55 protein-coding genes (2 of these 55 cut by a window edge) are annotated in these 55597 nt (G+C 64.9%); 31 read left to right on the plus strand and 24 right to left on the minus strand.

Annotated elements, in window-relative coordinates; translation table 11 throughout:
• Positions 1 to 263, minus strand: the 5' portion of a protein-coding gene (locus tag M2361_RS15520) for an META domain-containing protein (RefSeq protein WP_259250366.1). The gene continues 244 nt to the left of window position 1, outside the view; only the first 263 of its 507 coding nucleotides appear in the window; the start codon lies at positions 261 to 263; the stop codon falls past the left edge of the window.
• A gap of 108 nt (positions 264 to 371) precedes the next feature.
• Positions 372 to 902 (minus strand): META domain-containing protein, encoded by a 531-nt coding sequence (locus M2361_RS15525; RefSeq protein ID WP_259250368.1) that lies wholly within the window; start codon positions 900 to 902, stop codon positions 372 to 374.
• Between the two features lie 306 nt (positions 903 to 1208).
• On the opposite strand from M2361_RS15525, the gene M2361_RS15530 reads away from it, so the two are divergent.
• Positions 1209 to 2378, plus strand: a complete 1170-nt coding sequence (locus M2361_RS15530) for an acyltransferase (RefSeq protein ID WP_259250369.1) — start codon at positions 1209 to 1211, stop codon at positions 2376 to 2378.
• Here M2361_RS15530 and M2361_RS15535 read toward each other — a convergent pair.
• A complete protein-coding gene (locus M2361_RS15535; protein WP_259250372.1) occupies positions 2359 to 2757 on the minus strand; it encodes a helix-turn-helix domain-containing protein in 399 nt (132 codons plus the stop codon). The genes M2361_RS15530 and M2361_RS15535 overlap by 20 nt on opposite strands.
• A gap of 618 nt (positions 2758 to 3375) precedes the next feature.
• On the opposite strand from M2361_RS15535, the gene M2361_RS15540 reads away from it, so the two are divergent.
• Both M2361_RS15540 and kch read left to right on the plus strand, forming a co-directional pair.
• Positions 3376 to 4188, plus strand: a complete 813-nt coding sequence (locus M2361_RS15540; protein WP_259250374.1) for a winged helix-turn-helix domain-containing protein — start codon at positions 3376 to 3378, stop codon at positions 4186 to 4188.
• Positions 4189 to 4638: 450 nt separating this feature from the next.
• Entirely contained in the window at positions 4639 to 5850 is a 1212-nt protein-coding gene (gene kch, locus M2361_RS15545) for a voltage-gated potassium channel protein (protein WP_259250375.1), read from the plus strand.
• A gap of 93 nt (positions 5851 to 5943) precedes the next feature.
• On the opposite strand, the gene M2361_RS15550 is transcribed toward kch, so the two are convergent.
• Positions 5944 to 7500 carry an EAL domain-containing protein gene (locus M2361_RS15550; protein ID WP_310508915.1) on the minus strand — a complete coding sequence of 519 codons (1557 nt, stop codon included), beginning with the start codon at positions 7498 to 7500 and terminating at the stop codon, positions 5944 to 5946.
• Between the two features lie 329 nt (positions 7501 to 7829).
• On the opposite strand from M2361_RS15550, the gene M2361_RS15555 reads away from it, so the two are divergent.
• The 7 genes from M2361_RS15555 to M2361_RS15585 all read left to right on the plus strand — a co-directional run bounded on the left by M2361_RS15555 (position 7830) and on the right by M2361_RS15585 (position 13900).
• Positions 7830 to 8297 (plus strand): hypothetical protein, encoded by a 468-nt coding sequence (locus M2361_RS15555; protein ID WP_310508916.1) that lies wholly within the window; start codon positions 7830 to 7832, stop codon positions 8295 to 8297.
• Positions 8287 to 9033 (plus strand): acetoacetyl-CoA reductase, encoded by a 747-nt coding sequence (gene phbB, locus M2361_RS15560; protein WP_259250381.1) that lies wholly within the window; start codon positions 8287 to 8289, stop codon positions 9031 to 9033. Before M2361_RS15555 ends, phbB begins: the two co-directional genes overlap by 11 nt.
• 322 nt (positions 9034 to 9355) lie before the next feature.
• Complete coding sequence (locus M2361_RS15565) at positions 9356 to 10471, plus strand: ABC transporter substrate-binding protein (RefSeq protein ID WP_100854390.1); 1116 nt, start codon at positions 9356 to 9358, stop codon at positions 10469 to 10471.
• A gap of 109 nt (positions 10472 to 10580) precedes the next feature.
• Positions 10581 to 11474, plus strand: coding sequence for a branched-chain amino acid ABC transporter permease (locus M2361_RS15570; protein WP_259250386.1), 894 nt, complete (start codon positions 10581 to 10583; stop codon positions 11472 to 11474).
• Positions 11467 to 12354, plus strand: coding sequence for a branched-chain amino acid ABC transporter permease (locus M2361_RS15575; RefSeq protein WP_127185815.1), 888 nt, complete (start codon positions 11467 to 11469; stop codon positions 12352 to 12354). Before M2361_RS15570 ends, M2361_RS15575 begins: the two co-directional genes overlap by 8 nt.
• Entirely contained in the window at positions 12351 to 13169 is an 819-nt protein-coding gene (locus M2361_RS15580) for an ABC transporter ATP-binding protein (protein WP_259250391.1), read from the plus strand. The genes M2361_RS15575 and M2361_RS15580 overlap by 4 nt, the downstream gene beginning before the upstream one ends.
• Before the next feature lie 11 nt (positions 13170 to 13180).
• Positions 13181 to 13900: an ABC transporter ATP-binding protein gene (locus M2361_RS15585; protein WP_259251500.1), complete on the plus strand. Its 720-nt coding sequence runs from the start codon at positions 13181 to 13183 to the stop codon at positions 13898 to 13900.
• 70 nt (positions 13901 to 13970) lie between these two features.
• Here M2361_RS15585 and M2361_RS15590 read toward each other — a convergent pair whose 3' ends face one another.
• Complete coding sequence (locus M2361_RS15590; protein ID WP_259250394.1) at positions 13971 to 14639, minus strand: GntR family transcriptional regulator; 669 nt, start codon at positions 14637 to 14639, stop codon at positions 13971 to 13973.
• Between the two features lie 359 nt (positions 14640 to 14998).
• Here M2361_RS15590 and M2361_RS15595 point away from each other — a divergent pair, with 359 nt between their 5' ends.
• From M2361_RS15595 to M2361_RS15610, 4 genes are read left to right on the plus strand one after another with little or no spacing between them, the layout of a single operon-like run.
• Positions 14999 to 16435, plus strand: a complete 1437-nt coding sequence (locus tag M2361_RS15595; protein WP_259250396.1) for a cytochrome ubiquinol oxidase subunit I — start codon at positions 14999 to 15001, stop codon at positions 16433 to 16435.
• Positions 16436 to 16439: 4 nt separating this feature from the next.
• Entirely contained in the window at positions 16440 to 17447 is a 1008-nt protein-coding gene (cydB, locus tag M2361_RS15600; RefSeq protein WP_259250398.1) for a cytochrome d ubiquinol oxidase subunit II, read from the plus strand.
• Positions 17447 to 17611: a DUF2474 domain-containing protein gene (locus tag M2361_RS15605; RefSeq protein ID WP_259250399.1), complete on the plus strand. Its 165-nt coding sequence runs from the start codon at positions 17447 to 17449 to the stop codon at positions 17609 to 17611. The genes cydB and M2361_RS15605 overlap by 1 nt, the downstream gene beginning before the upstream one ends.
• Before the next feature lie 51 nt (positions 17612 to 17662).
• Positions 17663 to 19075, plus strand: coding sequence for a PLP-dependent aminotransferase family protein (locus M2361_RS15610; protein ID WP_259250401.1), 1413 nt, complete (start codon positions 17663 to 17665; stop codon positions 19073 to 19075).
• 76 nt (positions 19076 to 19151) lie between these two features.
• Here M2361_RS15610 and M2361_RS15615 read toward each other — a convergent pair whose 3' ends face one another.
• The 6 genes from M2361_RS15615 to M2361_RS15640 all read right to left on the minus strand — a co-directional run bounded on the left by M2361_RS15615 (position 19152) and on the right by M2361_RS15640 (position 25260).
• Entirely contained in the window at positions 19152 to 19820 is a 669-nt protein-coding gene (locus M2361_RS15615) for a hypothetical protein (protein WP_259250405.1), read from the minus strand.
• 42 nt (positions 19821 to 19862) lie between these two features.
• Positions 19863 to 20840: a tripartite tricarboxylate transporter substrate binding protein gene (locus M2361_RS15620; RefSeq protein ID WP_259250407.1), complete on the minus strand. Its 978-nt coding sequence runs from the start codon at positions 20838 to 20840 to the stop codon at positions 19863 to 19865.
• Positions 20841 to 20915: 75 nt separating this feature from the next.
• Entirely contained in the window at positions 20916 to 22151 is a 1236-nt protein-coding gene (gene tcuB / locus M2361_RS15625) for a tricarballylate utilization 4Fe-4S protein TcuB (RefSeq protein WP_310508917.1), read from the minus strand.
• Complete coding sequence (tcuA, locus tag M2361_RS15630) at positions 22148 to 23554, minus strand: FAD-dependent tricarballylate dehydrogenase TcuA (RefSeq protein WP_259250409.1); 1407 nt, start codon at positions 23552 to 23554, stop codon at positions 22148 to 22150. The genes tcuB and tcuA overlap by 4 nt, the downstream gene beginning before the upstream one ends.
• Positions 23555 to 23632: 78 nt before the next feature.
• Positions 23633 to 24559, minus strand: coding sequence for a LysR family transcriptional regulator (locus M2361_RS15635; RefSeq protein ID WP_259250411.1), 927 nt, complete (start codon positions 24557 to 24559; stop codon positions 23633 to 23635).
• 2 nt (positions 24560 to 24561) lie between these two features.
• The gene (locus M2361_RS15640) at positions 24562 to 25260 is read right to left on the minus strand and encodes a glutathione S-transferase N-terminal domain-containing protein (RefSeq protein WP_259250413.1); all 699 of its coding nucleotides are present in this window, start codon (positions 25258 to 25260) and stop codon (positions 24562 to 24564) included.
• Between the two features lie 210 nt (positions 25261 to 25470).
• Here M2361_RS15640 and M2361_RS15645 point away from each other — a divergent pair, with 210 nt between their 5' ends.
• Entirely contained in the window at positions 25471 to 26874 is a 1404-nt protein-coding gene (locus tag M2361_RS15645) for a tetratricopeptide repeat protein (protein WP_259250414.1), read from the plus strand.
• A gap of 43 nt (positions 26875 to 26917) precedes the next feature.
• Here M2361_RS15645 and M2361_RS15650 read toward each other — a convergent pair whose 3' ends face one another.
• Entirely contained in the window at positions 26918 to 27631 is a 714-nt protein-coding gene (locus M2361_RS15650) for a hypothetical protein (protein WP_259250416.1), read from the minus strand.
• A 206-nt stretch (positions 27632 to 27837) separates the two neighbouring features.
• Between M2361_RS15650 and M2361_RS15655 the strand changes: the two genes are divergently transcribed.
• The 9 genes from M2361_RS15655 to M2361_RS15695 all read left to right on the plus strand — a co-directional run bounded on the left by M2361_RS15655 (position 27838) and on the right by M2361_RS15695 (position 38860).
• Positions 27838 to 29826 (plus strand): hypothetical protein, encoded by a 1989-nt coding sequence (locus tag M2361_RS15655; protein WP_259250418.1) that lies wholly within the window; start codon positions 27838 to 27840, stop codon positions 29824 to 29826.
• A gap of 19 nt (positions 29827 to 29845) precedes the next feature.
• A complete protein-coding gene (locus M2361_RS15660; protein ID WP_259250420.1) occupies positions 29846 to 30820 on the plus strand; it encodes a YdgA family protein in 975 nt (324 codons plus the stop codon).
• Between the two features lie 70 nt (positions 30821 to 30890).
• The gene (locus tag M2361_RS15665) at positions 30891 to 31055 is read left to right on the plus strand and encodes a hypothetical protein (RefSeq protein WP_167400968.1); all 165 of its coding nucleotides are present in this window, start codon (positions 30891 to 30893) and stop codon (positions 31053 to 31055) included.
• 136 nt (positions 31056 to 31191) lie between these two features.
• Positions 31192 to 32412: a CaiB/BaiF CoA-transferase family protein gene (locus M2361_RS15670; protein WP_259250424.1), complete on the plus strand. Its 1221-nt coding sequence runs from the start codon at positions 31192 to 31194 to the stop codon at positions 32410 to 32412.
• 21 nt (positions 32413 to 32433) lie between these two features.
• Positions 32434 to 33231, plus strand: coding sequence for an enoyl-CoA hydratase/isomerase family protein (locus tag M2361_RS15675; protein WP_259250426.1), 798 nt, complete (start codon positions 32434 to 32436; stop codon positions 33229 to 33231).
• 9 nt (positions 33232 to 33240) lie between these two features.
• Positions 33241 to 34464, plus strand: a complete 1224-nt coding sequence (locus M2361_RS15680; RefSeq protein ID WP_259250428.1) for a CaiB/BaiF CoA-transferase family protein — start codon at positions 33241 to 33243, stop codon at positions 34462 to 34464.
• Positions 34461 to 36821: an acyl-CoA dehydrogenase gene (locus tag M2361_RS15685; RefSeq protein WP_259250429.1), complete on the plus strand. Its 2361-nt coding sequence runs from the start codon at positions 34461 to 34463 to the stop codon at positions 36819 to 36821. The genes M2361_RS15680 and M2361_RS15685 overlap by 4 nt, the downstream gene beginning before the upstream one ends.
• Before the next feature lie 41 nt (positions 36822 to 36862).
• Positions 36863 to 37834 carry a tripartite tricarboxylate transporter substrate binding protein gene (locus tag M2361_RS15690; RefSeq protein WP_259250432.1) on the plus strand — a complete coding sequence of 324 codons (972 nt, stop codon included), beginning with the start codon at positions 36863 to 36865 and terminating at the stop codon, positions 37832 to 37834.
• A gap of 63 nt (positions 37835 to 37897) precedes the next feature.
• Positions 37898 to 38860, plus strand: a complete 963-nt coding sequence (locus M2361_RS15695) for a LysR family transcriptional regulator (protein ID WP_259250434.1) — start codon at positions 37898 to 37900, stop codon at positions 38858 to 38860.
• 21 nt (positions 38861 to 38881) lie between these two features.
• On the opposite strand, the gene M2361_RS15700 is transcribed toward M2361_RS15695, so the two are convergent.
• The 8 genes from M2361_RS15700 to M2361_RS15735 all read right to left on the minus strand — a co-directional run bounded on the left by M2361_RS15700 (position 38882) and on the right by M2361_RS15735 (position 45082).
• Complete coding sequence (locus M2361_RS15700; RefSeq protein WP_259250436.1) at positions 38882 to 39748, minus strand: amidohydrolase; 867 nt, start codon at positions 39746 to 39748, stop codon at positions 38882 to 38884.
• Complete coding sequence (locus tag M2361_RS15705) at positions 39745 to 40359, minus strand: carboxymuconolactone decarboxylase family protein (RefSeq protein WP_259251503.1); 615 nt, start codon at positions 40357 to 40359, stop codon at positions 39745 to 39747. The genes M2361_RS15700 and M2361_RS15705 overlap by 4 nt, the downstream gene beginning before the upstream one ends.
• Positions 40360 to 40388: 29 nt before the next feature.
• Positions 40389 to 41003 carry a glutathione S-transferase N-terminal domain-containing protein gene (locus M2361_RS15710; RefSeq protein WP_259250437.1) on the minus strand — a complete coding sequence of 205 codons (615 nt, stop codon included), beginning with the start codon at positions 41001 to 41003 and terminating at the stop codon, positions 40389 to 40391.
• A gap of 37 nt (positions 41004 to 41040) precedes the next feature.
• A complete protein-coding gene (locus tag M2361_RS15715) occupies positions 41041 to 41685 on the minus strand; it encodes a flavin reductase family protein (protein WP_259250439.1) in 645 nt (214 codons plus the stop codon).
• Positions 41686 to 41721: 36 nt separating this feature from the next.
• On the minus strand, positions 41722 to 42693 hold the full coding sequence (locus tag M2361_RS15720) for a Bug family tripartite tricarboxylate transporter substrate binding protein (protein WP_404976381.1): 972 nt from the start codon (positions 42691 to 42693) through the stop codon (positions 41722 to 41724).
• Position 42694: 1 nt separating this feature from the next.
• The gene (locus tag M2361_RS15725; protein ID WP_259250440.1) at positions 42695 to 43693 is read right to left on the minus strand and encodes a tripartite tricarboxylate transporter substrate binding protein; all 999 of its coding nucleotides are present in this window, start codon (positions 43691 to 43693) and stop codon (positions 42695 to 42697) included.
• Between the two features lie 127 nt (positions 43694 to 43820).
• Positions 43821 to 44360 (minus strand): thioredoxin family protein, encoded by a 540-nt coding sequence (locus M2361_RS15730; RefSeq protein ID WP_259250442.1) that lies wholly within the window; start codon positions 44358 to 44360, stop codon positions 43821 to 43823.
• Positions 44361 to 44392: 32 nt separating this feature from the next.
• Positions 44393 to 45082 carry a cytochrome c biogenesis CcdA family protein gene (locus tag M2361_RS15735; protein WP_100854370.1) on the minus strand — a complete coding sequence of 230 codons (690 nt, stop codon included), beginning with the start codon at positions 45080 to 45082 and terminating at the stop codon, positions 44393 to 44395.
• 175 nt (positions 45083 to 45257) lie between these two features.
• Between M2361_RS15735 and M2361_RS15740 the strand changes: the two genes are divergently transcribed.
• From M2361_RS15740 to M2361_RS15750, 3 genes are all read left to right on the plus strand, one after another.
• A complete protein-coding gene (locus M2361_RS15740; RefSeq protein WP_259250445.1) occupies positions 45258 to 45389 on the plus strand; it encodes a hypothetical protein in 132 nt (43 codons plus the stop codon).
• Positions 45390 to 45469: 80 nt separating this feature from the next.
• The gene (locus M2361_RS15745) at positions 45470 to 46210 is read left to right on the plus strand and encodes a response regulator (protein ID WP_259250447.1); all 741 of its coding nucleotides are present in this window, start codon (positions 45470 to 45472) and stop codon (positions 46208 to 46210) included.
• Entirely contained in the window at positions 46207 to 47553 is a 1347-nt protein-coding gene (locus M2361_RS15750) for a HAMP domain-containing sensor histidine kinase (RefSeq protein ID WP_259250449.1), read from the plus strand. The genes M2361_RS15745 and M2361_RS15750 overlap by 4 nt, the downstream gene beginning before the upstream one ends.
• Positions 47554 to 47562: 9 nt before the next feature.
• Here M2361_RS15750 and M2361_RS15755 read toward each other — a convergent pair whose 3' ends face one another.
• The gene (locus M2361_RS15755; RefSeq protein WP_259250451.1) at positions 47563 to 48324 is read right to left on the minus strand and encodes a 5'-methylthioadenosine/adenosylhomocysteine nucleosidase; all 762 of its coding nucleotides are present in this window, start codon (positions 48322 to 48324) and stop codon (positions 47563 to 47565) included.
• The gene (locus M2361_RS15760) at positions 48321 to 49232 is read right to left on the minus strand and encodes an IclR family transcriptional regulator (RefSeq protein ID WP_259250453.1); all 912 of its coding nucleotides are present in this window, start codon (positions 49230 to 49232) and stop codon (positions 48321 to 48323) included. The genes M2361_RS15755 and M2361_RS15760 overlap by 4 nt, the downstream gene beginning before the upstream one ends.
• A gap of 152 nt (positions 49233 to 49384) precedes the next feature.
• Between M2361_RS15760 and M2361_RS15765 the strand changes: the two genes are divergently transcribed.
• The 4 genes from M2361_RS15765 (at position 49385) to M2361_RS15780 (ending at position 54755) form a co-directional block, all read left to right on the plus strand.
• Positions 49385 to 50386, plus strand: a complete 1002-nt coding sequence (locus tag M2361_RS15765) for a tripartite tricarboxylate transporter substrate binding protein (RefSeq protein WP_100854365.1) — start codon at positions 49385 to 49387, stop codon at positions 50384 to 50386.
• A gap of 72 nt (positions 50387 to 50458) precedes the next feature.
• Complete coding sequence (locus M2361_RS15770; protein WP_259250456.1) at positions 50459 to 52810, plus strand: cytochrome P450/oxidoreductase; 2352 nt, start codon at positions 50459 to 50461, stop codon at positions 52808 to 52810.
• A gap of 217 nt (positions 52811 to 53027) precedes the next feature.
• Positions 53028 to 54146: a DUF2235 domain-containing protein gene (locus M2361_RS15775; RefSeq protein ID WP_259250458.1), complete on the plus strand. Its 1119-nt coding sequence runs from the start codon at positions 53028 to 53030 to the stop codon at positions 54144 to 54146.
• 123 nt (positions 54147 to 54269) lie between these two features.
• Complete coding sequence (locus M2361_RS15780; protein WP_259250460.1) at positions 54270 to 54755, plus strand: transposase; 486 nt, start codon at positions 54270 to 54272, stop codon at positions 54753 to 54755.
• Between the two features lie 177 nt (positions 54756 to 54932).
• Here M2361_RS15780 and M2361_RS15785 read toward each other — a convergent pair whose 3' ends face one another.
• Together M2361_RS15785 and M2361_RS15790 are read right to left on the minus strand one after the other, a co-directional pair.
• A complete protein-coding gene (locus tag M2361_RS15785) occupies positions 54933 to 55319 on the minus strand; it encodes a hypothetical protein (RefSeq protein WP_259250461.1) in 387 nt (128 codons plus the stop codon).
• A gap of 225 nt (positions 55320 to 55544) precedes the next feature.
• Positions 55545 to 55597, minus strand: the final stretch of a protein-coding gene (locus M2361_RS15790) for a suppressor of fused domain protein (protein WP_259250463.1). The gene runs 532 nt beyond the window's last position; 53 of the gene's 585 nt are visible here — the last part of the coding sequence; its start codon lies off the right edge, out of view; the stop codon is at positions 55545 to 55547.

Raw genomic sequence — 55597 nt, forward strand, 5'->3', positions numbered from 1 at the left:
ATGCTTGGGGTGCCCTGAACATGGGCAAAGCTGGCTGTCAGCGGCCGGGAATTCGATGAAGGGTGCGGAATGGTTCGCAAGCCGCCGCCCGGCAGGGTCCAGCGGGCCAGGTCCCAATTGGTCTGCACCAGCACGTCCGACGCCGAAGCCGGTTGAAAGCGCGGGTCCTGCCCGTCTGCCGCTCGATACGGCGCGGCGCAGGCGGCCAGGCCAAAGGACAACACGCACGGCGCCAGCCAGCGCAAGGAAGCGGTAAAGGACATGAACGGTCTCCCGGAATCAGCAAGAGCAAGGCAAGCCGCGCCCCGGCACAACGCCGGGCGCGGACAACGCCACATTATCGCCGGGGCCGCAGCATTGGGACGACAGGCTTACGGCGTGGGAGGATCCTGGCGGCGCTCGAATTCCAGCACGTCGCCGCCACGCAGGTTGAACGTCAGGTGCCGTGGGGCGCCGCCACTGTCCAGCGTGAAGGTATCGATGGCGGTCAGGCCGCGCAGGTAGTCCGCTTCAAGCTTGGCGCGTTCGGGCGGCACGCAGGCCATGCGGGTGGTGGCCGGGGCGTCGATGAAGAGCTTGCCGCTTTCCAGCTTGTAAGACCCCATATAGCGGTTGCAGCCGGCAAACCCGTTGACGCGGTACTGCTTGCCTTGGGCCAGGAACGTCAGCCGCACCGGTTCGCCGTTGTCGCCGTGGGGAATGTCGCGCAAGCCGCCGCCGGCCTGCGCCCAGCGAACCAGTTCCCAACTGGTTTGGGCCAACGAGTCCGCGCTGGTGGCGGCATTGGCCGCAGCGGCGCCTTGCGGGCGCGCGCCTCCGGTGGACCCCGCGCAACCCGCCAGTGTCGCGGCCAACAGGCTCAGGCATAGCAGCCGGCAACGCGAAGACAGATGGGTAAGCATGGGTAGGTCTCCTGAAGGTTTCGACCCCCCGACTGTAACCGGGCCAGGCCTGTGTCGTCCTTGTATCTCACCCCTACAGCGGTATCCAAAAGCAGCAAGCTGCGTCAGCGGTCTCACGCCGATGATGCGGGTAGCTGCATCGAATGCCGCATGGTGGCGGCTGCGAGCGGCGCGCAGAATCATTCCAGATCAGGGTGTCGGCAACCCTGGCAGCACAGGAAAGAAAGTCGATTACAGACGCATCAAGCAACGCAGGTGTCCGGTCCGAGGGGGCCGCAAACAACAACTACCGGGGGAGACACGGCGATGGGCTTCTTAAGAACCTTACTGGCGCTTTCAGTGGTGCTGGATCATCTGGGCGGCAGTTACACCGACAACCTCGTCGGCGGCCGACTGGCGGTGCAACTGTTTTACGTGATCTCGGGTTTCCTGATCTCGTATGTACTGACCGCCACCGACAACTACCAGGGCGCAACGGGCAAGTTCTACGCGAATCGCTTCCTGCGCCTATTTCCCATCTACCTGGCCGTGGCGGTGCTGACGCTCGCGGCGCATGTGCTGAGCGGCGGCGCTTTCTTCCGCATCTATGATGCTTTGCCTTTTTCCGCCGAGCTGTTCCTGGTGGTGTCCAACCTGTTCATCTTCGGGCAGGACTGGCTGATGTTCTTTGGCATCCAGGATTCGGCCCTGGCCTTCACGGGCAGCTTCGCCAGAAGCGAGGTGCCGCTGTATCAAGGGCTGCTGGTGCCGCAGGCCTGGACGCTGGGTGTGGAGATGAGCTTCTATCTGGTGGCGCCTTTCGTGCTGGGTTCGCCGCGCCGACTGCTGGCCTTGCTGGCTGCCTCGCTGGCCCTGCGCGGGGTGTTGATCGCCACCGGTATCGGCTCGAGCGACCCCTGGACCTATCGCTTCTTTCCCACCGAACTGGCGCTGTTCCTGATCGGCTCGCTATCGCACCAGGTGCTGCTGCCGCTGTTCAAGGCGTGGACCCGCCGCGTGAACCGCCTGCCGGAAATCGGCACCGCCGTGCTGTTCGCCTACACGCTGCTGCACTTCTCGATCAGCATCAGCCCCACGGTGCGCGACGGGCTGGCCGTGCTGCTGTTCGCCGCGCTGATGCCGCTGGCGTTCCTGTTCCAATCGCGGCATCGGCTGGACAAGGCGATCGGCGAACTCAGCTACCCGATCTATATCTGCCATTCACTGGTGATCCTGGTGTTCGGTTGGCTGCTCAACGACATCCAAACGCATCAGCCCACGCTGTTCGCGGCACTGGTGGTTGCGGGCAGCATCGGATTTTCAGCGCTGTTGAATGGCCTGGTCGCCGATCCCGTGGAACGCTTGCGCAGCCGTCTGCGCAGCAAGCCGCAAGCCGGCGCGCCGGTACCGGTTCCGGCACCAGCACCGGTTCCCGATCTGCGTCGGCGCCCGCAAAGCGCGGCGCAGCCCATCGGGACTATTCACCGCGTGCCTTGATGTAGGCGGCCAGCACCAGTTCTATCTGCCGCTTTTCTTGCAAGCTCAACCGCGAATAGGTGGCGTACGACACCGATTCGAACGGCCAGCCGGGCTGTGGAGAGACGCCGTCTTCGGCGGCTGCGGCCGGGTCCGCGTAACCGGAATTCAGCATCGGACCTTCTCCGGTGCTGAGCCACATCGGGCTGACCCGCAAGGCGCGGGTCAATTTGATGAGGGCATCGCTGGAGGGATGCAGGCGCTGGCCGCTTTCGTAGTTGCCGATAGCGCTTTGCGAGAGGTTGCTTGCGACCGCCAAGTCCTTTTGAGTCCATCCCTGAAGCATTCTTGCGCTGCGCAGACGATGGCTAAACGTGTCCAATCGATCAACCTGAGACATTAATATGAATTTATTTATTTAATTAAAACATCTCATTACAACCGCCAAATAAACGGATTGCACCCCAATTTGCGGGTTAATCCGTAAATCGCACTATTTGCGCGCTTGCCTGCCGGCTCGACGTTCGCCGCCCGCCCTGTCCGACACTGCCCATTTCTAAAAATCTCCATACCTGGCATTGACTTAACTGACCTGCCCCATCGGTACAACCCACAAGCAAGGCCAGTGCCACTGGACCGCTTGCCAAAAAAATCCGGGTCGAGTTTATGGGCGATTTGGTATGGAAAATAGAAAATAATGTATCGGTAATACTTAATATCTCCTGACCCTCAGCGCGCAAGGACCCGAAAACAATCACCGTTTCAAGCGCTTCCCCAGGGGGGACAGACCCGCGCGCGGTTACCATCAGAAACTACAGAAACGTATCTTCACAAAAAAACACGCCCGTGTTTAAATGAAACACGGGCGTGACTTCAAGACGGCATTTGGTCCACCGGCCCTGACGGCCAGCATGGGACAAGCAACCGGCCGGATTCCCCGCCCACATTCAAAAAAACACCGCCGCACGGTCTCGTCATGGCGCGCCGTCTTACGCCGCGCCCCTCATTGGAAGCATCAATGAATAACACGCTGGATGTCATTTTCCTTGGCAATGACGATGCCAAGCACACCAGGCTTGTGGACGCCTTATCGCATTTGGGTTTCTGCGTACGCCGCTGTCATGACTTGATCGACGTCTACGACCGCTACTCCCGACGCCCCAGCCCGCTGGTGGTATTGGACGCGCCGCTTTCCGATATCCACAATGCCGCCGTGCGCTTGCGAGCGGTGGACCGGGGCTTGGGCATCGTGGCGATTGCCGCCTTCACCGACTCTGAAAGTCGCATCCGCACGCTGCTCTGCGGCGCGGATGCCTGCCTGCCCCCTGACGTAACCGGTCTGGAATTGGCGGCGGCGCTGCAAGCATTGGTGCGCCGCGCGGTGGGCCTGGACGGTATGGAAACCACCGCCGACGCGCACGCCGAAGAGCCCACGCAGGAAGCGTGGCGGCTGGCAAACAAGGGTTGGACCTTGATCAGCCCGAATGGCCGCACACTAGGTTTGACGACCGGAGAACGAGATTTCCTGTCGCGGCTGGTGACGGCGCCGGACCGCAAGGTCAGCCGCGACGCCTTCTATGCCGACGGGGCCGACGATGCCGATAGCGGCATCACACGCCGACGCTTCGTGGATGTGATGATCAGCCGTCTGCGTCGCAAGGCGGCTGCCAATCAAATGACCTTGCCGATCCGCGCGGTGCATGGCTGGGGCTATATGTTCGCCGCGGACATCACGCTGGATCTGGACTATCGGACTTCGGGGGAAGACAGCCGGCAAGAGGGGCTGGAAGAATGGCGCCGCGAAACCGAGGATGCGGACGCGGCAAATTGAGATGGCCCGTGAGGCCTTGCCTGTTCATCGTTGAACACTGAACACAGGCGAAAAAAACGCGGCGCTGCCCCCGAGAGGTAAGACGCCGCGCTAAAACAACACGTGAACCCGGAGTCATCAGCCGGCACTGATGCCTTCTACCTGGATCACGCGATTCCAACATTCGTGCCTCATACTGCTCACGCACGGTCCGACCGTGAACCTGCGCCGGGTCTCTAGTCCCCACGCAAGCTGCAACGTGATCAACGCCTGGATCTCGGGCCTGCCCCGACGACTGGCCGACCTTCCATCCATATCAGCGGTTTTCCACTTCGATAGCCGCGTGATGAACGAAGTTTATGACTTGGCCCGGGAATCCAGTAATTCTTTGTTGATAGTCTTCCATACCTATTTGATATAGCAGGGCCTCCGGTCGCATCGTCCTAAAATGCGGACTAAAGGATCAGTCCAATGCCCCTGAACTCGCTTTCGCTGTCACGCCGGCTCAAGAAATTCCGCGCGCTGTTCTCGCCCAACTGGTGCCTGGCCATCTTGGTCGCGCTGGACGGCTATGCCTTCATGCACCCCGTGCTGAAGGAAGTACGCGCACGCGAATATTCGTTTTGGCTTGCGCTGGACAACTGGCACGAAGTGATGCGCGTGGTCGGCCTGCTGGAAATCCCACGGCTGGTGTTGGGCGTGGGCCTGCAAGTGATTGCCATCGGGCTGATCCTGAAAGCGCGGATCGCGTGGGCGTTCTCGCTGGTGCTGCTGATCGGTATCGGCACCTTTGCGATTCTTGGCGAGGCCGGGCGCGCCGGGCTGGGCGTGTACACGCTGGTGCTGCTGATTGCGCTGATCGTCTACTGGCGGCGCTTTGACCGCGCGAGCGTCACGGCGGGTTCGCTGTTTGCATTGGTCAGCGTGCTGTCGCTGCTGATCTACGCGGTCTTCGGCACGCTGTACCTGGGCAACGAATTCAACCCGCCGGTGCAGGATATGGGCACCGCGTTCTACTTCGCCATCGTGTCCATGTCCACGGTGGGTTATGGCGACATCACGCCGCACAGCATCACGGCCAGGCTGTTTACCGCGTCGATTATCATTCTTGGCATTACCGTGTTCGCCACGTCCATCAGCGCGATTGCCGGCCCGGTGATCGGCGGCAATTTGAAACGGCTTGTCAAAGGCAGGTTTTCCACCGCCATGAGAAAAAACCACATCATCATCGCGGGCGCCACGCCGCTGGCGCTTAGCGTCTATGCCGGGCTGCGCCGCCGGGGCGACGAAGTCACCGTGATCGTGCCGCCCGGCACGCCGCACGAATACCCCGCCGCCACGGACCTGATCGAAGGCGATCCGTCCAGCGTGGAAGTCCTGCACAGCGCGGGCGTGACGCGCGCGCGCTACGTGCTGGCGCTGCGCGACGACGACGCCGAAAATGCATTCATCGTGTTGGCCGCCAAGGAAGCCACGGGCGAAGGCGGCGCAAAGACGGTGGCGCTGGTCAACACCAGCAAGCACTTGGAGAAGATCCGGCGGGTGCAGCCGGACCTGGTGTTTTCGGTGCAATTGCTGGGCGCGGAACTGCTGGCGCGCGCCATCAACGGCGAACCCATGGATGGTCAAGCCATTACGGATCTGTTCTTCGCCAAGGTCGAGCCGCAGGCGAAGCCCGCCTGAATTTTCCGGCTGCCCTTCTTTGCCGGCTGCCCTTCTTTGCCAGCTACCCTTCTTTGCCGGCTACACATGCCGCAGCCCCCGCAAGTGCAGCCGCTACGCCGCCTGCGCGCCGGGTGGGGAATGCTGTGCATACCACGGCACGAAATCGGCCGACGGCATGGGCCGCGCAAACAAATATCCCTGAATGAAGGCCACGCCGCGCGTGGTCAGATAACCAAACTGCTCTTGCGTTTCGACCCCTTCGGCCACCACCGCCAAGTTCAGGCGATGCGCCAGTGTAATGATCACGTCGAGCACCGGCGCGTCTTCCCCGGTCGGCAGGATCGCGTGCACGAAGCCCTTGTCGATCTTCAGATAATCCACCGGGAATTTCTGCAGGTACGACAGCGAGCAATGGCCGGTGCCGAAATCATCAATGGCCACGCGCACGCCCGCCGCGCGTAGCGCATCGATATTGCGGCGGGCCTGGCCGCTGTCCGAGATCAGGCTGCGCTCGGTGATCTCAAGCACGATCAACGGCCGGCGCGCCGCGACCTTGGCCATGAACGCCTGGATGTCGGGCACCAGCGCACTGCTGGACAGATGTTCGGGCGCGATGTTCACGCCCACATGAAAGTCGGGCGGCGTCGCCCAGGACTGCATGTCGCGCTCGATCAAGCGCAGCAGGTGCTGCGTCAAGGGGATGATCATGCCCTCTGCCTCGGCCGCCGCGATGAAGATGTCCGGGCGCACGAAGCCCACGCCGGGGCGGTTCCAACGCATCAACGCTTCGACGCCTTCGCACTGCCCCGTCAGTTGCCCATACACGGGTTGATAGTGCACCTGGAATTCATCAGCCAGCATAGCGCGGCGCAACTGCTCCTTGAAAGACAGCCGGTTCAATTGCAGGCGATAGGCCGCGAAAGCCAAGCCCGCGCCAATCAACAAGGCCGCGGGCAGATAGCCAAGCAAAAGCTGCCGCCAGGCGTCGATCAGGCTGGCGGTGGGCGCCTTCACATGGATGGTCAGCGCCACGCGCCCATTGTTGCGCGTGACCTCGTCATACACGGGTTCAACGCCCGCATCGGACGCGTGCCAGGAATCGCTGCGGATCGGCGCTCCCTTGCCCACGATCAGTTCCAGGCGATAGTCGCCCAAGGTGGCGACAGCGTTGAGCAAGTCCAGCACGTAGCGGCCATCCACGGCGACGGCGCCGCTGTATCCGGGCGCGCCCGGTTTGCCCAGCAGGATGGCCGGGCGATCCGGCGCCAACGGCGTGCCCGCCACGGAAAACAGCCAGCGGTCGGGCGTGCCGTCAATGGGCCATTGGCGAAAGTCGCCTAACTGGAAATCCACTTCGCCGACGGCCGACGAACAATAGATGTGCCGGTCGTTCGACAAGACCAGCGAGCGGAAATACGGGTTCAGCGTGCCCCAGCGGCGCAGTTGGGGCAACACGTCGGCACAGGGCTGCGGCGTCAGGTCCGCCACCTGGTCCAACACGGGCCAGGCCTGCGCCAGGATGTTCTCGACTTGCACGCGCACGATCTGCGCGGCCGCTTCGGCTTCCGTGCGCTGCTGCTTCTTGGCATAGAACCAGGTCTCGACGGCGCACAACACAACCGGAAGCACCAAGGCAAAGGCCACCGGCAGGTATCTCCAGGAAGGCACGCGAACCGTCATTCCTGATGTGGGCAAAACCGCCTCGCTGAAAAGTCCAAGCAGTGCCAATACGGCGTCGCTGAATGACACACCAAGCATGGAGTAACGTCAAGTTACTTTGGCGCCATCTCGGCGCCATCTCGGCGCTGTCTCGGTGCGCGCGCCACGATAACTTGCGCCAGGTCATACATGGCAAAGAGACGCCGGACGCAGACTGGTGTTACGGGTCCGCGCTGGGCTATTGTTGACGAACGCCACGCCCAGCGCGCCGGCTGCCCCCAACCTGACGGCTTGAGGACTGATTCGTTACCCCTTACCCACTTCGACAAGGACGGATGATGAAGAAACCTACTGCCTCCACACCCCAAGGAATCGCCGGCGCCAACGCCGCCTACTGCGAACGGCTGGCGCAGCTTGCGCAAGACAGCCAGCAACGCTGGCTGGAACTTGGCCGGCGCCTGGCCGACGAGAACGCCAACAAATACCTGTCCGCGCTGGCTCCGCTGCAGCAGCCCGGCAGCTGGCAGAACATCGCGCCCGCGTGGGGCGAGATCACCCGCAAGCAATGGCAAAGCCAGTTGGAAGCCAGCCAGGCCATCACGCACGCGGCGCTGCAGGAACAAGCGGCGCTGGCGGCCGGGCTGGGTGAAGCCATGAGCGGCTGGTTCAAAGTTGCCACCGGCGGCGGCATGACACTGGCCTCGTCGCCGATGACGCAAATCTGGTCGGCCATGTCAGACCAGATGGCCGCTGCTTGCTCGGCCATGCGCGACGCCAGCCAAGCAGGAGCCCACCATGACGGTTAAACGCACAGCACTGGTGACGGGCGGCGCGGGTGGCCTGGGCCAGGCCATCGCGCAGGCCTTGCACGACGCCGGCCACGACGTCATCGCGACCTATCACACCAGCGAAAACGCCGCGCGCGCCTGGGCGGAAGAAGAAGCATCGCGCGGCCGCCGCTTCGCGCTGTATCAGGTAGACGTCGGCGACCATGCCTCGTGCCAGGCGCTGATGCAGCGGCTGGAACAGGACAAGCGCAGCATCGACATCCTGGTCAACAACGCGGGCATCACGCGCGATGCCCGGCTGGCCAAGATGAGCCTGGAACAGTGGACCGAGGTCATGCACAGCAACCTGGATTCCCTGTTCCACATGACGCAGCCGCTATGCGCCGGCATGGCCGCGCGTGGATGGGGCCGCATCGTGAACATTTCGTCCGTGAACGGCAGCAAGGGCGCGTTCGGCCAGACCAACTACGCCGCGTCGAAGGCCGGCATTCATGGCTTCACCAAGGCGCTGGCGCTGGAACTGGCCAGCAAGGGCGTCACCGTCAACACCGTGTCGCCGGGTTACCTGGACACGCGCATGGTGCAGGCCGTGCCCGAAGACGTCTTGAAGGAAAAGATACTGCCGCAGATCCCGGTCGGGCGGCTCGGCCAGCCCGAAGAGGTTGCCGCGCTGGTGGCGTTCATGTGCAGCGACGCCGCCGGGTTCATGACCGGCAGCAATGTCGCCATGAATGGCGGCCAGCACATGTACTGATCATCTGGTCCGACCTGCTTGAAGCGCCCGCCCACGGTCTCCGTCGGCGGGCGCGGTTGTTTCAGGGGTGGAACAAAGGTGCAACCCACCCTTCCAAACTGCGTTTGAAACAGCAGGTAACGGGTTAACCCCATATTGTTGACACGGCCCGTGCCTCGTATATTTGCATCCACTTGAGCAGGATTGGATGCAATCTGTGGTTTTAGTATCCAGAAGCCTGCCCTCGTATGCAAGCCGAGGGCACTGCCCCCGGCCTTACCAGCACCGTCGGCCCCCACGCGCATCAGACGCTGGTCCGGCAATCCTTCGAGGGGAACACACCATGAAATTCAACGTCCGCCCGCTGCTGGGCGCCTCCTGCCTGATGTTGTCGCTGGCCGGCGCCGGCGCACAGGCGCAGGAAACCGTGAAGATGGGCGCGGTCCTGTCCTTGACCGGCGCCAACGCCACCGTCGGTGAAGATGTGCGCCGCGCCGTGGATCTGGCCGTGGAAAAGGTCAATGCCGACGGCGGCGTGATGGGCAAGAAGTTCGCCGTGGTCATCGAAGACTCGGGCGGCAACCCCACCACCGCCTTGAACGCCGCGCGCAAGCTGGTCAGCGTGGACAAGGTGCCGGTGGTGATCGGCGAATACTCGTCGGGCATTTCCATTCCGCTGGGCCAGTACCTGGTGAAGGAAGGCGTGACGCACATCAACATCGCCAGCACCAGCGTCAAGATCCGTGACCTGGGCGCCACGTCCTTCAACCTGATCGGCCTGGAAGACAAGGGCAACCGTTTCTCGGCCAAGGACACCTGGGACCAGGGCTACCGCAACGTCGCCATCATTGCGCCCAACAACGCCTACGGCCAGGGCGTGGCGCATGGCTACAAGGAAGAATTCGAAAAGCTGGGCGGCAAGATCGTGACCGAAGTGCTGTACACGGCCGGCCAGTCCACCTACCGCCGCGAGCTGCAACAGATGTCGCGCAGCAAGCCCGACGCCTACATCTACACCGCCTACGGCCAGGAATCTGCCGTGATCAATCGCGAGGCCTTTGAACTGGGCCTGCGCAAGACGCCCTGGTACGGCATCTTGCTGAGCATGTGCCTGAGCGACACGCCGGCCAACATCGCGCAAGGCCAGATCGGCATGGAAGTGGGCTCGGTGCTGGGTCCCAAGGGCCGCGAATACGCCGAAGCCTTCAAGGCCCGCTACAAGGACGGCTTCAAGACGTCTTACACCGGCTACGCCTATGACGCCGTGCTGCTGACCGCCGCCGCCATGAACCAGGCCAAGTCCACCGCGCCCGCCGACATCCAGGCCGCGCTGACCCAGTTGGGCCAGAAGGGCTACGAAGGCGTTACCGGCTTCATCAAGTTCGACAGCGACCGCCAGCGCATCGACCCGCCCTACGCCAAGCTGAAGTCCGATCAAGGCAAGATCGTCGTACGTTGATAAGGCCTTGGCCGGCGCCGTTGGGGAATGGCGCCGGCTTTTTTTTCGCGCCGTCTTCCCCAGCCGGCTTCCCCTGCCGGCTTTCCCCACCGTCTTTCGAGTCAACAAGATGACCCAGATTCTCGTCGACACGCTGCTACGCTGTTCCGACCTGGCGCTGATCGCGCTGGGCCTGAGCATGGTGTATGGGCTGGTCAAATTTCCGAACATCGCCCACGTGCAATACGCCATGGTGGGCGCCTACCTTACCTATGCGCTAAGCGCCGTGGCCCTGCCCTTGCCGCTGGCGCTGCTGGCCGCAAGCCTGCTGACCGGCGCCATGGCGCTGACCTTCCACCTGCTGGTGTTCCGCCGCCTGCTGCGCGCGGGGCCGGCCATCACCATGATCGGCTCGCTGGCGCTGTCCATGCTGCTGATTGCGTTCTGCCAGGGCATCGCCGGGTCGTTCCCGCGGATGTTCAACCTGCCCCTGTCCGAGCCGATCTGGCTGGGTGATGCCAGCGTTACCGTGACGCAAATCGCCGCCGTGTCGACCACCGCCGTGTTGCTGGCGGGCTTTACGCTGCTGTTGTTCTACACCCGCGCCGGCCGCGCCATGCGCGCGCTGTCGTGCAACCCCGCGCTGGCCGATGCCAGTGGGCTGAACGCCTCGCGCATTACCTGCCAGGTGGCGTTTGCCAGCGGCGCGCTGGCCGGCCTGGGCGGCGGCTTGCTGGCCTTGTCCACGGGCGCGCACATCAACCTGGGAACGGACCTGCTGCTGCCCGTGTTCGCCGCCGCCATTCTGGGCGGTCTGGGCAACCCCTTGGGCGCGGTCGCGGGCGCGTTCCTGATTGCGTTGACCGAAACGCTGGTGACCAACCTGAACTTCGGCTGGCTCTACGCCAAGCCCGTGGCGTTCCTGCCCGTGGCCTATATCAGCGCGGCGTCGTTCCTGATCCTGCTGCTGGCCTTGCTGTTCAAGCCCTACGGCCTGTTTGACCGCGAGGTGCGCCGTGTTTGATTTCCTGATTTCTTCATTGACCTTCGGCGCCATCTTCGCCTTGATGGCCTTGGGCCTGAACTTGCAGGCGGGTTTGGCCGGCTTGCTGAACTTCGGCCACATCGCGTTCGCGGGCATCGGCGCCTACGGCACCGGTATCGCCGTGCACGCGGGCTGGCATCCGGCGCTGGGCGCCGTGGCCGGCGTGGCCGTCGCCATGGCGCTGGGCTGGGGCATTGCGCGGCTGGGCAAGCAATTGGCTGCCGACTACTGGGGCATCGCCACGCTGGCCATTGCCGAGATCATCCGCACCATCGCCACCAACGAGCTCTGGCTGACCAATGGCGCGCAGGGCATCAGCGGGATTCCCGCTGTGTTCGGCGGCATGGACGGCAAGAGCGGCGCGCTGGCCTTCCTGGGCCTGGTGCTGGTGTTGGCGGCAGCCGCCGCCGTGTTGCTGCGGCGGCTGGCCTACAGCCGCTTCGGCCGCGCCTTGCGGGTGATGCGTGAAGAACCGAAGCTGGCGGCCTGCATGGGCTACGACCTGATGTCCTTGAAGTCACGCGCCGTCATGGCGGGCGCGGCGGTCACGGCGCTGGCGGGCTCGCTCTACGCGCACTACATGAGCTTTGTCGGCCCCGACTATCTGCTCGCGTCGGAAACCTTCCTGCTCTGGACCATGTTGATGATCGGCGGCATCGGCAATTTCTCCGGCGTGGTGCTGGGCGTGGTGCTGGTGCAGACCGCCTACACGCTGGTGCCGTTCGCCAAAGATGCATTCGGCTTTGGCTCCGACATTGCCGGCGCGCTGCGCCTGGGCTTGATCGGATTCATTCTGCTGGGATGCCTGTTGTGGCGCAGCGAAGGGCTGCTGCCGGAAAAGATGAGGAAAATGCCATGACCACCCCTTATGCATTGCAGGTCGATTCGGTGGCCAAGGCGTTTGGCGGCAATCGCGTGCTGGAAAAAGTGGGCTTTGCCATCCGCCCCGGCGAAATCGTGGGCCTGCTGGGCCCGAACGGTTCCGGCAAGAGCACGCTGCTGAACACCATTACCGGTTTCGAATCCATCGACGCCGGCAGCGTTCTATTCGAAGGCCGGCGCATCGACAAGCTCAGCGCGCACCAGATCGTCCGTGCCGGTATCGCGCGCAGCTTCCAGTTGCCCTCGATGCCGCGCAAGATGTCGGTGGCCGAAGTGGCCATGGCCGCGTCGGTGGAACACCACGGTGTCTGGGAAAGCCTGTTCGGCACGCGGGCGGCGCGGCAGGCGGAAGCCCGCGCCCGCGCGCAGGCCGACGCGCTGCTGGACCAACTGCTGCTGACGCCGGTGCGTGATTTATCCGCCGCCGCGATCTCGGGCGGCCAGAAAAAGCTGCTGGGCATCGTCTGCGCGCTGATGGCGCATCCACGCATGCTGATGCTGGACGAGCCCACCGCGGGCGTGCATCCGAATCTGCGCAGCGACATCGTCGGCGCCTTGCAGCGCCTGAACCAGGCCGGCATGACGATCGTGATCGTCGAGCATGACATGCATTTCATTCGCGAAGTCTGCCACCGCTGCATCGTGCTGGACCGGGGCCACATCGTGGCCGACTGCCGGCCCGACGAGCTGGCCTCCAACGAGCGCGTGCTGGAAGCGTATCTGGGCGGCGCCGCCGCCAAGCCCGCCGCCGGCGCCAATGCCTCGCCCGTGTTGCGCATGGAGGCCGCGTGATGAGAGAAAAAATGATCGAAGTGGACAACGTCGTCGCCGGCTACACGCGCGACGTGGACATCCTGCGCGGCATTTCACTGTATGCCGGCAAGGCGGAAATCGTGACGCTGCTGGGGCCGAACGGCTGCGGCAAGTCGACCCTGTTGAAGACCATCGCGGGGTATCTAAAACCCCGCGAGGGCCGCGTCATGCTGGGCGACAAGGACATCTCGCGCTTTCCGGTGCACGAGAAAATCCTGCGCCATGGCCTGGGTTTCGTGCCGCAGACCGAGAACGTCTTCACCGCGCTGTCGGTGCGGGAAAACCTGCTGGTGGGCGGCAATGCGCTGGACAAGGCGCAGTGCGCGGCACGCGTGCGTACCTTGTGCGAGCACTACCCCGTGTTGCAACGCAAGCTGGATGCCCCCGCCGCGTCCCTGTCGGGCGGAGAACGCCAGATTCTGGCGCTGGCGCGCGCACTGATGCCATCGCCCGGCCTGCTGCTGCTGGACGAACCCTCGGCCGGCCTGTCGCCCAAGACGCTGGGCGAAGTGTTCGAGGCCATCCAGCGCATCCGCGCCAAGGAAGACGTGACGATTCTGATGGTGGAGCAAAACGCCATGGAAGCGCTGCGGATATCCGACCGCGCGTATGTACTGTCGATGGGCACCGTTGCCATCACGGGCGAGGCGCAGGCGCTGATGAACGACGCGCAGGTGCGCGAGCTTTATCTGGGCGGCCGGGCGGCGTAGCCGAGTCTCGTCGACACGTCTTGAAGGCCCGCCCCGCGCGGGCCGTTCAGCCGTTCAGCCGTTCAGCCGTTCAGCCGTCCTGGCGCATGCGGTGCATGGCCACCAGGTTCTTCTTGGTTTCAATGATGTGCGATTCAACCAGGCTTGCCGCCAAGGCGCCGTCCTGCCGGCGACAGGCTTCCAGGATGCGGTAATGGTCCGACTGCGGCCCTTCCTTGCCGGTGGCCTGCGACATCATCTCGTGCGTGTAGCGGTCGGTATTCAAGCCGTATTCCTCGATCAGCCGACGCAGCCGCGTGTTGTTCGCGGGCGCGCACAAGGCCAGATGGAAGCGGCGGTTCAGCTCGGCCCACTGCGACACGGAATCGGCCTCGTCGTAGGCCTTGAGGATGGCTTCCAAGTTGTCCAGATCGGCCCGCGCCATGTTGGGCACGGCGGCGCGCACGGCATAGCCTTCCAGCGCGATACGGATGTCGAGCAGTTCGCAGATCTGGTCCACGTCCATGCGGATGACAACCGCGCCCCGGTTCAGGTGATACGCCACCAGGCCTTCGGTTTCCAGTTGGCGCAGCGCTTCGCGCACGGGAATGCGGCTGGCCTGGAAGCGCGTGGCCAAGGCGTCCTGCTTGAGCGGGGTGCCCGCGGGCAAGGCGCCCGTCAGGATTTCGTAACGCAACTGGTCGCGGATGCGGTGCGGCAACGCCTGGGCTTTACCGGACGTGCCCTTCGTTTTGGTCATGCTCATAACTATCGGGTATCTCTGGGCGAAGGACGGCGGCCTGCGGCAAGCGTCGATGAAGGTTGTTCCAACAGCGGGCTCCCATCGTAGCCGAATGGACCGCTTGCGGGAACCGTGTCCCGGCCGAGGCCAGAATCCGCCGTCGTAGCTTGGGCCTGCCAACCTGATCTGCTTATTCAGGGCCATGCACGCTACCGGAATATTGCCGGAGCACAGCGCGCCAGCCCGCGTCTTGCCTGGCTTTAGAGGCGCAGCCGGCCAAACTGATCCGCTTTTTTATCTGAATTCTGAATCTGTACTACTTCGCGCGCCGGATCTACCGTTCAAAGCGTAGGACACCGCTTATCAGGAAGACCGCTATGCATGGCGACGCGCTATTGCTTGCCCGAATACAGTTCGGGTTCACCATTTCTTTTCACATCGTCTTTCCCGCCATCACGATTGGCCTGGCCAGCTACCTGGCCGTGCTGGAAGGCTTCTGGCTGCGCACGGGCAAGCCCGTCTATCGCGACCTTTACCACTTCTGGACCAAGATCTTTGCCGTCAACTTCGGCATGGGCGTGGTGTCCGGCCTGGTGATGGCGTACCAGTTCGGCACCAACTGGAGCTTTTTCTCGGACTTCGCGGGCAGCGTGACGGGGCCGCTGCTGGCCTACGAAGTGCTGACCGCCTTTTTTCTGGAAGCCGGCTTCCTGGGCGTGATGCTGTTCGGCTGGACGCGCGTGGGTCCAGGGCTGCACTTTTTCTCGACCATCATGGTGGCGCTGGGCACGCTGGTGTCGGCCACGTGGATCCTGGCGTCCAACAGCTGGATGCAGACGCCCGCCGGCTACGAGATCCTGGACGGGCGCGTCGTGCCCACCGACTGGCTCGCCGTGATCTTCAATCCGTCGTTCCCGTACCGCCTGGCGCACATGGGCATCGCCGCGTTCCTGGCGACCGCGTTGATGGTGGGCGCGTCCGGCGCGTGGCACCTGCTGCGCGGTGACCGCAGCCCCGCCGTGAAGAAGATGTTCGCCATGGCGATGGGCATGCTGTTGCTGGTGGCGCCGCTGCAAGCCGTGGTGGGCGACTTTCACGGCTTGAACACGCTGAAGCATCAGCCCGCGAAGATCGCCGCCATTGAAGGCCATTGGGAAAACGAACCGGGCGCGGGCGTGCCGCTGACGCTCTTCGGCATCCCCGACATGGAACGGGAAGAAACGCGCTTTGCGCTGAACGTGCCCCGGCTCGGCAGCCTGATCCTGACGCATAGCTGGGACGGCCAGTTTCCCGGGCTGAAGTCGTATCCGCCCGAAGACCGGCCCAACGCCACCGTGGTGTTCTGGTCGTTTCGCATCATGGCCGGGCTGGGCATGCTGATGATTCTGCTGGCCGGCTGGGCGCTGTGGACGCGCTGGCGCGGTCGGCTGTATGAGTCGCGCGCGCTGCAACGCTTTGCGCTGTGGATGGGGCCGTCGGGCATCGTTGCGATGCTGGCCGGCTGGTACGTAACCGAAATCGGCCGCCAGCCGTGGATCGTCTACGGCGTGATGCGCACGGCCGACGCGGCCACGCCGCATGGCGTCGGCGAACTGACGCTGACGCTGGCCTTGTTCGTGGCTGTGTACCTGCTGGTGTTCGGCGCGGGCGTGTCGTACATGCTGCGCCTGATCCGCATGGGCCCCAGCCCCGCCCCCGGCCACGCGCCGCTGTCGGGCGGCCCGGGTGAACCGCGCCAACCCTCGCGCCCGCTGTCCGCCGCGTCCACGCTGGCGGGCATCGAACCCGCGCCTCGCAAGCCTTCCGGAGTCTGACGCCATGGGCATCGACCTTGCATTGATATGGGCCGTCATCATCCTGTTTGGCGTGATGATGTACGTGGTCATGGATGGCTTTGACCTGGGCATCGGCATCCTGTTTCCGTTGATCCGTGACCGCGATGAACGCGACGTCATGGTCAACACCGTGGCGCCCGTCTGGGACGGCAACGAGACCTGGCTGGTGCTGGGCGGCGCGGGCCTGATGGCGGCGTTTCCGCTGGCGTATTCCGTGATTCTCAGCGCGCTGCACTTGCCGCTGGTGTTCATGCTGCTGGGCCTGGTGTTTCGGGGCGTGGCGTTCGAATTCCGCTTCAAGGCCGATGAACACCATCGCCCCTACTGGGACCTTGCCTTTGTGTTCGGCTCGGTCACGGCGACCTTCTTTCAGGGCGTGACGCTGGGCGCCTACATCGAAGGCATTGCGGTGGTGGGGCGCGCCTACCAAGGCGGCGCGTGGGACTGGATCAGCCCGTTCTCGCTGTTCACCGGCCTGGGGCTGGTGGCGGGCTACGCCTTGCTGGGCTGCACCTGGCTCATCATGAAGACCGAAGGCCGGCTGCACCGCCACATGTGCGCGATCGCGCGGCCGCTGACGTGCGCGCTGCTTGCCGTGATCGCGGTGCTAAGCGTGTGGACGCCCTTGGCGCAACCGCATATCGCGCAGCGCTGGTTCAGCCTGCCGAATATGTTCTGGTTTCTGCCTGTACCAGTACTGGTGGCTGCCGCCGGCTTCGACCTGATCCGGCGCGTGCGCGGCACGCCCGCCGCCGGCCCCTTCCTGCTGTCGCTGGCGCTGGTGTTCCTGGCCTACACCGGCCTGGGCATCAGCATCTGGCCCGCCATCATTCCGCCTGACATCTCGATCTGGACTGCGTCCGCGCCCCCGCAAAGCCAGGGTTTCGCCTTGGTCGGCGCGCTGCTGATCATTCCGATTATCCTGGTCTACACCGCCTGGTCGTACTACGTGTTTCGCGGCAAGGTCCGTACCGGCGAGGAGTTTCATTGATGCCTGCCTTGACGACAACCCCTGACGCCGCCCGCGCGACTCCCGCTGCGTGGCGCAGCCGCCTGCTTTGGCTGGCGCTGATCTGGGCCGCCAGCGTCGCGGCGCTGGGCGTGGCGGCCTACGCGCTGCGGCTGCTGATGCGCGCCGTCGGCATGTCGACATGAGCCCGCGCGCCCGTGCCTGCCCCACCCTATTCCCCTTGAATCGGAACCGCCATGAAGCGCTATGAAAGGCTGACGGAAGACATCACCAACTCAATCAGTTCGGGCTTGCTGCAAGTGGGCGACCGCCTGCCTTCGGTACGGCAGACCAGCGCCAGCCGGGGCGTCAGCCCGTCCACGGTGTTCAAGGCCTATTACCTGCTGGAAGCGCGCGGCCTGATCCGTGCACGCGACCGGTCCGGCTACTACGTGCTGCGCGCGCCGCACGCCGCCCTGCCCGAGCTGGACGGCTTGTCCAGCGCCCCCGCCGGCCGTCACCCGGTGGACGTCAGCGACAACGTGCTGCAAGTGCTTAACGCCACGCTGCGCCGCGACATGACGCCTTTTGGGTCCGCCTTTCCCAGCCCGTCGCTGCTGCCCTACGCGCGGCTGGGCAAGTTCATGGCGTCGGCCGCGCAGCGGCTGGACCCGTGGGGGTCCATCGACGACCTCAGCCCGGGCGATGCGGCGCTGCGCCGCGCCATCGCGTTGCGCTACCTTGCCGATGGCCTGACGGTGCCGGTGGACGACATCATCATCACCAACGGCGCGCTGGACGCGCTGAACCTGAGCCTGGCGGCGGTGACCAAACCCGGCGATGCGGTCATCGTGGAATCCCCCACCTTCTATGCCGCCCTGCAATCGCTGGAACGCAACCAGCTCCACGCCATCGAAGTGGCCACGCATCCGCGCGAGGGCATCGACCTGCAAGCGCTGGAAGACGCCATCGTGCAGCACCGGCCGCGCGCCTGCTGGTTGATGACCACCTTCCAGAATCCGCTGGGCAGCCTGATGCCCGACAGAAAAAAAGAAGCGCTGGTCCGGCTGTTGACCCGGCATGACGTTGCGCTGATTGAAGACGACGTCTACGGCGAGCTGTATTTCGGCGAACACCGGCCGCGCCCGGCCAAGGCCTTCGACAAGGAAGGCATCGTGATGCACTGCTCGTCGTTTTCGAAGACGCTGGCGCCGGGTTACCGCGTGGGCTGGGTGGCGGGCGGACGCTATACGCGGCAGATCATGCGCAACAAGCTCACCACCAGCCTGGCCACCGCCGCGCCCACGCAGGCCGCCATTGCCGCCTATCTGGACAAAGGCGGCTACGACCGCCACCTGCGCCAGTTCCGCCAGGCGCTGGCCGTGCAGCAAGGCGAACTGCTGCAAGCCGTGGCGCGCTATTTCCCGAAGGGCACGCGCGCCACGCGGCCTGCGGGCGGGTACTTTGTGTGGGTGGAATTGCCCGCGCACATCGACACGTTGAAGGTCCACCGCGCCGCGCTGGATCACGGCATCAGCATTGCGCCGGGGCCGCTGTTTTCGTCGTCGGGCGCCTTCCGGAATTTCCTGCGCTTGAACCACGGGCATCCGTGGAACGCCGACATGGAACAGGGGATGGCGACATTGGGCAAGCTGCTGGCGGGTGGTTAGGGGCAGCGGTTTGTGGTCAGCCGCTTTGTGGGTAGCGGGCTTTTAATTCGCGGATTTTGGGTCAGCGACGTTGTCCTTAGCGGCCCGTGGACGCAGCCGCCGCGCGTGCCGCCTCGACCTCGCGCATCAGCGATGCCGCATCCGGCCGCAGGGGCAGCGCCAGCTTGCCCTGGCGGTCAATAGCGCCCCATTGGCCGCCCGTCATGTAGCTGTGTTCGCCATCCGGCGTGAACGCCTTGCGGCAACCTTCGCACACCACGGCCAGCCCGCCGCTGTAGCGGTCGACCCATTCATAGGGCGTAGCCAGCACGCGCTTGAGCTGCGTGTCGTAATAGGCCATGCCGCCCATCCACGGGCCGCGCGTCAGGCCGTCTTCGAAGTCATCCGCGAAATTGTCGTAGGTGACGACAGCCACCGATTTTCCATCGGGCCGTACCCAGCGCCACGATCCGTGCGTGAATACCGGCGACAAGCCGTCCTCGTTGAAGTCCATGCGCCCAAGCACATCGGCCGCGAACACGACCGTGTCGCCCTCCACCCGCGCGCATTGATCGGCGGGTTCCAGCGTGCCGCCGTCCTGCTTGGCGGCGTACAGGCATTGCAGGTCATGAGAGGAAGATGAACGCGTAGAGGCAGCATCCGTGGGCGCGGTGTTCGCGGGAACAGGATTCGCGTCAACAGGATTCGCGGCAAGGGCGGCTGCCGGCAGGGCCGCCAGCAGCGTAAACAACAAGGTTTTCAGCATGCCGGAAATCCTAGCATGCGCCCCGCCGGCCACCACCCCGCTTCAGTTTGCCGTCGCGCCGGAATCCTTCACCGCCTGTGCCCAGGTCGCGATCTCGGTCTGGATGAACTTGCCGAACGCGGCCGTGTTCACGTTGGAGGCCTGCGCGCCCTCTTCCATCAAGCGTTGCTTCACGGCGGGCGCGGCCAGCGCGCCGCTCAAGGCCTGGTTAAGCGTGGCGACGACGGCGTCCGGCGTCCCTGCGGGCGCCACCACGCCGTGCCACGACACCGCCTGAAAGCCCGGCAGGCCGGACTCGGCCATCGTGGGCACATCGGGCAAGGCCGGCGAGCGTTCGGGCGACGTCACCGCCAGCGCGCGCAAGGTGCCCGCCTTCACATGCGGCAGCACGCCCGGAATGGTGGTGAACATGAAGTCGATCTGACCACCGATCAAATCGGTAATGGCGGGGCTGCCGCCCTTGTACGGCACGTGTGTGAACGTCAGCTTCGCCGAACTCTTGAACATCTCGCCGGCCAGATGACCCGGCGTGCCCGCGCCCGCCGACCCCATGTTGGTCTTGTCGCCCTGCCCACGGATGTAGGCGATCAGCTCCTGCACATTGGCGGCCTTGACGTTGGGGCCGATCACCAACACGTTCGGCACCGTGGCCAACAGCGTGACGGGCGTGAAGTCCTTGACCGCGTCATACGAAATGCGCGAATACAGCGACGGGTTGATGCCATGCGTGCTGGCGGTGGCCAGCAGCAGCGTGTAGCCGTCCGGCGCGGATGTGGCCACCTGCTTGGCGGCAATGGTGCCGTTGGCGCCGCCCTTGTTCTCGATGATGATGCTTTGGCCCAGCGTCTTGCCCGCCTCCGCCGCGACAGTGCGCGCCAGGATGTCCGACGTACCGCCCGCCGAGTGCGGCACGACCAGCGTGATGGGTTTGCTCGGGAAGGACTGCGCCTGCGCGGCCGGCAGCACCGGCGTGAAACAGGCGGCCAGCGCAACGCGCGCCAGCAATCGGTTATGGCTCATTGAAGTCTCCTCGTTTGTCATCGAATGCGGCGCCCTCGCCGGGGCGCCGTCATGCCCATGTGGGATGGGGCCGGCTCAGTCCGACCCGAGTTGCAGCTTGTTGGGCTGGCGCTTTTCGATCGACCACTTCAGCAAGGCGGCCGAGCGGTAAATGCCATGGGCGAACTTGCCGTAGGGCAAGGTCAGGAACAGCGCCATCACCACGCCCAGGTGGATGGCCAGCAGCAGCGCCATCGCACTGCCATCGCGTCCGGCCAAGAGCGCCAGGCCGGTGGCGCTGGTCAGGAACAGCAGCACGATGAAGCCCCGGTCCATCGGCTTTTGCGCGGCGTCGCCTTGTTGCGGATGGCGCTTGATGTTCAACCACAGCAAGCCGGCCGGTCCGATCAACAGGCCGATGCCGCCCACCGTGCCCAGCAGCACCGGCGCGCTGAAGAACGGATACGGCGCTTGCAGGCCCAGCAGATAGTGGTACAGCGTGGCCACGCAGGTGGCCGCGAAGCACAGCATGAAGCCGTAGAACGTGAAGTGATGAAAGCGCCGCCGCCACAAGGTGAAGGCATCATCCGCGTTGTTGCAGCCCTTGCCGTGGCCGCCATCCAGATAGCGCAGCCGCAGCGCGTCGTGTGCCGCTTCAGCCACAGCGGCGCCAGACGCCGCCCCCGGGCTGACGTTGCGCCAGAAGCGCGTGACGCCCACCGCCAAGGCCAGCATCGAAAACCCGAACACCACGCCAAACATCAGCGCCAGCGTGTTGTGCGGGAACACGGCATAGAAGTTGCCGGCCATGGGCTCGTGAAACAGTCCGCCCGCCATCAGCACGGCCAGCACCAGAAACAGTGCCAGGCCGCCGGCGGTAGCCAGCGACAAGGCCAGCCCGTTGCGCTTGTACAGCGTGCCCAGCGCGGCGGGCCAGGCGTAGTCGGCGTAGGTCTGCACCCGCACCTTGGCCATGGCCTGCGGCACGTTCACCGCGAATTCATGCGGTGGCGCGTACTGGCAGGCGTGCAGACAGGCGCCGCAGTTGTGGCACAGGTTGGCCAGGTAGTTCAGGTCGGCCTTGCCGAATTCCAGCCGGCGCGTCATGGCCGGAAACACCGCGCAAAACCCTTCGCAATAGCGGCAGGCGTTGCAAATCTGCATGACGCGCGCGACTTCGGTTTCGTCGTCGGTCAGCAGGTCGGCCTGCGGCTTGACGGTCTTGCCCAGCCAGCGCACGGGTTGTTCGGCCATGGCCGGGCCGGCGGACGGCTCGGCATGGGCGGTGGAGAATGACTGCGCCTCGCGGGCCAGGGCTTCAAGCTGCTTCATATCGTGCTCTTCGCAAGGGTCTGGGCGCGCGCGGCGGCGGCGGCCCGGGTGCCGGCAATACGGCCGAACGCCGTGCCGATGGACATGCCCACGCCCGCCGTATAGCCCTTGCCCAGCACGTTGCCGGCCATCATTTCGCCGGCCACGAACAGGTTGTCGCTGGGCACGTCGTTAAAGCGCACCGCGGCGGTGTCATCCACCTTCAAGCCCAGATAGGTAAAGGTGATGCCGGGGCGCAGGGCGTAGCCGTAGAACGGCGCGGTATCGATGGGCCGCGCCCAATGTGTCTTGGCGGGCGCGATGCCTTCGGTGTGGCAGTCGTCCAGCGCGGTGTGGTCGAACGTGCCGACGCGGCACGCGGCGTTGTAGTCGCGCAGGGTCTGTTCAAACGTGGCGGAGTCCAGCCCCAGCTTGTCGGCCAGCTCGGGCAGCGTGTCGGCCTTCACACCGGGAAACACCGGCGGCATGAAGCGGCCGATGGCCTTGGCGTCGATGATGGAATAGGCGATCTGCCCCGGTTGCATCGCGGTCAGGCGGCCCCAGATGGCGTAGCGCTTGGGCCAGAAGTCTTCGCCTTCATCGTAGAAGCGCACGGCGTCGCGGTTGACCACCACGCCCAAAGACACGCAATCGATGCGCGTACAGATGCCGCCGTCGTACAGCGGCGCGCGCGCGTCGATGGCCACGCAGTGCGATTGGGAGGGGTCGCCAATGCCGTCCGCGCCCGCGTCCAGCATGAACTTCAGCAGCACGCCCATGTTGAAGCGCGTGCCACGGATCAGGAAGTTATCGGCCGGCCATTCGCCGCGTTCGTTCTGGCCCCAGGCTTCACGCAGCCATTCGCGGTTGGACTCGAAGCCGCCCGCGGCCAGCACACAGGCGCGCGCCTCGATGCGTTCATCCCCGATGCGCGCGGCCTTGAAACGGCCGTCTTCCAGTTCCAGCGCATCCACCGGCGCGTTGTAGCGGATCTGCACGCCCAGCGCCTCGGCGCTGCGGTAGTAGGCATTCACCAGCGCCTTGCCGCCACCCATGAAAAAGGCGTTGGTGCGCGCCACGTGCAGCGCGCCCGACAGCGGCGGCTGGAAGTTCACGCCATGGCGGCGCATCCAGTCGCGACAGGTGGAAGACTCGCGGATGACCAGGCGCGCCAGGTGTTCGTTGGTTTGCCCGCCGGTCACCTTCAGCAGGTCTTGCCAGTATTCCTCTTCGGGATAGGCGTCGGTCAGCACGTCCTGCGGGGCATCGTGCATGCAACGCAAATTGCGCGTGTGCTGCGAATTGCCGCCCCGCCATTCACGCGGCGCGGCCTCCAGCAGCAACACGCTTGCGCCGGCCTCGCGCGCCATCAGGGCCGCGCACAGCGCCGCGTTACCCCCGCCCACCACCAAGACATCCACCATGTCATTGCCCCTTACATCAAGGGGACGACTCTACCTAGCGGAGGCCGCGCGCGATATCAGGCGGGCGTCAACGGGTCTTCACGAATCGTGAAGAGCTACCACCGCCCATTTGCCGTCGCGCGCCAGGGTGCGCGACACATCGGCCAGCACCAGCCGGGCGGCCAGCGCCGCGGGCGACAGTTCATCGTCGGACAGGCTGACCAGCAGATTGGGGCGAAACAGGTGGGCGTCTTCAATGCGCGCCATGTGCAACTGCCCGGGCGCGATGCGCGCCGTGGCCGAACTGGGCTGGATGGTGGCCGCGTTGCCCAGTTGCACCACGTCCATCAACAGCGACAAGCCATCAACTTCGGCCACCACGCGCGGCGTCTGCCCCAGTTGCAGGAACGCGTTGTTGACCAGCGCCCGCAGGCCGTGGCGCCCGCTGGGCAGCACCAGCGGCAGGTGTGCGATGTCGGCCAACCGCGTCGTGTCGCCCTCAGGCAGGCCCGGCATGTCGCGCCGCGCGCACAGGAACAGGGGCTCGTCCAACAGCGGCATGATGCTCCAGCGCCGCGCGGATTCGGCCTGGAACACGATGGCCAGGTCCAGCAGGCGACCGTTGAGCATGTCGGCCAGATGGCCCGACAGCGCCTCGACCAGATGCAGCCGGATGTCGGGGTAGCGCTCGTTCATGGCTTGCAGGAACGGCGCACCCAGAATGGCGGCGGTGGTGGACGACAAGCCCACGCTGACATGGCCGGCCAGCCGTGCCTGCTGCGCGGCCTGCACGGCGTCATCGGCATGGCGCAGCGCCAGTTGGGCCTGCCGAAAAAACGCCAACCCCGCGTCCGTGGGCACCACGCCGCTGGCGCTGCGTTGCAGCAGCCGAGTGGACAGTTCGCCTTCCAGCCGGCTGATCTGCTGGCTGAGCGCCGACGTGACCATGCCGATGGACGTGGCCGCGCGGCCGATGCTGCCCGCTTCGACCACGCGCACGAAATAACGCAGTTGGCGCAGTTCCATGCCTAGGCGGGAATGGTCAGGCCCCGCGCCACGGCCGGACGGGCAACAAACGCTTCCAGCACGCGGGCCACGTTCTTGAACCGCGAGAACTCGACCAGGTCGCCGGCGTCGTAGAAGCCCACCAGGTTACGCACCCACGGCAGGATGGCGATGTCGGCCACGGTGTATTCGTCGCCCATGACCCAGTCGCGGCCTTCCAGGCGCTGGTCCAGTACGGCCAGCAGGCGCTTGGATTCCGCTACATAGCGTTCCAGCGGGCGCTTGTCTTCATAGTCCTTGCCGGCAAATTTATGGAAGAAGCCCAGTTGGCCAAACATGGGGCCGATGCCGCCCATCTGGAACATGACCCATTGCAGCGTCTCGTAGCGCCCGGCCGTGTCCGTCGGGATGAACTGGCCGGTCTTGCTGGCCAGATAGATCAGGATGGCGCCGGACTCGAACAGCGCCAGCGGCTTGCCGTCCGGGCCATTGGGGTCAAGGATGGCCGGAATCTTGTTGTTCGGGCTCAGCGACAGGAACTCGGGCGAAAACTGGTCCTGCTTGTCGAAAGCGACCCGGTGGGCCTCGTAGGGCAGGCCGATTTCTTCCAGCAGTATCGACACCTTCACGCCATTGGGCGTGGGCAGCGAATACAACTGGATGCGGTCGGGATGCTGGGCGGGCCACTTCTTGGTGATGGCGAACGAGTCTAGGGCGGTCATGCGGGGGTTCTCCAGGGGAGGCGGAAGTCGTGACGGGTTATTGCGCCGACAATCCTAGCGCAAATGCCCGAAACGCCGCTGAAATACCCGCTTGCCGACCCGGCTGAACAGGGCCTGTCGGCTTGGCTCCCAGCGCTGACAGAAAAATAGGGGTTCGTGACACAATTCGGCTCGCCCAAATCCATCCGCAGACGCCGCCCCGCAGCCCCCATGACATTCCCGATGCAGCACCCGTTTACCCCGCTATTGCTGGCCGCCGCCGCGCTGCTGATTCCGTCCGGCGCCCAGGCCGACGTCGCGGCGTCAAGCGCCACCCCGCCCCCCGGCATGGCCCAATACGGCGTGGGCCCGCATGGCCAGAGCCTGACGCTGACCTTGCTGAACAGCCACGACAGCGCGCCCGCGCCCAACACGCCGTATCGCTTGTTCCTGACGGGCAAGCAGGAATCCATCCGCGACACCCCCAGCCAGGACGGCATCCTGCACGGCACCACCGATGCCGAAGGCCGCACCGCCTGGGTGTGGACGGACAAGGCGTTCCAGCCCGAAGATTTCACGCTGATCCGCCGCGTGGGCGACGGCCCCTGGGGCCACTTTTTCCAACTGCACTCCAGCGGCAACGACAAGGAAGCCGTGCCGGCCTGGCCCTACATCCTGACCATGCACCAGCGCTGGGGCGAACAATGGGTAGACCTGGGCTACACAACCCGCCAAGGCGCCACGGCCTATTTCAGCCACAACGTGCCGGCAGCCTCCCTGTCCCTGTCCATCGATGCGCCCGTCACCGACAACCGGGCGTGCTTTGACGAGCTGGACGCCATCAACCGCAAGTTCAGCCAGAACGATGCCGCCGGCGCGCAGCAGTTGATCCAGACCATGCAATGCGCCGATACGCCGAGCCAACGACTGGATCTGGCTCAGCTGCTGCTGATGGTCGGCCGGCAGGACGACGCGCGCCACTGGTTGATGCGGTCACGCGAATGGCGCTTTCCGGAATCGTTCGCGCCCATCGAAACCCCGCTGCTGCGCGACCGCCTCGGCCTGGAACGGCTGCTGGGCATGCCCGACCTGGCGCTGGCCGACGCGCAGACGCTGCAACGTCGGCAGACCAAGCCCGGCCGCCCCCCTCGGGCAAGCGACACGGATTGGCCCAACGATATTGCCTATTACCTGGCGGACTTTCCCGACTACCTGCCGCAAGCCGAAGAGGAAGCGCGCCGGTCCATCCGCCTGTGGGGGCCCAACCCCTACAACCAGGGCACGCTGGGCTGGATCCTTAGCCTGCGAGGCGACACCAAGGAAGGCCTGCGCCTGATGCGCGCGTCGTACCGCGAGATATCGCGCAACGAAGAAATCGTGGCCGACTTCGGCTTGGCGTTATGGCGCAGCGGCCAGCCGGAACAGGCGGCGCGCCTGTGGGACGAGGCCCAGGCGCAATGCGTATGGGGCCGCCGCCTGTACGCCGCGATGCGCGAGGCACAGTACGACCACCCCTATTTCCAGCCAGCGGATTCCGACGCGGTGCAGGCGTATCGGCAACGCTGCGACGGGCCTCGGATAAAACGCAAGACCGTGGCTATTGGCGCGGCGTTGCCGCCCGCCCCAGCCGGGTGACGTTGCGTTCTACCCGACGTTGCGCTTCACCTGACGCCGCGTTTTACTTTTCGTCCTTCATCTTCACGTCGCTGGCCGTGTCGGCCTTCAAGCCACTGGTGTTGATCTTGCCGGGCGGCGGCGCGTCGATCTCGTCCAGATTGGCGGCGGCGGCGGCAGGCGCGGCCACGTCGTCCAGGTTGACGGCATCAGCCACGGGGGCCGTGGGCGCGGCGGGCTTGACCTTGGGCGGCGCCTTCGGGCGCGGTTTGGCCGGCACTCGCGGCTTGGCCACTTCAAGCGGGCGCGTGTACAGATTGCCGTCCTGGTAGACCAGCATGTAAGGCTTGCCGACAGCAGGCTTTACCGTTTGGCGGGCCGTCCACTGGCCGTTGGCCACCTGGAACGACAGCGGGCCTTCGCAACTGCGATAGCTGTTCTGCCACTTGGACGATTGCACGCCAGACACGCGGTACACGTGATAGACGTGATTGCAGCCGAGTTCCGGCACATCCAGCGTGATCAGCGTCGCGCCCGGCACTTCGGACACATTCGCCACCATCATGGACGCGCCCTTGACCTCAAGCTCCATGACCTTCTTCTGGCCATACAGCTTGATGTCGTACGAATCGTTGTAGTAACGGCGCAGCGCCGCGCGCTCGCCATTGACGGTGAAAACCTGCTGTTCCTTGGCCAATACTTCGCCGAAATCCAGGCCCATCTTGCCCGAGCCGGTACTGACGCAACCGCTCAACGCCATCAAGGCGGAAAGGGACACTATTGCGCGAAATGCACGGCTGCCATCGGACCCACTTGCCGCCTTTGCCGTAACCCATCCGATGAAAGCTGAAGACACTTCATAACCCCTTGATATTGTTGCGTTTTACCTTGAATAGGAATATTCAAAATATACGTATCATTTAATGTCAAATGATTCGCAATGTTATACTGTAAACCAAAGCGAACAGGGGCAAGGCGAAAAGCATGAAGAAGGTTTGCGTGGTCGCGGCAATTGCCGCTAGCGTCGGCAGCTTGCCGGCGCACGCCGAGGCGTATCGCCTGGCATATTCCAAAGCGGAAAACATCGAGATATTCATCGACCACGCCACCGGTTCGCCGTGGTGCGGACCGCACCTGGATCTACGCGCCGTATACGGCGCCGCCCCCGACGCCGCCGCGCTCGGCCGCTTGCTGCCCAAGATCGGCGTGCTGCTCGGCAAACAGTGCCCCCAAGCCGTTGACCTGCGCTGGACCAGCGTCACCAACGCCGGCGCGCGTGTCGCGGACGGCACCAGCACCAAAGCCGCGGGCTGGGCAATGCAGGTTGCTGCTCCCGCCGCAGCACCGGCTGCTGCACCTGCTGCAACCGCTGCTCCTGCAACACCCGCTACACCCGCAGCAGCCGCAGCGCCAGCTGCCGCCATCGCCGCAGCGCCCGCCGCGACGCAAGCGACGGCGCCGGTCCCCGCTGCTGCTGCGCCGCAATCCGCTCAAGTAGCAACACCTACTCCCACAGCCGCAGCACCGGCCGCCGTCGAGCCGGCCGCCCCCGCCGTGGCGGCAGCACCCGTTGCCCCGCCCCCTGTCGCCGCTCCGGCTACTGCCGCACCTGCCGCTGCACCTGCTGCTGTGCCTGCCGCTGCACCTGCTGTTGTGCCTGCCGCCACACCTGCCGCCGCGCCTGCCGCGGTGCAGGCCGCAGCCCCAGCTCCCGCCCCCGCCGTGCAGACCGCCTTCGCCGTCAACGGCTGGACGCCGCCCTCGCCCGGCGCCGTCATGGCCGGCACGCAACGGCTGAAGACCATGCAGGACCAAAACGGCTGCAAGGTCGTATCGACATTCCGCCTGGGCGAAGGCGCCCAATACATCACGCTGAAAACCGATGGCATGTCCTGCGGTCCCGACGGCTACGCCACGGGCAAGGGCCGGCTGCGGCTTGAGCGCTCCGACGGCGCGCGCATCGCGCAAAGCAATGACGTCTGGATGGCGGGCGGCATTCCGTTCACCTCGCCCGTTGCCGCGACCCGCCTGGCGCATGTCGACGACGACGGCTCCCTGTGGTTCCACCTGGACAGCGACCCCGCCAGCCGTTCCCACTACTTGCTGCGTGCCGAACGCATGTCTTATGGCAGCGGCCTGGACGTGTGGCGCTACACCCGCATCGACGTCGTCACCGAAAACGCCGACGTGTTCCGCAACGCCACCGACATCAAGGTAGCCGTGGACGGCGCACTGCGCGTACTCGAGCGCACCGCCATGCCGGACGCCGGCAATGCCCGCATTGTCTTCTCGGACGATTTCGAGCAAGGCGCTGTCGGCGACAAGATCGAGCACCTGCTCTACATGATCACCGCCGACCGCCCGACCGACTGGCGCACCGGCAAGCCCCGGGGCGAGTGGCGCTACAACCTGCAGTACGCCCAGAACTACCTGTTCAAGCGCGACGAAATACTCGCCCGCAAGAAGCGCGAGGAGCGGATGCGCCTGGCCAACCAGGAACGCGACAACCTGCGTCAATATCAAAATCTGGTTGATCAGGCCAAGAGCGACCCCAAGGGCATCCTGGGACGCATGCAGCGCGACGTGCGCTACGACCTGCTGACCGGCGGCGACTACAAGGCCCTGATGGCTGGCCGCAAGGCCGCCGTGCGCATGGTGATCCACGTAGACGACCACCAGGACAACGACGCCGTGGCCGACTGGCCGTACGAGATCCGCCTGACCGGCCAGAAGGCCATGAAGGAAGGCTGGTATCTGGTGCCCGGCGAGCTCACGCTGGACACCAAGCGCCAGGACGACAACGGCCTGCCGCTGACCTTGCTGACGCTGGGCCAAGCCGCGCCCGTCGCTTGCCAGAAGGCGGGCTGCGCCGACCTGAACGACCCCTTGGTCGGCGCCCGCATGATGCTGGGCCTGCCGGACTGGACGCCCGAGAAGGCCCAGGCCGTCATTGACCAAGCGAACCAACCCTAACCGCCAGACGAGCAACCCAATGATCAAACAAAAGAATGGCCTGATCGCAGGCGGTGTCGTCGTGGTGCTGGCCTGCGCATGGTGGGGCTTGGGCGCCTACGCCTCTGGCAAGGCGGAAGACGAAATCGTGGCGCTGCTGGACAAGACGGGCCAGCGCGACATGGTGCGCTGGCAGAGCATTTCGGCGTCGCCCTTCGGGTCCGCCAAACTGAAACAGGTGACGGTCGGCCCGGCGGGCTCGCCCATCGCCCTGATCGACACCGTCAAGATCAGCGGCCTGCGCAACACCAGCGACCGCCGCAGCGGCGACGTCACGATCGAAGGCGCTGCCCTGCCCAACGGCACCAGCGTGCTTAGCCAGACAGACCTGGCCCGCCGCGCCGGCAAGCTGGACCTGCCGCCCGCCAACCTGCGGGTGCGCTGGGACTACCAGCGTGACGACGACAACGCTGAACTGCAATTGACCCTGGAACAACCCGAGGCGCTGAACGCCGAATTGGCATTGAGCCTGGAACGGGTCAACGGCGCGGTGTCCTTGGCGGAAGACCGCGACGCGCTGGTCGGGCTGGCCATGATGGGCATGATGGGCATGGGCCGCATCGACCGCAAGTTGGCGCCCTTGGCGGAACTGCGCATCAAGTCCGGCAGCCTGTCCGTGAAGGACGACGGCTACGTCCAACGCAGCGTGGAACTCTTCAAGCGCTATAACCTCACCGCCGAACCGGGCGAAGGCAACCCGGACAAGCAGCGCGCCAAGCAGTTCGACAAGCTGGTCAGCGACAGCCAAAAGCGTTGCGAGGACCAAAAGTCCCTGGCCGGTTTCGACGACAACGACGACGCCTGCCAAGCTCTTGCCCGCTTCGCCAGCGGAGACAAGCGGACCATTGCCCTGACCCTGAATCCCCGCAACGGCGTGTCGATCGCCGAATTGCTGTCCAGCGCCAACAACCAAAGCAAGGTCTTCGCCCTGCTCGCGCCCACGCTTGAGAACTGAGCGGCGCCTATAATCTTCCGCACACGCTGCGTACGACGCGCTTGCCAAGGCGCAGCCGCGGGAGACTGACATGACACCCTCATTGATTCGTTTGCTTGCCCTGCTGGCAAGCGCCGTGGTGATAAGCGGCTGCACCTCCGGCCCGGGCGGCCCGCCCCACCCCGGCGCCGTCAATCCCTACAGTGAAGGCGGCTTTCACGACGCGGGTCCGAACTATCCGGATACGGGTCGCTAAGACTTTCCTCAATCCGCCCCGCGCCGCCGCCCTTGGCGGTGCGCGAAACGCATAACAGCTTTGTGCGGCGGGTGCATCCCGCCGCAAGCCGGAAATCCTAGACTACCTGCACACAACAGGAGTCAAGGAGAAGGCTTTGCAGCCGCTGTTATCAAACGTGAAAGTGCTGGACCTGAGCCGCATTCTGGCCGGCCCCTGGGCCAGCCAGATCCTGGCCGATCTGGGTGCGGACGTCATCAAGGTCGAGCGGCCGGGCCTGGGCGACGACACCCGCTCCTGGGGGCCTCCGTTCCTGAAGGACGAACAGGGCCAGGACACCAGCGACGGCGCCTACTTCATCGCCACCAACCGTGGCAAACGCTCCATCACGCTGGACCTGCAGACGCCTGAAGGGCAGGCGCTGGTCAAGGACCTGTGCCGTGACGCGGACGTGGTGCTTGAGAACTACAAGGTCGGCACCCTGGCGCGGCTGGGGCTGGACTATGACTCCCTGTCGAAGATCAACCCGCGCCTGGTGTATTGCTCGGTCACGGGCTTTGGGCAGACCGGCCCGCGCGCCGCCGAGCCGGCCTACGATTTCCTGATCCAGGCCATGGGCGGCCTGATGAGCGTAACGGGCGAACGCGATGACAAGCCCGGCGGCGGCCCGCAGAAAGTGGGCGTGCCCATCGTGGACCTCACCACCGGCGTGTACGCCGCGCTGGGCATCGTCGCCGCCTTGCTGCGGCGCTCGCGAACGGGCCAGGGCGAATACATTGACGTCGCCATGCTGGACGTGCAGGTCGGCCTCTTGGCGAACCAGGCCATGAACTTCCTGTTGGGCAACCGCGTGCCGCGCCGCACCGGCACCGCGCACCCGAACATCCAGCCGCAGCGCACCTTCGCCTGCGCCGATGGCGACATCGTCATCGTGGTCGGCAACGACGCGCAGTTCGCCACCCTGTGCCGCGTGCTGGGCAAGCCCGAACTGGCGCAAGACCCCCGCTACGTCAGCAACAGCCAGCGCGTGACCAATCAAGCCACGCTGGACCCGATCCTGGACGCCATCATCGTCGCGCAACCGCGCGCGCACTGGTTGGCGGCACTTAAGGATGCCGGCGTGCCGGCAGGGTCCATCAACACCGTTCCCGAAGTGTTCGACGACCCGCAGGTGGCGCACCGCGCCATGCTGCGCCGCCTGCCGCACCCGGCCGCCGGCACGGTGCCGCAAGTGATGAACCCCTTGCGCTTCGCCACGGCGGATCTGCGGGCGGACCGCGCCCCCCCGCTGCTGGGCCAACACACCGCTGACGTGCTGGCGGAACTGGGCCTCAGCACGGAACAGATCCAGGACTTGCGCCAGCGCAAGATCATTTGAACAAGACGGAGACTCTGGACCATGACCCTGCCTGAAAACCTGACCGGCCCCTACACCGCGCTGGACGTCACCGTGGACAACGGCGTGGCCGTCATCCTGCTGGCCAACCCGCCCGTGAACGCCCTGAGCACCGAGATGATGAACGAGTTGTCCTGGGTGCTGGACCGCATTTCTGAAACCCCCGACGTGCGCGCCGTGGTGCTGTCCGGGCAAGGCAAGACGTTCTGCGCGGGCGCGGACTTGAAGAACCGCGCCGCCACCATCAAGGGCCCGGGAGATCTGCCGCAGCATTCACGCCGCACCCGCGAGTGCTTTCATGCGATCCGTGAATGCGCCAAGCCGGTCGTCGGCGCGATCAACGGCGCGGCGCTGGGCGCGGGTCTGGCCATCGTGGCCTCTTGCGACATCTTGCTGGCCGCGTCCACGGCGGTCGTGGGCCTGCCGGAAATCAACGTCGGCCTGCTGGGAGGCGGACGCCATGGCATGCGCCTGTTCGGCCATTCGCGCCTGCGCAGAATGATGCTGACGGGCTTGCGCGTGGATGGCGACGAGCTCTATCGGCTGGGCATCGTTGAAGCGTCCGTGCCTGCCGAGGCCTTGATGGACCGCGCCCTGGAACTGGCGCACGAGCTCGCGTCCAAGAGCCCCCTGGCCAGCGTGCTGGCCAAGCAGACGCTGAACGCCATCGAAGACATGAGCCTGCGCGACGGCTACCGGTACGAACAGGACATGACCGCCGCCATCGCCAAGACCGAAGACGCCCAGGAAGCGCGCCGCGCCTTCCTGGAAAAGCGCGCGCCCGTGTTCCAGGGCAAATAAGGAGTCGTCATGAACGGAGCATTGGAGGGCGTGAAAGTCCTGGATCTGAGCCGTGTGTTCTCCGGCCCCTGGGCGGCGCAGATGCTGGCGGACTTTGGCGCCGACGTCATCAAGGTGGAACGCCCGGGCCGGGGCGACGACGTGCGGCATCAGGGCTACCCGATGCCCGACCGCAAGGGTGAACCCAGCGCGCAGACCTCTTCATTCGTGGCGATGAACCGTGGCAAGAAATCCCTGACGATCGATATCTCTCGGCCTGAAGGGCAAGCCTTGATCCACCGCTTGGCGCAAGGCGCCGACATCGTGATCGAAAATTTCAAGGCCGGTGACCTGCGCCGCTACGGGCTCGACTACGCATCGCTGTCCGCGATCAACCCCCGGCTGGTGTACTGCTCGATCACCGGCTTCGGCCAGACCGGCCCCTATAGCCACCTGCCCGGCTACGACCCCATCTTCCAGTCCATGAGCGGCTTGATGAGCGTCACCGGCGTGCCCGATGGCGAGCCGGGCGCCGGCCCCGTGAAGGCCGGCTATTCGGTGTCGGACCTGACGGCGGGTTTCTACGCCGTGGCGGCCATCCTGGCGGCGTTGCGCCATCGAGACCAGGTGTCTGGCGTGGGCCAGCATATCGACCTGGCGCTGCTGGATGCGCAGATCGCCGCCATTTCACACATCGGCATGAACTACCTTGCCAGCGGAAAACTGCCCGCGCGCATGGGCTCTTCCTCGCAGATCACCGCGCCGTTTCGCGCCTTTGCCTGCCGCGATGGCCACCTGATGGTGGCCGTGGGCAACGACTCGCAGTTTCGCAGCTTCTGCGCGGTCATCGGCCTGCCGGACTTGGCCGATGACCCGCGCTTTGTCAGCAACCCGCAGCGCGCCGCCGCGCAAGCGGACCTGTCGCGCCTGATCGAGCCGGCCATGCTGGCGCGCACCGTCAGCGAATGGAATGACGCGCTGGCGGCCGCCAACGTGCCTTGCGGCCCGATCTACACGATGGATCAGGTATTCGAAGACCCGCAGGTGCGGCACCGCAAGGTCCTGGGCAGCGTCTTGCATCCCGAACTGGGCGACATGCCCGTCATCAACAACCCGATTCATTTTTCGGCAACGCCGATCGCACCCGGCCTGCCGCCGCCGATGTTGGGCGAACACACGGCGGCGGTGCTGCGCGGTGAACTGGGCCTGTCCGACGACGAGATCGCGCGCCTGCACGCCGAGGGCATCGTATGAGCACCGTTGACCACGCGCTGATCGAAGAGATCCGCGACAGCGCGCGCGACTTTCTTTCGCGCCGTGATCAGCGGCAACGCAAGCGCACGGCAAGCGGGATCGACCGCGACTACTGGCGCGACATAGCCAACGTGGGTTGGCTGGGCATGAGCGTGCCCGAGTCTCTGGGCGGGCTGGGCCTGGGTTGGCACGCGATGGCGGCGGTGATGGAGGAAGCCGGACGCGCGCAATTGCCCGAGCCGCTGGTGGGCGCCGGCGTGCTTGCCGCCACGCTGCTGGCGCACATCGACGCCATGCCAGGGTCGGCGTTGCGCGACACCCTGCTGCAAGACCTGTGCAGCGGTGCGCGCATCATCGGCGTGGCTTGGCAAGAAACCGAAGGCCAGTTGGAAGCCGGCGAAGCCGCGGGCGTCTTCGGCGTCAGCGTCACGGCGCGCGAAGGCACATACGTGCTGAACGGCGAAAAGCGCCACGTCATTCCCGGCGATGGCGTGGACGGCTGGCTGGTAACGGCGGACGGCGAACAGGGCACCGCGCTGTTCTACCTGGAAGCCGGCACGCCCGGCCTGACCCTGCAAGCGCATGCGCGCGCCGACGGCACCCCCGCTTGCCACCTGAGCATCGAAGCCGCCGTGGTGCCCGCGCAAGCCTTGCTTGCCCGCCACGATGTGTTGGACGCCGTTGACGCTGCGCTGGACTACGGCCGGCTGATGCAGTCGGCCGAAATGATCGGCCTGGCGCGGCAAGTGCTGGCCGATACGGTCGCCTATCTGAATACGCGCCATCAGTTCGGCAAGCCGCTGTCATCATTTCAGGCCTTGCAGCACCGCTTGGTGGACGCCGTCATGCAAGTGGAGCTGGCGGCCAATAGTTTGCAAGATGCACTGAACACGCTGTGCGACACGCCGGCCGCGATGACGCAGCCGCCTGATGCCACCACGCGCAAGATCGTGGCCAGCCGGGTCAAGGCACGCGCGGCGCGCGCCAGCCTGGAAGCGTCACGCCTGGCCATTCAGCTACACGGCGCCATCGGCTACACCGAGGAATGCGACGTCAGCCTGTACTTTCGCAACGCGCTGCATCTGTCCGCCTGGCTGGGCAATGCCACCGCCCATCGGCAACGCTATGGCGCGCTGGCCGAAGACCCGTCGCCCTCTTCCGATGACGCGCCTGTGCAGGATGACTCCCACGCGGAATTTCCCCGCGAGGCAGACTGGAACGCCATGCCGGAAGACGACTTCCGCGCCCTCTTGCGCCGCTTCTTCCGCGCGCGTTATCCCGCTCACTTGCGCCATGTGCCGTGGCGCCTGCATTGGGACGAGATCAAGAACTGGTACTACATCTTGTCGCGCCAAGGGTGGATTGCCCCGTCGTGGCCGCGGGAACACGGGGGCATGGCGCTGTCACCCGCGCGGCAGATCGCCTTCATCGAAGAAGCTGAACGCTACGGCGTGGCGCGCGCGCCCGACCAGGGGCTGGTAATGCTGGGCCCCATCCTTATCCGTTACGGCACCGACGAGCAGCGGGCACGCTTCCTGCCGGGCATTCTGTCGGGCGAAGCCGTCTGGGCGCAGGGCTATTCAGAGCCCGACGCCGGGTCGGACCTGGCGGCCTTGCGCTGCGAGGCGGTGATCGATGGCGACGACCTTGTCGTCACAGGGCAGAAGACATGGTCCACGCTGGCGCAGGACGCCACCCACATGTTCATGCTGGTGCGCACCGACAAGACCGTCAAAAAGCAGGCGGGCATCAGCTTCCTGCTGGTTGACCTGGCCAGCCCCGGCGTCAGCCGACGCCCCATCCGGACGCTGTCCGGCCACGAGGAATTTTGCGAAGTGTTCTTTGACCAGGTGCGTGTGCCGCGCGCGAACCTGGTGGGCGAACTGAATGCCGGTTGGGGCATCGCCAAGGCGCTGTTGGGCTTTGAACGGCTGTTCTCGGGCAGCCCCAAGCATGCCAGCCATGCGCTGCAACAGATCTTCAGCGTGGCACGGCAACGCGGCCTGCTGACCGACCCCGCGTTCACCGACCGGCTGGCCGAGCTGCGGCTGGACACCGCCGACCTGACGGCCATGTACCGCGTGTTCGCCGACATGGCGCGGGCCGGGCGCCCGCTGCCGCCGGAACTTTCCTTGCTGAAAATCTGGGCCACCGAAACCCATGAACGGCTGGGCGCGCTGCTGATCCAGATTGCCGAGGAATACGGCGGCGTGGAAATGCGGCTGGGTTATGGCCATGGCGGCGTCCACGCGCTGGCGCCCTATGTCAACGCGCTGGCCGCCACCATCTTCAGCGGCACCAACGAGATTCAACGCAACATCTACGCCAAACAGGTCCTGGGTCTGGACGGCGCATAACAACAGCGCGCCTACGCTTGGGCGCCATCAGGAGAGAGACAATGAAAAGAGCACCCGCACTGACGGTGGCTGCGGTATTGCTGGGCGCGGCGCTTGCGCCCATGGCGCAGGCCGCGCAACCCTGGCCCAGCCAGCCCATCCGGCTGATCGTGCCGTATCCGCCTGGCGGCTCGGTGGACAACCTGGCGCGGCTGCTGGCGCCGGCGCTGGGCCAACGATTGGGCCAGACCATCGTGATCGAGAACAAGGCGGGCGCCAGCGGCACCATCGGCGTGGACGCCACGGTGCGGGCCACGCCGGACGGCAACACCTTCGGCTTTGGCGTGCCGGGCGCCATCACCGGCCTGCCGCACGTCATGAAGGTGCCTTACGACGTCGGCAGCATCCAGTACGTGTCGTTGGTGGCCCGTATTCCGCAGGTGATCATGGTGAACCCTTCCCTGCCCGACAAGACGCTGGCGGCCTTCGTCAGCAGCGCCAAGCAGCACCCGGGCAAGTACAACTACGGCTCCGCCGGCAACGTCACCACCCCACATCTGGGCGGCGAACTGCTGAAGCAGCAGACGGGCATCGACATCATGCATGTGCCCTACAAGGGCGCCGCCCCCGCCGTCACGGCCCTGCTGTCCAACGAGGTGCAGATGTTTCCCGGCGATGCGTCGGCGGCCCTGGGCTTCATCAAGGCGGGCAAGCTGCGCGCCCTGGCGGTTGCCAGCCCCGAGCGCTTCGAAGGCCTGCCGGACGTGCCCACCACGCGCGAAGCGGGCTTTCCCGGCGTGATCGTGGAATCCAACTACGGCATCATCGCGCCCACGGGCACGCCCAAGGACATCGTGGACAAGATGGCGGACGCCATCGCCAAATCATTGGCAGACCCGACGTTGCGGCAAAAGATGATCGACCAGGGCGCCATGCCGGCCGCCACCACGCCGGACCAGTACCGCGCGCTAATGGAATCGGAATCCAAGAAATGGGGCGATGTGATCCGGCGCGGCAAGCTGGGCGTGGAATGACCCGAACCCCCGCGCTTTGCCGTACGCTTATGCGTTCCTTCCTGCGACCCTAGCCCTGCCAACATGCCCTCCGCCAAAGCCACCGGCCTGAGCCTGGACCTTACCGCCGACCTGCACAAATGGCGGGCATTCCTTGCCATTGCAGAGCTGGGCAGCATCACGCGCGCCGCGCTCTATCTGGACCAGGACCAATCGGTGCTCAGCCGCCGCATCAACGCCCTGGAACGCGAGTGCAACGCGCGGCTCTTCAACCGCACGGGGCGTGGCGTGCATTTGTCCGAGGTGGGCGAACGCCTGTTCCCCTTGGTGCAGACCTTGCTGGGCGACGCCGAACGCCTGGAGCTCGAGCTGAACGGCCAGGCCCGCGAGCCGGCCGGCGAGGTCACGCTGGGGCTGCTGCCGTCCACCGCGCATCCCCTCATCCGCCGCCTGTTCTCGCGCTTGCGCAAAAACTTCCCCAAGGTTCACCTGAAGATACTTGAGGGCTCCAGCGGCCAGATCGAAGAGTGGTTGACGGACAGCCGCGTGGACATCGCCATCCTGTACCGGTATGGCGACAAATGCCCGCCGGGCGAACAGGCGCTGGCCTATGTGGATTCGTATCTGGTGGGCGCGGCGGGCGATGCGCGTACGCAGTCCGGCGAAGTCACGTTCGACCAGCTCAATGGCCTGCCCTTCATTTTGCCGGGCGCCCCCAATGGCTTGCGCAACGCGCTGGACGGCCTGGCGCGGGCGCGCAAGATCACCATTGCGCCGCTCATCGAAGCGGACTCGCTGCCGCTGATGAAGTCGATTGTGGAACATGAACACATGTACACCGTGCTGCCCCTGCACGCCGTGTGGCAGGAAGTGCAGGAAGGCCGCCTGAGCATTGCGGCGCTGCGCGATCCCAGCATGGGGCGCATCATTTCCATGGCGTTCTCACGGTCCAAGGGGCCGGGGCGCACGGTGATGGAAGTGGCGGCGCAGATCGAAACCCTGGTGCGGGAGATCGGCGGCGAAGGGGTCTGGCACGCCAGCCCCTGAGCCTTGCCAAACCCTAGGCAATCAAAAGCCGTATAGCCGCGCCGGGTTGTCCACCCACACCTTCTTGCGTAGGCGGTCATTGCCCAGCCATTCATAGGCAACGTCCACCAAGGCATCGGCCGACGGCGCCGATGCGCCCATGCGCACAAACGGCCAATCCGACCCCCACAGCAGTTGATCGGGGTTGGCGGCGGTGAACGCGTCGTGGATGAAGCGCGCGTTGTCGTAGTCGGGCGCGGCGCCCACCCGGCATAGCGTCAATTTCATCCAGATGCGGCCATCGGCAAGCAGGCCGCGCAGCAGTTGAAACGCGGCGTCTTCGGCACCTCGCGCCGGCACGAGGCTACCCAGGTGATCAATGACAATCGGCAGATCCAAGGCGGCCAGGGCCGGCAGGTGCTGCACATAGGCATCGCATGGCGCCCACAGCTGCGCATGCAGACCGAACTGCTTCATGCGCGGCGCCAGCGCGGCGATCTGGCCAAAGCCCACGCTGCCGGGAAAGAGATTGCCCGCGGGGTCGCGCGCTTCCAGAAAACGCAATCCGCGCACACCGCCATCCACCATGGCCTGCAACTGCGCGTCGCTGACCGACGGGTCGGCCACCGCAATGCCGCGCAAGCGGTCACGGCCTTGCGCCAAGGCATCCAGCAGCGCCGCCGGATTCACGCCATAAGGCGCGGGCTGCACCAGCACCCCGCGCGCCGCACCCAGCGTGTCCAGCATTTGCAGGTAACGCGCCACGGGCGCATCCGGCGCCGCGTAGGACGACGGGTGCTGCAAGGGAAAGCGGTCATAGGGGCCGAACACGTGGCAGTGCGCATCGCAGGCCAGCGCGGGCAGCGTGTGCTTGGGCGTGACGGGCATGCGCGGCATTTCGGCGTTCATGGCTGCCCCTTCTTGGGTAGCGGGGCCAGGGTGCTAAGCACGGGCTGGTCCGCTTGCCGTGGGGTATCCAGCGGCGCGGGCGCATCGTCAGGCATCGGGATCTCGTGCGCGTTCAATGTCATGGACACCATGGTGTAGTAGCCGATCACCGCCGTCAGTTCCACCACCCCCACGGCCTGCCAGCGCGCCACCGCCTCGGCATACAGTGCAGGATCCACCTGGCCGGTTTCCTGTAGCTGCCGTGCGAATTCGTAGACCACCTCGTCGTCGCGCGAGTCGAACGACGGGGTTGCGCGCGACTGGATTGCGTCCAGCACCGCATCCGCGATACCCGCCGCGCGCGCCGCCTGCGCGTGGATATGCCATTCGATCTGGCTGTTCCAACGGCGCGCGGTCACCACAATGGCCAGTTCGCTGACGCGGGGCGGCAGGCTGGTGCCGAAACGCAGCAAGGCGCCCAGCGCCTGCCAGCGCTCAGCAAGTTCAGGGCTGTGCAGCGCCGCGCGCAAGGGGCCGACCAGACGCCCGCGCGGACCCGAGACGATTTTCTCGTACACGCGCTTCTGGTCGTCGGTCATGTTGTCGGGAGAAGGCAGCGGGATACGGCTCATCATCATCCTTGGTTCGGGGAATGCAGAATTCACGGCGTTTCGTCGGGCTGGCTGCGCGCCACCGACGGGCGGGCGCAAAAGCCCTGGTGCCACGCGGCAAGCTGAGGGTGCCCGGCGCGCCAGTCGATATCCGGAAAACGATAGTCCATGTACGACAGGGCGCAGCCGATGGCGATCACGCCCAGGTCGAAATCGCTTGCCGCCAGCGCGGGCGCTTCCGCTTCCAGCGCGGCCAGCACGGCGCGCACCTTCAGCGCGAAAGCGTCCAGCCACGCCACCGTCTGCTTTTCCACAGGTTTGTTGCGCTCTTGCCGGAACAGCAGCAAGGCATCCAGAAAGCCATCACCCAGCGCCTGGCGGCGTTCGGCTACCAGACGCGCGGCGGCGTCCGCTGGTAGCAAGCGACCCCCAGCCAGCCCGTTCAAGTAGGCGCAGATCACCCGCGAGTCATACAAGGCAGTCCCGTCGTCCAGCACCAAGGTGGGCAGCTTGATCAAGGGATTGTCCGCCACCAGGTCCAGATTGGGCTTGTCCATCGCGACCGGCGTGCGAACCAGTTCGACCTGGCCTTCGATGCCGGTTTCATACAGAACGATCATCACCTTGCGCACAAATGGCGATCTGGGCGACCAATGCAACTTCATCGTCTAGCTCCTTGTTTGTTAAGCGCCGCGACGCGCGTCAATGGCCTTGGGGCGGGCGCACCGACGGGTCGTTGGCCGCGTCCGGCGTCAGCATCTGAAACAGGTCGGTCGTGTGCGCGTACCAGCCCGCGCCATGCATGCGACCCAGCAGTCCCAGCGCGGGGGTATCCACGTGAAAGCGCTCGCGGTTCAACAGCGCGTCGTCGCGCAGATACATGCCCACCACGCGCGCCAGCACAATCACGCGCTGCGGCGCGGCCTCAATCACCTGCCACACCTTGCATTCCAACGCCGCAGGACTTTGCGCGATGCGGGGCGGTGCCACGATCTGCGAGGGCGCGGTGGAGAGCCCCGCGCGCACCAATTCATTGACGCTGGCGTCGTAGTCCAGGCTGGTGCGATTCATCTGTTGAGCCAGTTCGGCCGACACCAGATTGATCACGAATTCGCCCGTGTCCAGGATGTTGCGCGACGTGTCCTTCAACTGCCCACCGCGCGGGCCGATGCCCAACGCCACGATGGGCGGGTCGCTGCTGACCACGTTGAAAAATGAGAAGGGCGCGGCGTTCAGCTCACCGCGCGCCGATTGGCTGACCACCCAGGCGATCGGGCGTGGCACAACCACGCTGGACAGCAGCTTGAAGGCGTCGGCCGACGCCAGTTGGCTGAAATCAAAGTTCATGGCGGCATCGTCTGGCGTGAATGGCGGAAGGTCGTGTCATTTTGCCAGCAGCCCCAGCGAGCTCAGCAGCCGCTGCATGTCGGCACGATCGCGGCGGACGTAGGCATCGGCGTCGGCCGGGGTCAGCGACATCAGCTCAATCGCCTGCTCTTGCATGACGCGGCGGTAATCAGGGTCATCGTTGACGGCGCGCACGGCGCTGCTCAGGCGCTGCACGATGTCGGGCGGCGTGCCGGCAGGCGCGGCCAGGCTGTACCACGTAGCGGCCTGCGCGCCCGGCACGCCCGCTTCGGCCAGCGTGGGCACGTCCGGCAATAGCGCCGAACGCTTGTCGGCCGCGTAGGCCAAGGCAATCAAGCGCCCCTGGCGGATGAACGGCAAGCTGGCCGACAGGTTCAGCATGGCCAGGTCGATCTGCCCGCCCACCACGTCATTGATGGCGGGCGATGCGCCGGCGTAGGGAATGTGATTCAACCGCACATGCGCGGCCTGCTGAAACAGTTCGGCGCCCAGGTGCGTGGCGCCGCCCACCCCCGCCGAGCCATAGCTGAGCTTGCCGGGTTCGGCCTTGGCGCGCGCCAGCAGGGTCGCCACGTCGCGGATGCCGCGCGAGGGGTTCACCACCAGCATGATGGGTTGCACCGCCACCACCGAGCAAAAGGCAAAGCCGTCCACGCCGTCATAGGGCGTCTTCTGCATCAAGGGCGTCACCACGTGGCCGGCGGAGGTGCCCAACAGCAACGTGTAGCCGTCAGGCTTGGCTCGGGCCACAAACCCCGTGCCGATGGATGCGCCGCCGCCCGGCTTGTTTTCCACCACTACTGGCTGGCCCAGACTTTTTTCCAGCGCGCGGCCCAGGCTGCGCGCCACGACGTCGGCGGGGCCGCCCGCCGCGTAGGGGTTGATCAGGGTCAAGGGGCGTTCAGGGTACTCGGCCTGGGCGGCGGGCATCGCCACGGCGGCCGTCAAGCTTGCGGCTATCAGCAGGGATCGGATCATGGATGTCATGTCAGTCTTCCCGAGCGCCGGACTGCTTGATCACCGGTGCCCACTTCACCGTGTCCGTCTTGATCTGGGCGGCGAAGGCTTCGGGCGTGCTGTGCGTAGTCTGGATGCCGTAACCCGCCATGCGCTCGACCATCTGCGGCGACTGCATCACCGCGCCAATGTCCTGGTTCAGCTTGTCGATCACCGCGCGGGGCGTTCCCGCCGGCGCCAGCACGCCTGACCACAAGCTGACTTCATACGTCGAGAAGCCCGGCGCTTCCGAAATCGACGGCACATCCGGCAGCACCGGCAAGCGCTTGCGGCTGGTCACGCCCAGCGCGCGCACCTTGCCCTGCTTCACTTGTTCGATGAAATTGGAGGACGTGTCGATCATCATCGAAATCCGCCCCGCCAGAAAATCGTTGATGGCGCCCGAGGTGCCCTTGTAGGGGATATGGCGGATATCCACGCCGGCCGTCGACTTGAACATCTCACCGGCCAGATGGCTGGTGGTGCCGTTGCCCGACGAGCTGAACGTCAGTTCACCCGGCCGCCGCTTGGCCAGCGCCGCCAGTTCCGCCACCGAATTCACGTTCAATTCCGGGTTCACCACCAGCAGGTTCGACGTCAGGTTGGTCAGCGTGATCGGCGCGAAGCTCTTCTGCGGGTCATAGCGCAATTTGGCGTACAGCGAAGGGTTGATGGTCAGCACCCCCATCGTCGAATACAGCAAGGTATAGCCGTCGGGCGCGGCGCTGGCCACGGCCTCCGCGCCGATCGCGCCCCCTGCCCCGCCCCGGTTTTCCACCACGACGGTCTGGCCAAGCTTGTCGCCCAGCCCTTGCGCCAGCGCGCGGGCCATCAGGTCCGTGGCGCCGCCTGCGGGAAACGGCACCACCAGCTTGATGGGATGGTCGGGGTAGGTGCCGGCCACGGCAGGCGCGCTCATTCCCACGACGCACGCCATCACCCCCCCACCCAGCCACAGGCTGACCGACGTCAGCGCGCTTGCGATCTTCATGCTGTCTCCAAACCTTGGGTTTTTGTGTTTGGAGCATGGTATGCGGCGTACCGGGGCGGCGCTATGCGCGGTATCGCATATCTGCTTTGCGTGGCGCTGTACCGGCGCCCCCTCCCCGCCGCCTTCCTTAACCCGGCTGCGCCAACAAGCGCTGAATCTCAGCCTCCGTCTCCGCATACTTGCCTTCACCAAAATGGCGGTAGACGATCTGGCCTTGCTTGTCGATCAGGTAGAAGGCCGGCCAGTACTGGTTGCGGTAGGCGTCCCAAGTGGCATAGCGGTTGTCTTGCGCGACCGGATACGTGATGCCAAAGCGCTCCAGCGCCTTCTGCACGTTGGGCGTGGACCGTTCAAACGGGAACTCCGGCGTATGCACGCCCACCACCTCCAGCCCCTGGTCCTTGTACTTCTGATACCAGCTTGTCACGTAGGGCAAGGTGCGCACGCAGTTGATGCAGGTGTAGGTCCAGAAGTCCACCAGCACCACCTTGCCGCGCAGCGACGCCAGCGTCAGCGGGTCGCTGTTGAGCCAATGCTCGATGCCGGTGAATTCCGGCGCGGGGGTCGGTTTGGAGGCGCCGGCCTGCGCGGTAAGCGGCATCACCGAGGCAGCCAGCGACGTGGCCAACAGCGCGCCCAGCGCGATTTTCTTGAACGTGGCGAACATGGTCATGCTCCTTGAATTGAGGTGAGGGACGGTCAGTTGAAAAGGTTGCTGATCCAGGCGTAGGCCAGGATGTCGTACTGGAAATAGATGGCGGCGGCGGTCAGGATCAGCAGCACGCCAAAGCCTTGCTGCAAGCGCTGCGTGTAGCGCGACAAGCCCCGCACCCGCGCCGCGATGGCCTGGCCGCCGTAGGCGATCACCAGCATCGGAATGCCCGCGCCGATGGCGAACATCAACAACAAGGTGCTGGACTGCGTCAGGTTCTGCGCCTTGGCGGCCAGCACCAGAATCGACGCCAGCACCGGGCCGGCGCAGGGCGTCCACACCGCCCCCAACGACAGCCCCAGCACAAAGCCGCCCGCATTGCCGCTACCCGAGCCGCCCGCGTTGAAGGCCAACTGCTGCAAGGGGCCGCCGATGCGGGCGATCAGGCGGTCGTAGGGTTGCGGCCAGATGCGCACCAGGCCGAACAGCGCCAGCAGCGCGATCGACGTGGACCGCACCGCTTCGTGTACCGATGCATTCAAGGTGGACAACAGGCTTAGCGCGATACCCAGGCCGGCAAACGCCAGCACAAAGCCGGACACGACGAACAGGGGACGCCAGCGGTCCGGGCGCTCCAGCGAGGTGCCCAGCAGCACCGGCAGCAGAGGCAGCACGCAGGGTGAGGCGATGGTCAGCATGCCGGCCAGCAAAGCGATGGGGGTGTTGATCAGGTCCATGGGGCAAGTCCTTTGGAAAGAGGCCCCATTGCACCCGCGCCGCGTATCCGGCTTGTGCCGGCTTTGCGTGTTTTTTCCTGGCTTATGTATCTGCCGCCGGGGCGTACACAGTACGACACACTTGCGGCGGCGGCCGGCGCTATAACCCGTTCATGCCCTGCCCCCGGAGACCCTTATGAAGCGCATTCTTGCCGTACTGCTGTTGATGTTCGGCGGTTTCAGCACCGAAGCCGCCAAGCCCTTCCAATGCCAGCTCATTGCCAATACCCGGCCGCGCCGCGACCCGCTGCCCCCGGTTGACCGCTAGCGCCGCCGCCTTGGATAAAATTCGCCTACCCGCGCGTGTGCATCCGCGCGCTGTCGCCCCCACCCTTTAGGCCACCGCAGATGGATCAGATTGATCACGTGATGATCGTTGACGACGATCGTGAAATACGCGAGCTTGCCGGCAATTTCCTGAAGAAGAACGGCCTGACCGTTACGCTGGCGGCCGATGGCCGGCAGATGCGGTCGCTGCTGGAAAACCTGTCCGTGGACCTGATCGTGCTGGACATCATGATGCCGGGCGACGACGGGCTGGTGCTGTGCCGCGAACTGCGCAGCGGCAAGCACCGCCGCATTCCGATCCTGCTGCTGACCGCGCGCAGCGACGACATGGACCGCGTGCTGGGCCTGGAAATGGGCGCCGACGATTATCTGGTCAAACCCTTTGTGGCGCGCGAACTGCTGGCCCGCATCAAGGCGATTCTGCGGCGCACGCGCATGCTCCCGCCCAATTTCCAGGTGACGGAACCCGGCCGCGAGATCGCCTTCGGCGACTGGCGGCTGGACACCACCGCGCGCCACTTGCTGGATGAGAGCGGCACGGTGGTGTCGCTAAGCGGCGCGGAATACCGGCTGCTGCGCGTGTTCCTGGACCACCCGCAGCGCGTACTGAACCGCGATCAACTGCTGAACCTGACCCAAGGCCGTGACGCCGATTTCTTTGGCCGATCGATCGACCTGCTGGTTAGCCGCCTGCGTCAACGCCTGCGCGAAGATGCGCGCGAGCCCCGCTACATCAAGACCGTGCGCAGCGAGGGCTATGTGTTCGCGGCGGCGGTCGATGTGTCGGAAGCCAACGAGTGAACCGCGCCGCCCGCCCGCGTTCCGCCTGGCCTGGCACCCTGGTCGCCCGGTTGTTCCTGATTTTTCTGATCGGCCTGGTGCTGGCGTATGGCTTGTCGTTCGCCTCGCTGTTCTACGAACGCTACAACACCACCAAGAGCATGATGCTGGGCGACCTGGAACGCGACGTCGCCATCGCCATGGACGTGTTGGACCGCCTGCCCGCCGATGAACGCGCGGCCTGGCTGCCGCGCCTGTCCAGCGGGAACCGCCAGTACCTGCTGGATGAGGGCCAGGCCGATCAACCCTTGCGGCTGGACGTCGCGCGCAATGCCGCCAACGCCATCGAAGCAGCACTGGGCACCGCGCGCCCGCTGACCATACGTGCCATGGCGAACGACCCCCGGCACATCCAGGCGCGCGTCGTGCTGTCCGATGGGCAGCCCGTGGTGCTGGATATCCATCTGTCGTCGATGCGCCCCGAGCCATGGCTGCTGGTGGTGCTGGCGGTGCAGTTGGTGCTGTTGATCGTTTGCGCGTGGCTGGCCGTGCGGCTTGCAGTGCGGCCGCTGACGCGCCTGGCCCATGCCGCCGAAACACTGGACCCGAACGCCAAGAGCCCCTTGCTGGAAGAAGGCGGCCCGGCCGAAGTGGCGCACGCCGCCACCGCGTTCAACGCCATGCAGGCCCGCATCGCCGCCCACGTGGCCGAGCGCATGCAGATACTGGGCGCCATCTCGCACGACCTGCAAACCCCCATCACGCGGATGAAACTGCGCACCGAGTTCATGGACGCATCGGACGACCGCGACAAGCTGGCGCAGGACCTGAACGAAGTGGAAAGGCTGGTGCGCGAAGGCATCGACTACGCACGCAGTGCGCACGGCAAAGTTGAAACGCCCGCGCGCGTGGACCTGCATGCGTTTCTGGAAAGCCTGGTCTATGACTATCAAGACACGGGCAAGCCCGTCAGCTTGAGCGGTGACCACGCCGGGCCGCTGATGACGCGCCCGCATGCGCTGCGGCGGATTCTGGGCAACTTGATCGACAACGCGCTGAAGTTCGCGGGCGCGGCTGAAGTGGACGTGGCGGTGCATGGCGACACGGCGGTATCGATCTTTGTACTGGACCGTGGCCCCGGCATACCCGAACACGAACGGGCCGCCGTGCTGCAACCTTTCTATCGCCTTGAAAGCTCGCGCAACCGCGATACGGGTGGCACGGGGCTGGGCCTGGCCATTGCGCAGCAGTTGGCGGAAGTGGTGGGCGGTACGCTGACGTTAAGCGCGCGGGAAGGCGGGGGGCTGGCGGTGGAGCTGCGCTTGAAACCGGGGCAGGGTCGCCAGTCATCCACACCGGCTTGAGCAGAAGCCCTAGCCGTCCAGCAAGGCACCCGATTTCAGCAGCGGCGCCAGAATGCCGGCGGAGTAGACGCGCGCAACGTTTTCCAGGAACGCGGTGAAGTCGGTCTTGGCGGCATGGTCGGCGCGGTCGGATATCACGCGCAGCACCGCGAAGGGCACGCCGAATTCATAGCAAACCTGCGCCATCGCCGCGCCTTCCATTTCCACGCACAAAGCAGTGGGCAGGCGCTTGCGCAGTACCTGGGCCTCGTCGTTGTGGCTGACGAACCGGTCGCCGGTTGCGATCAGGCCGTGGTGGACGGTGGGCGGGGCCAGCGTGGCCCCGGCGTGTTCTGCCAACACGTCGCGGCGGCCAACAAACGTTGCCGCGCTGTCCAGCAACAGCTTGCTCATACCGGCGTCCGCGTCAAAACACACCCGCCCCAACAAGGGGATCTCGTGCTGATCAAACAGCGGACGCGCGTCCATGTCGTGCTGCATCAAGGTGCTGGCCACGACCACGTCGCCCACCTCCACGTCCGCGTGCAACCCGCCCGCCAGACCGGTGAAGATCACGCGCGACACATCAAATTCCCGGATGACGATCGACGCCGTGGCGGATGCCGCCACCTTGCCGATGCGGCTTAACGCGATCACGCAGGGCGTGCCCCACAACGTGCCCACATGAAAATCACGCATGGCGATTCGGTGGACGGTAGCGCCGGGTTCCATCGCGGCCAGCAGGTCAGCGATTTCTTCATGCAAGGCGCCCAGGATGGCGAGACGTTTCATTCGCCCTCCCCCACGTACCCCAGCGCCGCGCTGGCCGCCGCCGCTTCTTTTTTCACCGCCGCCACGATCTTGCCGTCCGCCGACACATCGAAGCCGCCCGTCGCGCCCAGCGCGGTCAGCACCGCGCAGGGGCGGCCCGTGTGGTCATACAAAGGCGCCGACACCGCGCTGATGCCGCGCAGGTTCGTGTCTTTCACCGTGGCGCACCCGGCCGCGCGCACCTGGCGCCGCAGCCCGCCAATGGGATCGTCGCGATCCAGCAAGGCACGCAGATCGTCCGGCGACTCGGCCAGTTCGGCTAGCGCCATCTGCTGAATCGGCGCCTCGTCCAAGGCCCCCAAAAACGCGCGGCCGGTGGCGGACCACAGCATCGACAGCACCGAGCCCACGCGCACGTTCACCGTGACGGGCAACGCCGGTTCCTCGAAGCGAACAATGGTCGGCCCCTTGTTGCCCATGACGGCGATAAAGCACGTGACCGCCAGGCTTTCACGCAGGCGGATCAGCACCGGTTCGCTGATGCGCAAGGGGTCGGCCTGGCGCATGGCGGCCACGCCGACCATCAGCGCTTCCAGGCCCAGGTGGTATTGCTGAGTCGCGACTTCCTGGTCCACCAGCCCTTCAGCAATCAGGCTCATCAAATAGCGGTGCACCTTGGCGGGGCTTTCATCCACGTGCGCGGCCAGCGCGGTCAAGCTTGCGCGGCCGCCCATCCGGGCCAGCCCTTTCAGCACCACCATGCCCGTTTCGGCGGCCTGCACCCGCTGGCGGCGTTCGCGCGGGCGGTCAGCGGAGTCCAGTTCGGGGGTCGGGACGGTCGCTGTCGTGGACGCTTTGGGGGACGCGGCAGTGGCCCCTTTATTGGGCGACTTCGTGGACGTCTTGGTCGACGGCTTGGGGGGACTCATAGCGGATGCACTTCCTGCAAATAGGGTGCGCGGACGACGACGCGCCGCGAAATCGGCTCCAAGGTTAACCCCTCTTGATAAATTACGCATTGCGTATATGATTTACGCAAAAGAAGGGATGCCATCAGGTCATCCCGAAATGGAGACAGCCGATGCGCACCCTGAATCGCCCCCTGAAACGCACTTTCCTGGCCGGCCTGCTGGCCCTGCCCTTGCTGGCCTGTGCCAACGCTTTCGCCCAACAGGCGCCTGCCAACTACCCGTCCAAGCCCGTGCGCTGGGTCGTGCCCTACGCGGCAGGCGGCGGCTCCGACTTTCTGGCGCGCAGCATCGGCCAGGGCCTGTCGGGTCGCATGGGCCAACCGGTTGTGATCGAGAACAAGCCGGGTGGCAACACCGCCATCGCGGCATCCGAAACCGCGCGCTCGCCGGCCGACGGCTACACCATGCTGTCGGCCGACAACGGCACGCTGGTGTTCAACCCCGCGCTGTACAAGAAGCTGTCGTATGACCCCGTCAAGGACTTGGCGCCCGTCACGCTGATGGGCCGCTTTCCGATGATTTTGGTGGTTGGCCCGTCCATGAAGGTCAACACCGTGCAGGAATTCCTGGCCGAGGCCAAGTCGCGCAAGGAAGGCCTGGACTACGGTTCCGCCGGCGCGGGCAGCCCGCACCACCTGGCCATGGAACTGCTGAAAGTCGAAAGCGGCCTGACCATGACCCACGTGCCGTATCGCGGCGCATCGCCCGCGCTGGCGGACGTGGCGGGCGGCCAGATCCCCGCCATGATGGTCGACCTGGCAGCCGGCGCCGGCTTCATCAACGGCGGCAAGGTGCGCGCCCTGGCCGTGGCCAACCCGACCCGCCTGCCTCAACTGCCCGACGTGCCCACGTTCGCAGAGATCGGCCTGAAGAACGTCGAAGCGTCCGCGCAAGTGGGCGTGGTGGTGCCGGCCGGCACGCCGCCCGCCGTCATCGACGCGCTGAACAAGCAGGTGGTGGCCACCATCAACGACCCGGCCACGCGCAAGCGCCTGGTCGACTTCGGCATCGAGCCGGTCGGCAACACGCCCGCTGAATACGCCGAGATGCTCAAGGGCGAACGCGCCCGCTGGCAGAAGCTGATCACTGATCTGAAGATTACGCTGGACTAAGCGCTGCCATCACCACCCGCGGCCTGCCGCTCACGCGGCAGGCCGATGCATCACGAATACACGGAAAGCATCATGAGCCAATCGCCCTCTTCCTCGCGCCCGTCGGGCTGTCCCATCGATCACGCGGCGCTTGCCGCGATGCAAAGCCCCACCGGCTGCCCCGTCAGCGCCCGCGCGGCCGAGTTCGACCCCTTCGGCGATGGCTACCAGCAAGACCCGCCTGAATACGTGCGCTGGGCGCGCGAGCAGGAACCCGTGTTCTACAGCCCCAAGCTGGGCTACTGGGTGGTCACGCGCTACGAAGACATCAAGGCGATTTTTCGCGACAACATCACCTTCAGCCCGTCCATCGCGCTGGAAAAAATCACCCCCACCGGCCCCGAGGCCAACGCCGTGCTGGAGTCGTACGGCTACGCCATGAACCGCACGCTGGTCAACGAAGACGAACCCGCCCACATGCCGCGCCGCCGCGTGCTGATGGACCCGTTCACGCCCGAAGAACTCAAGCACCACGAACCCATGGTGCGCCGCCTGACCCGCGAATACGTCGACCGCTTCATCAACGACGGCCGCGCCGACCTGGTCGACCAGATGCTGTGGGAAGTGCCCCTGACCGTGGCGCTGCATTTCCTGGGCGTGCCCGAAGAAGACATGGAGCTGCTGCGCCAATATTCCATCGCGCACACCGTCAACACCTGGGGCCGCCCCAAGCCCGAAGAACAAGTGGCCGTCGCGCATGCTGTCGGCAACTTCTGGCAGTTGGCCGGCAAGATCCTGGACAAGATGCGCCAGGACCCGTCCGGCCCCGGCTGGATGCAGTACGGCCTGCGCAAGCAGCAGACGCATCCCGACGTCGTCACCGATTCCTACCTGCACTCCATGATGATGGCCGGCATCGTCGCCGCCCACGAAACCACCGCCAACGCATCGGCCAACGCCATCAAGCTGCTGTTGCAACACCCCGACGCCTGGCGCGAAATCTGCGAAGACCCCGACCTGATTCCCAACGCCGTCGAAGAATGCCTGCGCCATAACGGCTCTGTCGCCGCGTGGCGCCGCCTGGCCACGCGCGACGTCGAGATCGCCGGCATGCCGATCCCGGCAGGCTCCAAGCTGCTGATCGTCACGTCATCCGCCAACCACGACGAAGGCCAATTCAACGACGCCGACCTCTTCGACATCCGCCGCGAAAACGCCAGCGACCAGCTCACCTTCGGCTATGGCTCGCACCAATGCATGGGCAAGAACCTGGCCCGCATGGAAATGCAGATCTTCCTGGAAGAACTCACGCGTCGCCTTCCGCATATGAAGCTGTCGGAGCAGTCGTTTACCTATGTGCCCAATACCTCGTTTCGTGGGCCGGAGCATCTGTGGGTGGAGTGGGACCCGAAGCAAAACCCGGAACTGGCATCCCCGGCATTGCTGAATAATCAGCACCCCGTGCGCATCGGCGAGCCCTCGTCGCACGCCATCACCCGCCCCGTCGTCGTCCAAAGCGCGGTCGAAGCCGCTGACGGCATCTTGCGCCTGCGTTTGGTGTCGCCCGATGGCAAGCCGCTGCCGCGCTGGACGCCGGGCTCGCATATTGATGTGGAATGCGGCGACACGGGCTTGTCGCGCCAATATTCCTTGTGCGGCGATCCTTCGGAGACCGGTGTATTTGAAATTGCCGTGTTGAAGGAAACAGAAGGCCGAGGCGGTTCCGCATGGATGCACGCCAACGCGACGCCCGGCGCGCGCTTGCGCATCCGTGGGCCGCGCAATCACTTCCGCATGAATGAAGCGGCCGACAAACTAATCTTGATTGCCGGCGGCATCGGCATTACCCCTATCAGCGCCATGGCGCGACGCGCCAAGGAACTGGGCCTGGATTACCAGCTGCATTACAGCGGGCGGTCACGCGCCTGCATGGCGATGTTGGACGAGCTTGCCGCGCTGCACGGCGAGCGCCTGCATGCCCACGTCAAAGACGAAGGCGCCCGCGCGGATTACGCGGCGCTGTTGTCCCAGCCGGATGCCGGCACGCAGATTTATGCGTGCGGCCCGCAAGGCTTGCTGGATGGCTTGGCCACCTGTTGCGCCGCGTGGCCCGAAGACGCGCTGCGCGTGGAACACTTCCATTCCACTTTGGGCACGCTGGACCCGTCCAAGGAACAGCCGTTTGAAGTCGTGCTGAAGGACTCGGGCATCGTCATTAACGTGCCGGCGGACCAGACCTTGTTGACCGCGCTGCGCGGCGCCAATATCGACGTGCAAAGCGACTGCGAGGAAGGCCTTTGCGGATCGTGCGAGGTGCGCGTGCTGGAGGGGCAGATTGACCACCGCGACGTCGTGCTGACGCGCGCCGAACGCGACGCGAACAACAAGATGATGGCGTGCTGCTCGCGCTCGTGCGGCGGTGGGAAGGTGGTGTTGGAGTTGTGACGATCAACTGATCGCTTCCGCTACCAACCGCTTCCACGCGGATACCATCCTTCAAGAATCGGATTGCTACACATTATCTAGTTCGATCATCCCGCCTTCGGGATTCGCCTGCGCCCTCACCCCGGCGCAGGCTTTTTTATGTCCAGTCGGTTAGTAAAAAAGGCGGTGTACATGCCGCCAGCAGGGAAACCACGCAGGCGGCAAACGCGCAACCCGCGTGCTAGCTTGCCTCACGCGGGCGTCATCCCAGCCAGCAACAGATGTATCGGAAGACTCGATCTGTGGGGAGCTGAACATGATGAAGAATCTGGCCATCTTCTTTGACGGCACGTGGAACGAACCCAACGACCGCACCAACGCCTACGAGCTTTACAAAGCCGCACCGGAAACCAGCACGCAGGAAACCCTGTATATCGAAGGCGTCGGCACCCAAGGCCAAGGCCTGTGGGCCGCCATCGACAAATTCCTGGGCGGCGCATTCGGCGCCGGGCTATCCGCCAATATCCGCCACGGCTACCAATGGCTATGCCAACGCCAGGAAGCCGGCGACCACATCTTTCTGTTCGGCTTCAGCCGCGGCGCGTATTCCGCCCGCAGCCTGGCCGGCATGGTCCGCAAATGCGGGCTGCTCAAAAGCCCCACCGACGACAACGTTGCTGAAGCCTACGCGCTATATCGCGATGATTGCCATCCGTCTTCCATCGAAGCGCTCTCGTTTCGCACGCAATTTTCGCGCGATACCGACCTGCATTTTGTCGGCGTTTGGGACACGGTAGGCAGCTTGGGGATACCCGTCGGCGGCATTTCGTTTCCCGGGTTTTCCAAGTTCTATAACTTCCACGACACCGAACTCAGCAACCACGTGCATCACGCTTATCACGCGATTGCAACGAACGAGTATCGCGAGCCGTATTTTCCGACCTTGTGGACGCGGCTGGTTAACTCCGAACCCCGTCCTGCGGACAGGCCGGTAGAGCAGCGTTGGTTCATTGGCGCGCATTCGGATATTGGGGGTGGGTATCGGGATGGAAGTTTGCAGACGCTGCCGGCGGCTTGGTTGCAAGAGAAAGCAAGGCAGGTGGGACTGGAGGCAGGCATCGCGCACCGGGTGTCTACGGACTATGACCAGTGCCATCCGCATGACTCGTATAAGGAGTTCACGGAGAAAGTGCTGATCCATGTGAAGAAGCGCGCGCGAATGTGGGACGGCGCGGCGGTGCTGAATTTGACGGTGGATGAGAGGGTGGTGAAACGGGTGGCAGGGAGTGTGGAGTATTTGAAGGAGTTTCCGGATTTTAAGGAGGCGGTGGTGGGGTTGCCGGTGGGGCGGGGATAGACCGGGACTGTCAGGATTTTTGTGTGCAGGCCTAAGTGGTTTTCAAGGAGACGGACCAGGGCACGCAATCCGAAGTCCACCAAGCAGTCCAGCACGTCTGCACCACCGGCCAGTGCCGAGCAGTTGCTCGATGAACTTGTAACCGGGCCGATGACGACCGAGGGGATCCAAGACACGTTCCTGTTGCTGAAGAAGGCGCGGATCGAGCGTGCTCTGGGCGCGGAGCTGCCCGACACCCGGGGTATCCCCCCAGGCAGCGAGCGCCGGAAAGACGCCACCAACCAGCGCAAAGGCAAGAGTAGCAAGCCCGTGCTGACCAACGACGGCCCGCCCAAGCTGGATATCCCTCGGAATCGGATGGCAGCTTTCCCCGATCCTCATTTTCAAGCACGCGCGCCGGTGACCGGTTTTGATGACAAGATCGTCGCGATGTGCGCCCGTGACATGTGCGTGAGCAAGATCCGAATGTTGCTGGACGAGCAATATGGCACCGACTGTCGCCGGAGGATCAATCGTAAGCCCCCCTCAGCCCCTCTGTCCACGCAGTGGCCCTGTCGCTTTCTAACAGCGCCGAAACTTGAGATGCAGCGCGTCCCGCACTCCTGGTGACACAGATCACCATCAAGAGTACGAAAAACTTGCTAAACCGCCCTCCAGCTTTATGCGAAGAACCAAATCAAAGAGGGTAACCTTCACGCCAGTCATTTAGGAACTAACCTTCGAAAATTATTAAAATAATTCCCATATAAACCAGCCTGGAAAGCAACAGCCATGATCCATAAATTTCTACTTCACACCCAATTCCAGCCCATTCGGCAATCCAGATGCGCCGTCAATTTTACTTATTCCCCATTTATCTAAATCCTCCCATTCAAAATCAACATGGTAGTTCATCTCGCAATCTATCGTCAGCAGAAACACTCCTCTTTCGCGCCCCAATGCCTTTAACAAGCGGAGACCTTTCTCGTTAGCCTCCCTATAAAATACAGCGAATTGCAAAGCGCTTATCAAGTGTATTTTTCCGGATGAGACGTATGAACCGTTGCTTCCATACCTCGCCCCATCCATGCGAAACCTATGAAAGGCCTTTTCCCACGCAGGGTCGACCTCTCGCATCAGCCCAATAAAATCCCGCGCGATATCCACCACGACCGAAGTACTGCTGGCGTCCATTAGTCTGCTCTCCGCTTGTAAACTTGCCCTGCCTCGTTCTTGAACGTGTCGGCGAATGTATCCAGAATGACGCCCGAGGCGTCCTTCACTTTAGATTTAAGGTGTCAGACTGCATTTTTATTCGCCCGCCCGATCGAACCCAAATAAATGTAGTCTGACACCTTAATTTAGTCTGACACCTTAATTTCAATTCCAATTATTTTTAAGCCAAAAATCCAGATCTGACTATACGACCGACGGCCGGTTTATATCGTATATGTCAATATTCGCTTCAACAA

The organism is Achromobacter sp. JUb104 (genome assembly GCF_024806975.1).
Taxonomy (GTDB): Bacteria; Pseudomonadota; Gammaproteobacteria; order Burkholderiales; family Burkholderiaceae_B; genus Achromobacter; species Achromobacter spanius.

What these genes read in the sequence shown, in the direction of transcription:
- M2361_RS15525 (WP_259250368.1), bottom strand. Translation starts at nt 902, where the DNA reads ATGCTTACCCATCTGTCTTCGCGTTGCCGGCTGCTATGCCTGAGCCTG.
- M2361_RS15530 (WP_259250369.1), top strand. Translation starts at nt 1,209, where the DNA reads ATGGGCTTCTTAAGAACCTTACTGGCGCTTTCAGTGGTGCTGGATCAT.
- M2361_RS15535 (WP_259250372.1), bottom strand. Translation starts at nt 2,757, where the DNA reads ATGTCTCAGGTTGATCGATTGGACACGTTTAGCCATCGTCTGCGCAGC.
- M2361_RS15540 (WP_259250374.1), top strand. Translation starts at nt 3,376, where the DNA reads ATGAATAACACGCTGGATGTCATTTTCCTTGGCAATGACGATGCCAAG.
- kch (WP_259250375.1), top strand. Translation starts at nt 4,639, where the DNA reads ATGCCCCTGAACTCGCTTTCGCTGTCACGCCGGCTCAAGAAATTCCGC.
- M2361_RS15555 (WP_310508916.1), top strand. Translation starts at nt 7,830, where the DNA reads ATGAAGAAACCTACTGCCTCCACACCCCAAGGAATCGCCGGCGCCAAC.
- phbB (WP_259250381.1), top strand. Translation starts at nt 8,287, where the DNA reads ATGACGGTTAAACGCACAGCACTGGTGACGGGCGGCGCGGGTGGCCTG.
- M2361_RS15565 (WP_100854390.1), top strand. Translation starts at nt 9,356, where the DNA reads ATGAAATTCAACGTCCGCCCGCTGCTGGGCGCCTCCTGCCTGATGTTG.
- M2361_RS15570 (WP_259250386.1), top strand. Translation starts at nt 10,581, where the DNA reads ATGACCCAGATTCTCGTCGACACGCTGCTACGCTGTTCCGACCTGGCG.
- M2361_RS15580 (WP_259250391.1), top strand. Translation starts at nt 12,351, where the DNA reads ATGACCACCCCTTATGCATTGCAGGTCGATTCGGTGGCCAAGGCGTTT.
- M2361_RS15585 (WP_259251500.1), top strand. Translation starts at nt 13,181, where the DNA reads ATGATCGAAGTGGACAACGTCGTCGCCGGCTACACGCGCGACGTGGAC.
- M2361_RS15590 (WP_259250394.1), bottom strand. Translation starts at nt 14,639, where the DNA reads ATGACCAAAACGAAGGGCACGTCCGGTAAAGCCCAGGCGTTGCCGCAC.
- M2361_RS15595 (WP_259250396.1), top strand. Translation starts at nt 14,999, where the DNA reads ATGCATGGCGACGCGCTATTGCTTGCCCGAATACAGTTCGGGTTCACC.
- cydB (WP_259250398.1), top strand. Translation starts at nt 16,440, where the DNA reads ATGGGCATCGACCTTGCATTGATATGGGCCGTCATCATCCTGTTTGGC.
- M2361_RS15605 (WP_259250399.1), top strand. Translation starts at nt 17,447, where the DNA reads ATGCCTGCCTTGACGACAACCCCTGACGCCGCCCGCGCGACTCCCGCT.
- M2361_RS15610 (WP_259250401.1), top strand. Translation starts at nt 17,663, where the DNA reads ATGAAGCGCTATGAAAGGCTGACGGAAGACATCACCAACTCAATCAGT.
- M2361_RS15615 (WP_259250405.1), bottom strand. Translation starts at nt 19,820, where the DNA reads ATGCTGAAAACCTTGTTGTTTACGCTGCTGGCGGCCCTGCCGGCAGCC.
- M2361_RS15620 (WP_259250407.1), bottom strand. Translation starts at nt 20,840, where the DNA reads ATGAGCCATAACCGATTGCTGGCGCGCGTTGCGCTGGCCGCCTGTTTC.
- tcuB (WP_310508917.1), bottom strand. Translation starts at nt 22,151, where the DNA reads ATGAAGCAGCTTGAAGCCCTGGCCCGCGAGGCGCAGTCATTCTCCACC.
- tcuA (WP_259250409.1), bottom strand. Translation starts at nt 23,554, where the DNA reads ATGGTGGATGTCTTGGTGGTGGGCGGGGGTAACGCGGCGCTGTGCGCG.
- M2361_RS15635 (WP_259250411.1), bottom strand. Translation starts at nt 24,559, where the DNA reads ATGGAACTGCGCCAACTGCGTTATTTCGTGCGCGTGGTCGAAGCGGGC.
- M2361_RS15640 (WP_259250413.1), bottom strand. Translation starts at nt 25,260, where the DNA reads ATGACCGCCCTAGACTCGTTCGCCATCACCAAGAAGTGGCCCGCCCAG.
- M2361_RS15645 (WP_259250414.1), top strand. Translation starts at nt 25,471, where the DNA reads ATGACATTCCCGATGCAGCACCCGTTTACCCCGCTATTGCTGGCCGCC.
- M2361_RS15655 (WP_259250418.1), top strand. Translation starts at nt 27,838, where the DNA reads ATGAAGAAGGTTTGCGTGGTCGCGGCAATTGCCGCTAGCGTCGGCAGC.
- M2361_RS15660 (WP_259250420.1), top strand. Translation starts at nt 29,846, where the DNA reads ATGATCAAACAAAAGAATGGCCTGATCGCAGGCGGTGTCGTCGTGGTG.
- M2361_RS15665 (WP_167400968.1), top strand. Translation starts at nt 30,891, where the DNA reads ATGACACCCTCATTGATTCGTTTGCTTGCCCTGCTGGCAAGCGCCGTG.
- M2361_RS15675 (WP_259250426.1), top strand. Translation starts at nt 32,434, where the DNA reads ATGACCCTGCCTGAAAACCTGACCGGCCCCTACACCGCGCTGGACGTC.
- M2361_RS15680 (WP_259250428.1), top strand. Translation starts at nt 33,241, where the DNA reads ATGAACGGAGCATTGGAGGGCGTGAAAGTCCTGGATCTGAGCCGTGTG.
- M2361_RS15685 (WP_259250429.1), top strand. Translation starts at nt 34,461, where the DNA reads ATGAGCACCGTTGACCACGCGCTGATCGAAGAGATCCGCGACAGCGCG.
- M2361_RS15690 (WP_259250432.1), top strand. Translation starts at nt 36,863, where the DNA reads ATGAAAAGAGCACCCGCACTGACGGTGGCTGCGGTATTGCTGGGCGCG.
- M2361_RS15695 (WP_259250434.1), top strand. Translation starts at nt 37,898, where the DNA reads ATGCCCTCCGCCAAAGCCACCGGCCTGAGCCTGGACCTTACCGCCGAC.
- M2361_RS15700 (WP_259250436.1), bottom strand. Translation starts at nt 39,748, where the DNA reads ATGAACGCCGAAATGCCGCGCATGCCCGTCACGCCCAAGCACACGCTG.
- M2361_RS15705 (WP_259251503.1), bottom strand. Translation starts at nt 40,359, where the DNA reads ATGAGCCGTATCCCGCTGCCTTCTCCCGACAACATGACCGACGACCAG.
- M2361_RS15710 (WP_259250437.1), bottom strand. Translation starts at nt 41,003, where the DNA reads ATGAAGTTGCATTGGTCGCCCAGATCGCCATTTGTGCGCAAGGTGATG.
- M2361_RS15715 (WP_259250439.1), bottom strand. Translation starts at nt 41,685, where the DNA reads ATGAACTTTGATTTCAGCCAACTGGCGTCGGCCGACGCCTTCAAGCTG.
- M2361_RS15720 (WP_404976381.1), bottom strand. Translation starts at nt 42,693, where the DNA reads ATGACATCCATGATCCGATCCCTGCTGATAGCCGCAAGCTTGACGGCC.
- M2361_RS15725 (WP_259250440.1), bottom strand. Translation starts at nt 43,693, where the DNA reads ATGAAGATCGCAAGCGCGCTGACGTCGGTCAGCCTGTGGCTGGGTGGG.
- M2361_RS15730 (WP_259250442.1), bottom strand. Translation starts at nt 44,360, where the DNA reads ATGTTCGCCACGTTCAAGAAAATCGCGCTGGGCGCGCTGTTGGCCACG.
- M2361_RS15735 (WP_100854370.1), bottom strand. Translation starts at nt 45,082, where the DNA reads ATGGACCTGATCAACACCCCCATCGCTTTGCTGGCCGGCATGCTGACC.
- M2361_RS15740 (WP_259250445.1), top strand. Translation starts at nt 45,258, where the DNA reads ATGAAGCGCATTCTTGCCGTACTGCTGTTGATGTTCGGCGGTTTCAGC.
- M2361_RS15745 (WP_259250447.1), top strand. Translation starts at nt 45,470, where the DNA reads ATGGATCAGATTGATCACGTGATGATCGTTGACGACGATCGTGAAATA.
- M2361_RS15755 (WP_259250451.1), bottom strand. Translation starts at nt 48,324, where the DNA reads ATGAAACGTCTCGCCATCCTGGGCGCCTTGCATGAAGAAATCGCTGAC.
- M2361_RS15760 (WP_259250453.1), bottom strand. Translation starts at nt 49,232, where the DNA reads ATGAGTCCCCCCAAGCCGTCGACCAAGACGTCCACGAAGTCGCCCAAT.
- M2361_RS15765 (WP_100854365.1), top strand. Translation starts at nt 49,385, where the DNA reads ATGCGCACCCTGAATCGCCCCCTGAAACGCACTTTCCTGGCCGGCCTG.
- M2361_RS15770 (WP_259250456.1), top strand. Translation starts at nt 50,459, where the DNA reads ATGAGCCAATCGCCCTCTTCCTCGCGCCCGTCGGGCTGTCCCATCGAT.
- M2361_RS15785 (WP_259250461.1), bottom strand. Translation starts at nt 55,319, where the DNA reads ATGGACGCCAGCAGTACTTCGGTCGTGGTGGATATCGCGCGGGATTTT.